Source organism: Streptomyces montanus, from assembly GCF_005786655.1.
GTDB lineage: Bacteria > Actinomycetota > Actinomycetes > Streptomycetales > Streptomycetaceae > Streptomyces > Streptomyces sporangiiformans.
Genome location: NZ_VBZC01000039.1, coordinates 37,989 through 91,671 on the forward strand (window position 1 = coordinate 37,989; position 53,683 = coordinate 91,671).

Here is a 53,683-nt window from a genome sequence, read left to right on the forward strand (position 1 = left end):
CCCCCAGACCCCCAACCTCGGTCGTGGCTCGGCTGCGGGTCGGTTGGGGCTGGTCGCGCAGTTCCCCGCGCCCCTGAAGGGGCGCACACCCCCCGCTCACCCACCTCACCCACCGGAGGCACCATGCGTCGTACGCGTACCGCCCTCACCGCTCTCGCCACCCTCGCCGCGGCCGGAGGCCTCGGTAGCCTCGCTGCCACCCCCGCTCACGCGGCCACCGTCGTTGTCGACACCTCCGCCGAGCTGACCAGTGCCATCAAGAGTGCTACCGCGGGGACCACCATCCAGATCCGCGGCGGTACGTACTACCCGACGGCCACCCTTCAGTCCACCGCCAACGGCACGTCCGCCAGTCGCATCCAGCTTCAGCCGTACGGGTCCGAGACCGTGAAGATCGACGGGTCGAACCTCCCCGACGGCGACTGGATCTTCAAGCTGACCGCCGACTACTGGACCGTCTCGCGCATCACCTTCCAGAACTCGCCGGACAGCGCGGTGGTCTGCCAGTCCTGCGCCTCCACGGTCTGGGACAACATCAAGACCATCAACGGCGGCGACTCGGGCTTCACGCTCACCGGCGACAGCACCACGAACAACACCGTCCGCAACATCGACTCGTACGGCCACTACGACCGGGCCAACCACGGCGAGAACGCGGACGGCATCGCCATCAAGTTCGGCTCCGGCTCCGGCAACCTGGTCACCGGCGCCCGTCTCTACAACAACTCGGATGACGGGCTCGACTTCTGGTCGTTCTCGTCCCCGGTGACCGTCGAGCACACCTGGGCCATGGGCAACGGCAAGAACCGCTGGTCGGACTCGGCGTTCGCGGGCGACGGCAACGGCTACAAGCTGGGCGGCGACGGCGAGGTCGTGGCGCACGTCGTCAACAACTCGGCGGCCTGGGACAACGCCGGCAACGGCTTCACCGAGAACAGCAACAAGGGGGCGATCGTCATCAACCGGACGACCGCCTACGCCAACGCCAAGTGGGGCTACTACTTCGCCACCGGCGCCGCCAGGCTCGGCAAGAACCTGGCGGTGGGCAACGGCTCCGGGCTGGTGAACAAGGGCTCGTCGGTGGTCTCGGCCGGCAACAACTGGGACTCGGGCGTCTCGACGCCCGCCTTCCGGTCCACGGACGCGACGAGCACGTACAACGCCCGGCAGTCCAACGGCGCGCTGCCCGTGACCACGTTCCTGACCACGGGCAGCACGACCATCGGCGCGACGATGGACTGAGCCAGGGCTACCGCTGCACGGGCCTGATCGACTCCAGGGTCGGCACCACCGGCTTGATCGTGCCGTCGGCCGCGAACCGCATGCGGTCGATGGTGGTCTCGCGGTGCGTGCCGTCCCCGCCCGCCTTACCGGGCCCGTTCAGCGCGAACCGGTGGTAGACCATGTACCAGTCGTCCGTGCCGGGGACGTTCACCACCGAGTGGTGACCGGTGGCGTTGATGCCGTACTCGGGGCGCTTGGACAGGATCGTGCCCTTCTTCGTCCACGGGCCGAGCGGGGACGGTCCGGTGGCATAGGCGACGTGGTAGTTCTCGCTGCGGGTGTCGTCCTCGGACCACATGTAGTAGTACGTGCCCTTGCGCTTGATCACGAAGGCACCTTCACGGAAGTTGTCCGGGGTGATGTCCTTCACCTTGGCCGCGTCGAACGACACCATGTCGTCGTTCAGCGGCACGACGTAGCCGTGCCCGTTGCCCCAGTACAGGTACGACTTGCCGTCGTCGTCCGTGAAGACCGACGGGTCGATCATCTGCCCCTGAAGCTGGCCCCCCTTGGCGACCAGCGGCTTGCCCAGCGCGTCCTTGAAGGGGCCGGCGGGGGAGTCCGCGACGGCGACGCCGATCTGCTGCTCGGCACAGAAGTAGAAGTAGTACTTCCCGTCGCGTTCCGCGATCGCCGGGGCCCAGGCGTTCTTGTCGGCCCAGGACACATCGGGTCCGAGGTCGAGGATCTCGCCGTGGTCCTTCCAGTGCACGAGGTCCTTCGACGAGAAGGCCTTGAACTTCGTGCCGCTCCAGCCGGGGAAGCCGTCCGTCGTCGGATAGATCCAGTAACGGCCGTCCATGTACTTGACGTCCGGGTCGGCGTAGAGACCGGGCAGGACCGGGCTGCGGGTCGGCACCGCCTCCACCGTCCATCTGCGGGTCGTCCCGTCGGCGGCCGTCACGGTGTACGTCTGCGGCTTGCGGAAGTCACGGCGCGTACCGGAGGGCGGGCTGACCTTGGCTCCCGCGCCGACCGACAGCCGGGGAGCGAGACGGGCCAGGTCGGCGTCCGGCTCCATCGGCAGCACGACCTTCGAGGCGGCCTCGGTGACGATGGCGTACCCCCTCTGGTCCTTGGCCGTCGCGTCCACGACCGAGGTGCCGCTGACCGGATACGCGGCCAGCAGCCGGTCGTACTCCGCCTGCGTCACCGGCATGACGGTGCCGTGCCGCGGGCTCGCGGGCAGCTGGTAGTTCTTCGACATCGTCCACTTGCCCGAGTCGAGGTCGGTCGTCTCGAAGGGGACGTAGCCACGGCCGCCGTACTCGTCGATGAACAGGTACCACTTGTTCTCGATGTTCGACTTGAAGACCGTCGGGCCCTCGCCGCGATCGATCGAGCCGCTGCCGATGCAGTCGGACACGAAGTCGTACGAGGTGTCGGTGAGCGAGGTCGACTTCTCACCGGTGATGAACTTCGAGCACGGGCTGCTGGAGCTGGGGTCCCGCTCGTCCTTGGTGTAGCGGTAGTAGGTCCCGTTGTGCTTCACGACCGTCGAGTCGATGACGGAGTAGCCCGGGTCGTCCCAGACCTTCGGCTCGCTGAAGGTACGGAAGTCCTTCGTCGTCGCGTACAGCATCTTGTTGTACGTCGAGCCCGTGTGGTCCGGGTCGTCGTCGGCGTACAGCTTCGAGGCCCAGAAGACGACGAACTCGCCGAGCGTGTCGTCCCAGTAGGCCTCGGGCGCCCAGGTGTTGCCCGCGTTGTCGGGGGAGACCTTCACCAGGCGCTGGTCGGTCCAGTTCACCAGGTCCGTGGACTCCCAGACCATGATGGACTTGCTGCCGTGGCGCTGGACCTGGTCCCAACTGCCGCTGGAGTTCTGGTACATCCTCAGGTCGGTCGCGATCATGTAGAACTTGTCGCCCTCGGGGGAGCGGATCACGAACGGATCGCGCAGGCCCTTCTCACCGATGGTGGAGGTGAGGACCGGCTTGCCGGCGTTCAACTCCCGCCAGTGCAGCGCGTCGTTGCCGCGGCTGAGGGCGTAGCGGATCTGCTCGCCGTCGGCGGTGCCCTCGCCGGTGAAGTAGGCGAAGAGGTAGCCGGCGTACTTCGGCTTGGCCTTCTGCGCGGCCTGGTCGGCCTGGTTCACGGGTGGGGCTCCGGTTTGTGCGGGACTGGGGGGAGCTGCCAGCAGGCTCAGGAAGAGGGCCAGCAGCGCGGACAGAGACATCAGGAGGGTGCGGGCGGTGCGGGGTCGCATGACACATCCTGTGGGAGTCTGATGGATTCTGTTGGGTGGATGACCTTGGGAGTGTCACCAGCGGGAATGAGCACGTCAATCGGTGCGACGGGGACCGGGGCGAGCGAAAGTTTCGATTCGTTTTCGCGTGCAAGCGGCAACCCTTCCGGCCATGGCGGCGACCAGGGACAAGAGGCGGGTCCGGCCCGCCTCTTGTCCCCCCTCCCTAGGAAAGGAACGCCCCGTGCGTCAGAGCCTTGGACGCCACCGCAGGACCCGAACCCTCTCCATCGCGGCCGGGGTGGCCGTCGCCGCGGGGGCGGGTGGCGTGTACCTCGGACTCCTGCCCGACGGAGCCAGCGCCGCCACCACGGTCACCGTGTCCACCACCGCGCAGCTGGAGTCCGCGGTCAAGAACGCCGCGGCCGGCACCACCATCCAGGTACGCGGTGGCACCTACTACCCGACGAAGACGCTCAAGTCGGAGGCGAACGGCACCGGTTCGGCCCGGATCACGCTGCAGGCCGCCGCCGGTGCGAAGGTGAAGGTCGACGGCTCGAAGCTGCCCGAAGGCTCCTGGCTGGCCGGAATCTACGGTGACTACTGGACCGTCCAGAACATCACCTGGCAGAACTCGCCCGCCCAGGGCTTCGTCGCCACCTCCTCCGTGGGCGGTGTCTTCAAGAACCTGGTCACCGCGAACAACGGCGACTCCGGCTTCTCGCTGCGCGGCGACGGCACCACGAACAACCTCGTGCAGAACCTGGACAGTTACGGCAACTACGACCCCGCGGGCCACGGTCAGAACGCCGACGGGATCGCCGTCAAGTTCGGCTCCGGCTCGGGCAACAAGATCACCGGTGCCCGCCTCTACAACAACTCGGATGACGGCCTCGACTTCTGGCAGTTCTCCAGCCCGGTCACCATCGAGCACTCCTGGGCGTACGGAAACGGCAAGAACCGCTGGAACGACCCGGCCTTCGAGGGCAACGGCAACGGCTTCAAGCTCGGCGGCGGAGGCGCCTCGGTCGCCCATGTCGTCAACAACAACGCGGCCTGGGACAACAACCAGCACGGCTTCACCGAGAACTCCAACACCGGTGCCATGAGCCTGAACCGCAACACCGCGTACGCCAACACCGGTTCGGGCTTCTACTTCGCCACCGGCAAGGCCCGCCTCGCCAAGAACCTCGCGGTGGGCAACAAGGACAGCCGGTCCAAGCTCGGCAAGTCCACCGTCTCCGCGGGCAACAACTGGGACAAGGGCGTCGCCACCCCCGCCTTCAAGTCCACGAACGCGTCCACCGCACAGGGCGCCCGCGGGTCGAACGGCTCGCTGCCCGCCACGACCTTCCTGACGACCGGCTCCACCACCATCGGTTCGACGATGAACTGACCCACACAGAGGAGAGCGAAGGCATACGAGAACGCCCCCGCCGGCTGACCTCCAGTCCGGCGGGGGCGTTCCTCTTGCCGGCCCGCATGGGGGGATTCAGGCCAGCAGATCAATGCAGTCGAACGACGTGCCCGGGCTGAGGAACGCGGCCCCGGAGGAGCCGCTGACGATGTTCAGCTTCAGCACGTTGTACTGACTGGAGTTCGACTTCCACGCGCTCGCCGGCACGTTGTAGGTGAACGTGTGGTTGTTGCCCCGGTACGAGCCCGTGGTGAGGGACCGCGTCGAGGGCTGGGTGGGCGCCACGAGGATCGGCGACACCCAGTCGTTGACGGTCACCCGCGGCCGCCCGCCCGCGTAGGCGGTCGTCACGCCGATGCGCAGGGTGTGCGCGGCGGCGGCCTGGGCTTTGGTCAGCTTGAAGTAGACGAGGATGCCGTCGTTGACGTTCTTCCACATGTACGCCGGGAACGCGGCGGCCTCGTCACCGCTGCCGATGGTGACGTTGCCCGTCCACTTCGCGGCGCGCGCGTCGGACGGATGCGCGTACGTCATCAGCTTGGCGTTCTTGAACCCGCCCGGTGTGCCGCTCCAGTTCCCGAGCCGCCAGATCGTGTCGGCGGTGCTCGGGTCGCCGCTGATGGTGAGGCTGTTCAGTGCGGTGGTGCGGCCCGCCGTCACCTTCACCTCCCGGGTGTGCACGGCGAGTTCGCCCTTGTAGACGGTGAGCGTGTACGTCCCCGGCAGCATGCCCGGGCACGAGAAGGCACCCGTGCCGGCGGCGGCCTTCGCCCAGTACTGCGCGTCTTTGTTGGCGAAGCCCACGGTGTACGGGTAGTCGGCGTCCCTGCCCTTCAGACCGACGCCCGACACCTTGCCGCGGCCGGACTCGCCGACCCAGCCGGAGATGCCGAGACCGTCCACCCATGAGGTGTCGAGGTTCTTCGCGAACAGCGACGACGACGGCGCACCGCCGTCCGTGAAGGACAGCACATACGGACCCTGCAGACCGAAGCGCATCGCCTCGGTCTGCGACTGGTTGTAGTGCAGGATCTCGTACAGGCCCACGCCGCCGTCGTTCGAGTGGCGCAGCAGCGAGCGGTAGAACGGGCCGCCCGACGCCTTCTCGTGGTTGGAGCGGACCATCCACAGGCCGACCGAACCGGTCTTGTAGCCGATGTAGTCGTAGTCGATGACCCGTTCGCCCGAGTAGTGCTTGGAGCGGGTCTGGCCGTTCGACCGCTTCCAGACGTCACCGGCCTCGATGACCTTGTCGGACGCCTCCACCCAGGAGTCGGGACCCTCGTTGGGGAAGATCCCCGCCTTGATGCGGGCGATGTAGCGGGTCGCCGTGAACGACGTGTCCGCCTTGTTCGTCCACATGTAGACGTTGTTCTGGCCCTTGCGTGCCGCGTAGTAGTGCTTCAGCGTGCCGTGCGCCACGGAGACCAGGATCGTCGCCCCGGACTGCTTGATGCGCACGGTCGACGCGCCGAGCCCCGACTCGACATGCGAGTGTTTGCCGCCGTATCCCTCGTACTCCTTGCCCTTGTAGACCAGCGACGTCAGGTCGCCGGTCGACTTGGAGACCTTGAAGACGAGGGAGGCGCCCGTGTCGATCACGTGGTTGGCCCCGTCGTCGGTGTGACCGAAGGTCGCGGCCGACGCCGAGGAGAGCAACCCGGTGCCGGCCGCCACCGCCGCGCCGGAGCCGGCCACGCCCACGGCGGACGCGGCAAGCAACCGGCGACGGGTGAGGTGCTTTTTGTGCGTGCTCAAGTGTGGTGCTCCAGGTGCTGGGTCGCGCGATTACTTGTAAGTGATGTCGGACGCCTTGTAGTTGCAGTAGGTGCCGTCGGCGTCCTTGCCGGCGGTCTGCGGCTCCTTGCCGGTGTTGTTGCCGATGTACTTCTGGCACGGCACGATCTTCTTGCTGCTGTCGCCGAGGATCGTGATGTTCCGCAGGGCCGCGGAGTCGCCGTAGTTCTGGTTGATGCCGACCAGGCGCGAACCGGGTGCCGTCACCTCGATGGTGTTGAAGATCGAGGTGCGCTTGTACTGCGTTCCGCAGTTGCCACAGGAGCGGTAGAGGGTCTTGAAGTCCTGCACCGCGAACTTCGAGACGACGAGCTTGCCGCCGCCGTTGTGCTGGAAGACCTTGTCCGAGGCCTTCCGCGCCCCGCCGCCCGACACGGTGTAGGTGGCCGAGTTCCCACCCTTGAACGTGGCGGCGTCCTCGCCGACGTCCTCCCACCAGACGTTCTGCAGCGTGCAGCTGCCCGAGCAGTGGATGCCGTCGGCGCCGGGCTTGCCGATGATGACGTTCTTCAGCGTCGCGCCGTCCGCGAGCTTGAAGATCGGGTCCTGGCCCTCTTCCTGACCGTCACCGCCCAGGTCGCCGCTGCCGTAGTAGCGCTTCATCCCGCCGTCCTTGACACCGGACACCGGGATCGTCTTGGTGACGGGCTCACTGCCGTTGGGGGTCGGCCAGCTGGCGGCGGCGCTCGCCGACGACATGCTGGTGCCGACGAAGACCGCGGCTCCGGTCATGGTTAATGCGGCCAGGCCGCTGAGCACAGCGCGCTTGCGGTTGATCGTGCGGCGGTGGCGTGCGCTCTGTTCCGATCCTGAAGTCATGTCCCGATTCCTTGAGGTGGGGGAGAGCCTTGCGTCTCCCTGGTCGCCACCCGGCAGGAGGGGGTTGCCGCCCCTCGGAACTTTTTTTGCGAAGCGCTCGTTGGGGCGTCTCTACGAGTCGCCGTTGTCGGTGTCCTGGCTCCCGAAGTCGCCGGTCACACCCAGCTGCCGGCCGTCGGCCCGGGCGGTGGCCGCATAGCGGTCACCCCTGGCGTCGCGGCCGCCACGATCGTGGTCGTACTGCCCGGCGAACACGAACTCGCCGGCCGGGACCGTACGGTCCGGCTTGAGCACCCAGGTGTAGACGACGAAGCCGTCGCGCTCGCCGACCGTCTGCACGAAGTCGTCCTCGGGCAGCGAGCGCCAGGCGCCCGTCGAGGTGACCCCGCCGGTCTGCTTGATCCGCAACTCGACCTTGAGCGAGGTCAGTTGCTTGTCCGTCTTCACGGTCACATTGCTCTGTGCCCAGAAGTCGTTGCTGTGCGGGTCGACCGAGCCGTCCGACCACAGCGGGCCGTCCTCGACGCCGGCGTCCGCGGGCGGAGTGACGGCCGGCTCAGGCGGCTCGACCGTGCGGGGCGGGGACGCGGTCGGTGTGTCGGGACGTGAGGTGGGCGTCGGATCCGGCGGGATCGGTGCGCGGCTCGACCGCTCCGCCGACGGCTCGGGAGTCGGTGTGACCGCGACGCTCTGCTGGGCCGGTTCGTCGTCCTTCAGGGCGGACGCGGCGGCGTAGCCGCCCACGGCGAGCATGCCCGCGACCGCGGCCGTGGCGCCGACGACACGGGCCCAGCCGAGCACCTGCGGCTGGCGGGAGGGGCGACGAGCCCCCTCGGGTTCGGCCATGCCTCGCTCGACACGGGCCAGGATGCGCGCGCGGTCGGGCTCGTGCGCGTCGGCCGCCGCACGCAGCCGGGCGCCCAGCTCCTCGTGTACGTCCCGGTGCCCGGTCATGGGTTCCTCCCTCCGGCCCCACCGGTGCGCAGCACCGCCGCGTGCATGTGGCTCGGGGCGTTCTCGGCCCCCAGCAACCGCAGCAACTCGGCCATTCCCTTCGACGTCTGGCTCTTTACCGTACCCACCGAGACGCCGAGGGCGAGCGCGGTGTCCCTTTCCGAGAGGTCGAAGGCGTGCCGCAGCACCACGCACGCCCGCTTGCGGAACGGCAGGCTGCGCAGCGCGTCCTGGACATCGACGACAGCCGGGATGTCCGGGTTCTCGCTGCTCTCGTCGCGCTGCGACCAGAACAGGGTGATGCGTCGGCGCTCGCGCACCGCGCTGCGGATCCGGCTGCGCGCCAGATTGGCGACCACCCCTCGCGCGTACGCCACGGGATGGTCCGCCGCGCGCACCCGGTCCCAGCGGTGCCACAGCGCGAGCAGGGCGTCCGCCGCCAGATCGTCGGCGGCGTCCGACTCACCGGTCAACAGATGGGCCAGTCGCGCCAGCTCCGCGTAGTGCCGCTCGAAGAAGTCGTGGAACTCCGCGGAGGCGGCGTCGTCGACGACAGTGCCCACGGGTGACCTCTCCCCTTGATTCCCGGGCAGTACAGTTACTGCCTGCGCTGTTGCTGCGTAGTGCGTATACGGGCCCCGTGTGTCACCCGTGAAGGAATCGTGTCCATGACGGGTGAGAGCCGAGAGAGTACCAGGCGCTCGTACAGGGCTTCGAACGTCGTGTGGCAGGCCGAACTCGATTCCGTAACACGGAGAAAACCCGAAACCGGTTCAACGCAGGAACAATCCAGCCAGCATCCGCACATCAGCACGCAGGCAACAGGGAGTTATCCGCCATGCCCGAAACACAGAAGGTGGCCGACCGGCCAGGCACCGCCCCCAGCGCGGCGAACAGCGTCGACCGGTTCTTCAAGATCTCCGCACGCGGCTCCACCTTCGCCCGGGAGATACGGGGCGGCTTCGCCACGTTCTTCACGATGGCCTACATTCTTGTCCTGAATCCCATCATTCTGGGCAGCGCCAAGGACAAGTTCGGCCACCAGCTCGACAACGTCCAACTGGTCACCGCCACTGCCCTGGTGGCCGCCGTGATGACGGTCATCATGGGCGTCGGCGGCAATCTGCCGCTCGCGCTGGCCGCCGGTCTCGGCCTCAACGCCGTCGTCGCCTTCCAGATCGCCCCGCTGATGAGCTGGGACGACGCGATGGGCCTGATCGTCCTCGAAGGCCTGCTGATCTGCGTGCTGGTGGTGACGGGCCTGCGTGAAGCCGTCATGCACGCGATTCCGCAGCCGCTGAAGCAGGCCATCAGCGTCGGCATCGGCCTGTTCATCGCGTTCATCGGCTTCGTCGACGCGGGGTTCGTCACCCGGATCCCCGACGCCGCGAACACCACCGTGCCCGTCCAACTGGGCGCCACCGGCGCGCTGTCCGGCTGGCCGATGCTCGTCTTCTGCCTCGGCGTTCTGCTGACCATCGGGCTGCTCGCCCGCAGGGTCAAGGGCGCGATCCTGATCAGCATCGTCACCATGACGGTCCTCGCGATCGTCATCAACGAGATCGCGGACATCAAGAGCTGGGGCCTGACCACACCCGCCTGGCCCGACAAGCTGGTGGACACCCCCGACTTCGGACTGATCGGCGACTTCAGCCTGTTCGGCGCCTTCGGTCAGACCGGCGCGATCACCGTCGTCCTGTTGATCTTCACGCTGATCCTCTCGGACTTCTTCGACACCATGGGCACGGTCGTCGGCATCAGCGCCGAGGCCGGACTGCTGGACGACGAGGGCAAGGTGCCCAACCTCGGCCGTGTGCTGCTGATCGACGGTGCCGCCGCGGTCGCCGGCGGCGCGGCCTCGGCCTCCTCCTCGACCTCGTACATCGAATCGGCGGCGGGCGTCGGCGAAGGCGCGCGCACGGGCTTCGCGAACCTGGTCACCGGGGGGCTCTTCGGGCTGGCCCTGTTCCTGACCCCGCTGCTGACCATTGTCCCGCTCCAGGCGGCGGCCCCCGCCCTCGTCGCGGTCGGCTTCCTGATGATGACCCAGGTCAAGCACATCGACTGGGACAAGTACGAGATCGCCATCCCCGCGTTCCTGACGATCGCCGTGATGCCCTTCACGTACTCGATCACCAACGGCATCGGCGCCGGCTTCGTCGCCTACGTCCTCCTCAAGACGGTGCTGGGCAAGGCGAAGGACGTGCACTGGCTGCTGTGGGGCGCGTCGGCGATGTTCCTGGTGTACTTCGCGATCGACCCGATCGAGCAGATCTTGGGCGTGCACTGACTTGCGGGGCTTCCCCGCGCCCGTAAGGGGCGCGGGGAAGCGACATTATGCGGCTCCGCCGCGTGGGCGCGACCAGCCACGGACGGCCCGCAGTTCAAGGACGACCCGCAGTGCTCAGTCGTTCAACGCAGCCCGCATCATCGCTTTGGCCACCGGCGCAGCCAACCCGTTGCCGCTGACCTCCGAGCGCGCCGCGTTCGACTGCTCGACGATCACGGCGACGGCCACCTCCTTGCCGGTGGAGTCGTCCTTCGCGTACGACGTGAACCAGGCATACGGCGTCTGGCTGTTGTTCTCGCCGTGCTGGGCCGTACCGGTCTTGCCGCCCACGGTCGCGCCGGAGATCCGCGCGTTCGTACCCGTGCCGTCCTCGACCACCGTCTGCATCGCGGACTGCAACTGCTCGGCCGTGGACGAGCTCAGGATCTCCTTGGTGTCCGTCCTGTCGTCGTAGTTCTCCAGCACATTGCCGCTGGCGTCGCTGATCTGCGACACCATGTGCGGCGAGACCTGCTTGCCGCCGCTCGCGATGGTCGCCGACACCATGGCCATCTGCAACGGCGTGGCCGTGACGTCGAACTGCCCGATGCCCGACAGGGCCGTCTGCGACTTGTCCATGTCCGACGGGTAGACGCTCTCGTACGCCCGCACGGGAACGTCCTGCTCCTCGTTGTTGAAGCCGAACTTCTCCGCCATCGCCCTGACCTTGTCCTGGCCCAGGTCGACGGCCATCTTCCCGAAGACGTTGTTGCACGAGTACTGCAGCGCCACGCGGATCGTGGCGTCCTCGCAGGGCGCCGACTCGTTCTCGTTCGCCAGGACACGGGTCGAGCCCGGCAGGGGGTACGGATTCGGGCTGTCCGTCTTCTCGTCCACCGACGAGTACAGCCCGTCCTCCAGAGCGGCGGCCGCGACGACCAGCTTGAACGTGGAGCCCGGCGGCAGCGGCTGGCGCAGCGCGCGGTTCGTCATCGGCTTCTCGGGGTCCTTGGCCAGCTTCTCCCAGGCGGCGGAGTCCGTGGATCCGCTGATCTCCGAGGGGTCGTACGAGGGAGTCGACACGACACCGAGGATCTTGCCGTTCGTGGGGTCGATCGCGACGGCCGCGCCCTTCTTGTCACCGAGTGCGTCGTACGCGGCCTTCTGCACGTCCGGATCGATCGTGGTGACCACATCGCCCGGGGCGGCGCGCTTGCCGGTGACCGTGTCCAACGGGTTCTTCAGACGGTTGTCCGTGCCGTCGAGCAGGTCCTGGTAGATGCCCTCCAGCTGCGTCGCCCCGTACACCTGCGAGCTGTAGCCCGTGACCCCCGCGTAGAGAGCACCGTCCTTGTAGGTCCGCTGGTACTTGAGGTCGCCGCTCCTCACCTCCTTGGAACCGGTGACCGCGTCACCGGCCACGATGATGTCCCCGAGCGGATACGCGTACTGCTCGATCGTGTTCCGCCGGTTGTCCTTGTCGTCCGCGAGCGCCGTGCCCTCGTAGAACTGCACCCAGGTCGCCCTGACCAGCAGGGCGAGCACGAGCAGCAGAGTGAAGACGGAAGCGCGCCTGATCGTCTTGTTCATCCCGCTGTTGAAGACGAGCGGGGCGAACCGAATCGTTCCTTCCGCCCCGGTTTCTCATCCGGCTTTCATGAAGTCCGCCTCATAGGAGCGAGCTGTTCTCGGGGATGCCGAGGTGACTCCCGGCCAGCCAGGCGACTTTGAGGGACACGTAGGGCGCGCACGAGACGACGGCCAGGGTACGCAGCACTCCGCGGAGACGGCTCAGCCGTCCAGAGTGAGGACCACCTCGTCGATCTCCGCCCCGCGCGCGTTCGCGTATCCCCTCTCGTGCCCGGTCACGCGGAATCCGCACTTCTCCAGGACGCGCCGCGAACCCGCGTTGTCCGCCGCGGCACGGGCGCGCAGCGGGCGCTCGGGGACCTCGGCGAGCAGGGCCCTCAGGGCACGCGTCGCGATGCCGCGGCCCCAGTACGCGCGGTCGATCCAGTAGGTGACCTCGCGCTCGCCCGGATCGCCGTACACCGCGGCGTTGCCCACGACGTCGCCGTCGACGAGGACCGTGCGCTGGACGACGTCGGGGGAGCTGCGGATCCGTGCCCAGTGGGCGTCGAAGGCGTCCCGGTCGGCCGGGTCCTTGGCCGTGAACGCGGCCATTCTGAGCGAGTCCGGATCGTTCATCAGCCGGAAGAAGACCGGCAGATCGCTGTCGTGGACCTTCCGGAGCACGACCTCCATGTCCCCCGCCTCCCTGCCTCCCGAACCGCGCACGTCAGAGCCTCCGGGTGGCGAGCGTCAGCCGGTCGCGCGCGTCGAACAGCGCGTCCTTCACCATCTGTTCGTGCGCGGGCGTCAGCCGTGCCACCGGCACCGAGCAGCTGATCGCGTCGCGCGCGGGGGTGCGGTACGGAATCGCGACCCCGAAGCAGCGCAGCCCCAGCGTGTTCTCCTCGCGGTCCACCGCGAAGCCCTGCTCCCGCACCTGGTGCAGTTCCTCGATCAGTTTCTCGCGGTCGGTGATCGTGTGCTCGGTCAGGGCGGGGAGGGTCTCCGGCAGCAGCTTCCGCACCTGCTCGTCGGTGTGCGTGGCCAGCAGCGCCTTGCCGAGCGAGGTCGAGTGGGCGGGCAGACGACGGCCCACGCGCGTGAAGGGGCGGAGATAGTGCTGGGACTGGCGTGTGGCGAGATACACGACGTTCGTGCCGTCCAGCCGGGCCAGGTGGATCGTCTCCGTCGTGTCGTCCGACAGCCGGTCGAGGGTGGGCCGGGCCGCTGCCACCACCTCGTCGCCGTCGATGTACGACGTACCGACCAGAAGCGCGCGCACCCCGATGCCGTACCGCGTCCCCGTCGCGTCCGTCTCGACCCAGCCGAGCTCGACGAGCGTACGCAGCAGCATGTAGAGGCTGGATTTGGGGTATCCTACGGCCTCCTGTACGGCGGCCAAGGAGTGCATTCCGGGTCGGCCGGCGAAGTATTCGAGCAGTTCCACGGTCCGCACCGCGGACTTGACTTGCGCCCCGCCGCCTGTCTCGCCTGCCGACATCGCCCTTGACCCCTTCGTTCGACGGGAAATAGTCTCCCAAGGCATATTCACCATCAGAGACAGCGTTCAGCATATCGAACGCCCTGGTGAGTGAGACAAGAACTGCGGCATCACATCTGGAGGAACCCGCGGTGGCAGCAGCACCAGTCTGGAGTGTCGACCCCCGAACCGGGAAGCAGCGCGAACAGGTTGCGGTGGAGGCAACGGCCCAGGAGGTGGACGAGGCTGTCCGCGCGGCCCACGCCGCCCGAGGAGCCCTCGCCGACCGCGCGGTCCGCTCGGCGTTCCTGCGCTCCGCCGCGGACCAGCTCGAAGGTGCCAAGGACCACCTCGTCGAGGCCGCGGACGCCGAGACCGCGCTGGGGCCGGTCCGGCTCACCGGCGAACTCGCCCGCACCTGCTACCAGCTGCGGGCCTTCGCGGACATCGTCGACGAGGGCGCTTTCCTCGACGTCGTGATCAACCACCCCGACGACACCGCGACCCCGCCGATCCCGGACCTGCGTCGCTACAAGGTGCCGCTGGGCGTCGTCGCCGTCTACTCGGCCTCGAACTTCCCCTTCGCCTTCTCGGTCCCCGGCGGCGACACCGCGAGCGCGCTCGCGGCCGGCTGCCCGGTCGTCGTCAAGGCCCACCCGGACCACCCGGCGCTCTCCGAGCTGGTGGCCGCCGTACTGCGCCGTGCCGCCGCGCAGCACGACATCCCCGAGGGTGTCATCGGCCTCGTCCACGGCTTCGAGGCGGGTGTCGAACTGGTCAAGCACCCGCTGGTCTCGGCGGCCGGCTTCACCGGTTCGGTACGCGGCGGCCGTGCCCTCTTCGACGCGGCGGCCGCCCGCCCCGTGCCGATCCCCTTCCACGGCGAGCTCGGCTCCCTGAACCCCGTCGTCATCACCGAGGCCGCGGCCGCCGAGCGCGCCGAGGCGATCGGTACCGGGCTCGCGGGCTCGATGACGCTGGGCGTCGGCCAGTTCTGCGTGAAGCCGGGTCTCGTCCTCGCGCCGACGGGCGCGGCGGGCGACCGGCTGGTGAAGTCCCTCACGGAGGCCGTCAGCGACACCGACGCCGGAGTCCTGCTCGACCACCGTATGCGCGACAACTTCGTCGCCGGCGTCACCGAGCGCACCCAGCTCCCGGAGGTTGACACCCCGGTGACCCCGGGCGCGGGCAGCGAGCACACGGTGAGCCCCGGCTTCCTGACCGTGCCGGCGGAGAAGCTCACCGCCGAGGGCGAGCACGACCTGCTCCTGGAGGAGTGCTTCGGTCCGCTCACGGTGGTGGCGCGCTACGAGGACGAGACGGAGGCCACGGCGGTCCTGTCCCGTCTGCCCGGCAACCTCACCGCGACCGTGCACCTCTCCACCGAGGAGGCGGCGGGCGACGGCCGCGGCGCGGAGATCCTCGCCGAGCTGACCCCGCTGGCGGGCCGTGTCCTGGTCAACGGCTGGCCCACCGGTGTCGCCGTCGCGCCCGCCCAGCACCACGGCGGCCCGTACCCGGCGACCACCTCGACGTCCACCTCCGTGGGCGGTACGGCGATCGAGCGCTGGCTGCGGCCGGTGGCGTACCAGAACGCTCCCGAGGCGCTGCTGCCGCGTGAGCTCCGCGATGACAATCCTTTGGGGTTGCCGCGTCGTTTCAACGGCCGTCTGGAACGCTGACCCTCTGCGGGAAGCGCCGTCGGGGGTGCGGTCCGTCGCCGGCTGCGGGCCGGTTGTGGCTGGTCGCGCCCCGCGGCGGAGCCGCATGATGTGACAGCCCCGCGCCCCTGACGGGGCGCTGCCCCCGCGCCCCTTCTTTCGGGGCGCGGGTGTTGACCTGAGACACTCACAGGATGGACGTGGAACTTCCCCAACTCCCTTTCTCGCTCCGCACCTATGGGCCCGATGGGCACTGGTCGTACGAGGACGGGGTGCTCAGCGGCTGGGCGGGCGCGCGGCAGGACCGCTTTGTGCCGCCCACCGATGAGGCCCTGGACCCGGCGTCCGACGCGCCCCGGCTGCTCGGGGCGCCGGAAGGGGACTTCCAGCTGATCGCCCGCGTCACCGTCGGCTTCGCCGCGGCCTTCGACGCGGGCGTTCTGTACATACACGTGGGCGAGCGGGCCTGGGCCAAGCTCTGCCTGGAGAACTCCCCGGACGTGCCCACCGTCTGCACGGTGGTCACCCGCGGCCACTCCGACGACGCCAATTCCTTCACCGTGGAGGGAAGTTCGGTCTGGCTCCGGGTCAGCCGCACCGGCCGTGCCTTCGCCTTCCACGCCTCCAAGGACGGCAAGCGCTGGACCTTCGTCCGCCTCTTCACCCTGGGCGACGAGGAGACCTCGGGAGCGGCCCTCGTCGGTTTCATGGCCCAGTCCCCGATGGGGGAGGGGTGCGTGGTCACGTACGACGGCATCGAGTTCCGCCCGGACTGGCCCAAGGACCTGCGGGACGGCAGCTGATCCCCGACTGTGGGCTGCGTTCCGCCCACATCGTCGGATCTCTCGTGTCATGCTGCCCAGCATGACCACCGACACGCACCGGACTCTTCCTGACGGCCGCCCCATCCCCCTCCTGACCGGGGACGAGCGGCCCATGCTGGAGAGCTGGCTGGCATTTCACCGTGCCACGCTGGAGCTGAAGTGCGCGGGGCTCGCGGACGGGCAGCTGCGGCTGGCGTCCGCCGAGCCGTCGGAGATGACGTTGCTCGGCCTCGTGCAGCATCTGGCCGAGGTCGAGCGGAACTGGTTCCAGCGGGTGTTCGGCGGGCTGGACGTGCCGGCCCTCTACGCGGAGGGAGCCGGCGGCTACGCCCTCGCGCCGGAGCGCGGGCTCGACGAGGCGCTGGCCGACTGGCGCCGGGAGATCGCCCGGGGGCAGGAGCTGTGCGCGGGTCGGTCGCTGGACGAGACCGGACGGATCGCCGACGGGCCGATGACGGGGCTGGAGGTCAGCCTGCGCTGGATCCTCGTCCACATGATCGAGGAGTACGCCCGGCACAACGGCCACGCGGACATCCTCAGGGAGCGTATCGACGGGGTCACGGGAGCCTAATCAATGAATTCACTCGGACCCAATTATTCCGCCTTTTTGAGTGCAGCTTCCCGTCTTCTTCTGCCCGCTTTCTTCGAGCCTAAACACTAAGATTTCGCGAACGATGGTCTCGTAATTCGGTCAGGTCTCGTGGCGATTTCGTATCTGTGACACAACACACAAGGATTTTGTTTCGTCCGGTATTTTACGGATAAATCGGTATTCTCTCACCGTGCACCGCGCGCCCGCCCGCGCCGCGCGATAACACACGAGCGACGCTTCCGTAACCCCATCCGACGATGCAATTTCAACTTTCCCTGGGTAAATTCAATCCGCATGACCGCCGCACAAGCAGACCTGCAAGCGGAATTCTTGGAAATGCCGGAGGGCCTGCGGCTCGACCGTCCGGAGGTGGCGGACGGCGCCGCGCTCTGGCGTATCGCCAAGGACTCCAGAACCCTCGACCTGAACTCCTCGTACAGCTATCTGCTGTGGTGCCGTGACTTCGCCGGCACCTCGGTGGTGGCGCGCGACACGGCGGGAGAAGCGGTCGGTTTCGTGACCGGGTACGTCCGGCCCGAGCAGCCGCACACCCTTCTCGTGTGGCAGGTGGCCGTCGACGCCGCGTACCGCGGGCGCGGACTCGCCGCCGCCCTGCTGGACGGACTCACGGCACAGGTCGTCAAGAACCATGCCCTCACCTCCGTCGAGACCACGATCACTCCGGGCAACACGGCCTCGGAGCGCCTGTTCACCTCGTACGCCGAACGTCACCGAGCCACCGTCGAGCGTGAAGTCCTCTTCGACACGGAGCACTTCCCCGACGGACCGCACGCGCCCGAGGTGCTGTACCGCATCGGACCGCTGTCCTTCCGAGCGAGCCGATCAACGGGGTGACCGAAAACCGATCGGCCGACTGAGCTGACCACCGACTGAGCCGATCGCCCAGACCGAGCGACCGACCCGACCGGACGGCGTTGTCCGGTTACCCCCCACCGCCTGACCAAACATCTCCCAGGAGGAGATTCGCTGTGACCATCACCCAGCCCGACCTGAGCGTCTTCGAGACCCTGGAGTCGGAGGTGCGCAGCTACTGCCGCGGATGGCCCACCGTCTTCGACCGCGCGCAGGGCAGCCGCATGTACGACGAGGACGGCCACGAGTACCTGGACTTCTTCGCCGGTGCCGGGTCACTCAACTACGGCCACAACAACGCCGTGCTCAAACGTGCCCTCATCGACTACCTGGAGCGCGACGGCGTCACGCACGGTCTCGACATGTCGACGACCGCGAAGCGCGCCTTCCTGGAGTCGTTCCAGAACCTGATCCTGCGCCCCCGAGACCTGCCCTACAAGGTCATGTTCCCCGGGCCGACGGGCACCAACGCCGTCGAGTCCGCGCTGAAACTGGCCCGCAAGGTGAAGGGCCGGGAGTCGATCGTGTCCTTCACGAACGCCTTCCACGGCATGTCGCTGGGCTCGCTCGCCGTCACCGGCAACGCCTTCAAACGTGCCGGCGCCGGCATCCCGCTCGTGCACGGCACGCCCATGCCGTTCGACCACTACCTTGACGGCAGGGTCCCCGACTTCATCTGGTTCGAGCGGCTGCTGGAGGACCAGGGTTCCGGCCTCAACAAGCCCGCCGCCGTGATCGTCGAGACCGTGCAGGGGGAGGGCGGCATCAACGTCGCGCGCGCCGAGTGGCTGCGTGCCCTCGCCGATCTGTGCGAGCGCCAGGACATGCTGCTGATCGTCGACGACATCCAGATGGGCTGCGGTCGTACCGGCGCGTTCTTCTCCTTCGAGGAGGCGGGCATCACGCCGGACATCGTGACCGTCTCGAAGTCCATCAGCGGCTACGGACTGCCCATGTCGCTGTGCCTGTTCAAGCCCGAGCTGGACATCTGGGAGCCGGGCGAGCACAACGGCACGTTCCGCGGCAACAACCCGGCGTTCGTCACGGCCGCCGCGGCGCTGGAGGCGTACTGGTCCGACGGGCCCGCCATGGAGAAGCAGACGAGGGCCCGCGGCGAGCAGGTCGACCAGGCGCTGAGGGCGATCCGCGAGGAGCACCCCGACGAAAGCAAGGAGTACCGCGGCCGCGGCCTGGTCTGGGGCATCGAGTTCCACGACAAGGACCGCGCGGGCCGCGTGGCCCAGCGGGCCTTCGAACTCGGTCTGCTCATCGAGACATCGGGCCCGGAGAGCGAGGTCGTGAAGCTTCTCCCGGCCCTCACCATCACTCCCGACGAGCTGGACGAGGGGTTGCGCACCCTCGCCCGAGCCGTACGAGAAACGACCTGACAGCAGGCCTGCAGAAGCAGGCCTGAACGCAGGAGAGAGAGGTACCGCAGCACCGTGATAGTCCGCTCGTTCAAGGACATCGAAGGCACCGACCGGCACGTCAAGTCCGAGTCGGGCACCTGGGAGAGCAAACGCATCGTCCTCGCCAAGGAGAAGGTCGGCTTCTCCCTGCACGAGACGACCCTGTACGCGGGTACGGAGACGTCCATGTGGTACGCGAACCACATAGAGGCCGTCGTCTGCGTCGAGGGCGAGGCCGAGCTCACCAACGACGAGACCGGGGAGAAGTTCACCATCACCCCCGGCACCATGTACCTCCTCGACGGGCACGAGAAGCACACGATGAAGATCAAGGAGGACTTCCGTTGCCTCTGTGTCTTCAATCCGCCGGTGACCGGACGGGAGGACCATGACGAGAACGGCGTATACCCCCTGCTGACCGAGGAGGTCTGATAACTCATGACCACGCTCACCGATCTCTATCCGAGCCGCGGCGCCGCCGAGGTGTCCGTACCGCGCCAGGACCCGGTGGTGTGGGGCGCGCCTGACGCGCCGGGCCCGGTCGCGCCGGCCGATCTCGAGTCGTACGAGCGCGACGGCTTCCTCGCCATCGAGCAGCTCATCGACGACGACGAAGTCGCCCTCTACCACTCCGAGCTGGAGCGCCTGGTGAGCGACCCGGCGATCCGGGCCGACGAGCGCTCGATCGTGGAGCCGAAGTCGCAGGAGATCCGTTCGGTCTTCGAGGTCCACAAGATCAGCGAGATCTTCGCCCGGCTCGTCCGCGACGAGCGCGTGGTCGGCCGGGCACGGCAGATCCTCGGCTCGGACGTGTACGTCCACCAGTCGCGGATCAACGTCAAGCCGGGCTTCGGTGCGAGCGGCTTCTACTGGCACTCGGACTTCGAGACCTGGCACGCCGAGGACGGTCTGCCGAACATGCGCACCGTGTCCGTCTCGATCGCGCTGACCGAGAACTACGACACCAACGGCGGTCTCATGATCATGCCGGGGTCGCACAAGACGTTCCTCGGCTGTGCGGGGGCCACGCCGAAGGACAACTACAAGAAGTCGCTGCAGATGCAGGACGCGGGCACGCCCTCGGACGAGGCGCTCACCAAGTTCGCGTCCCAGCACGGCATCAAGCTCTTCACGGGGCGGGCCGGATCGGCGACCTGGTTCGACTGCAACTGCATGCACGGTTCGGGGGACAACATCACCCCGTTCCCGAGGTCGAACGTGTTCATCGTGTTCAACAGCGTGGAGAACCTGGCCGTGGAGCCGTTCGCGGCGCCGGTACGCCGGCCCGAGTTCATCGGGGCCCGGGACTTCACCCCGGTGAAGTGACCGCACGCTTCACCCCGGTGAGGTGACCTGCGGATGATGGGGCGGCACCCTCGGTGAGGGTGCCGCCCCTCGTGCGGCCTACAGCCAGGACAGCGCCGCCGCCCGCTCCAGTACGTTCCGTACGGCGGCCTCGTCGCCCGACGTGCCCCTCGGGACCTCGTCGGGCGCGTACCGTCCGCCGACGAGCAGGCAGAAGTCGACAGCTTCCAGCACGAGTTCGGCCCGCACCGGTTCGTCCTCGGAGCCGAGCACCCACTGGGCGTCGTCGCGCTCGTCGCCCTCCTCGCCGGCCACCGTGAACAGCACCGGGGGAGCGGTCGTCCCCAGTGTCATACCGAGGATGCGAACGGCCAGGCGGACCAGCTGCCACAGATGAGGGCCGGGGGGCGGCGGCACGGCGAGGCCGAGCGCACGGCCGATGTCGTCCGTGTGGATCCACGTCTCGAAGGCCCGCACGAGGAAGTGGTCGGCGACGGGAAGCCGGATCCCCATCAGCGTCAGGGCGTGCGCGGCGCGTTCGGGATCCAGGGCCTCGGGCGTCGCCAGCAGCGCGTCGGCCTGCGCCGCCCACGCGGCCACCGTCTCCTCGGGGGTGCGCCGCCGCTCGTACGCGATGACGTCGGCGGTCCGTACGTTCCAGGCCACCTCCCACGGGGTGTCCTCGGCCGCGGGCGTCACCGGTTCCCGCCGGTCGAGACCGAGGCTGCGGGCGAACGGTTCGTCGGCGGCGATCAGATGACCGACCGTGGCGTGGACGTCCCAGTCGTGCACGACGGGGGTGCCCCATGACGGCTCGCTGCCCGCCAACTCCCGCAGCAGCGCCTGGAGTCCGGCGACGGCGCCGGCGTAGGGCGCGGCATGCGAGGCGACACGCGGCGCGGCGGGCCGGGAGCGCAGGGCGAGGGCGAGAAGACCTTCCGGTTCTCCGGGGCTCGAGCCACCCCGCTCGGCACAGCCGTTGATCATGGCTGTTCCCCGCGGCCCGCCCAGCAGCCGTGCCGTCTCCCGCAGCCGCTCCGCCTCCGCCGCGCAGCTCTCACACTCGCCGAGGTGCAGCGGAACCGCCTTCTCCTCCTGCGGGGGCAACGCCCCGAAGGCCCAGGCTCCCAGCAGTGCCCGCACCCCGTCGTGGTCAGTGGTCACCGCGCACCTCCCTTCCCCGTTTCCCTGCCGCATCCATCATGCGCCCCTCTCCCATGCCGGATCCGGTGGCTCCGCCAAGGACTCCGCGAGCTTGCGCAGGGCAGAGCGCAGTCTGGTCTTGGCGGTGCCTTCGGGAATGCCGAGTTCGACGGCGGCCTGGCGGTAGGTGCGGCCCGCGAAATACGCGAGGTGCACCACCTCCCGCTGGGTCTGCGGGAGTTCGGCGAGCGCGGTGTGCAGGAGGAGGGAGCGTTCCCGGTCGACGACCGCCTCGTCCGGGCCGGGCCCCGCGTCGGGGATCGCCTGCAGCGCCGAGTCGTCGGCGTGGGCCGCCTTGCGATGCCGGGCCTCACTGCGCACCCAGTCCACGGCCCGCCGGTGCGCCAGTACGGACAGCCAGGTGCGCAGCGAGCCACGGCGCGCGTCGAACCCGTACGGCCTGCTCCACAGCTGGGCGAAGACCTCCTGCGCCACGTCCTCGGCGGCGGCCGGGCTGTGCGTGACGCGGACGGCCACCGCCCGGACGAGTCCGCCGTACGCGGCGTACGCCTCGCTCAGCGCGGACTCGTCCCCGTACACCAGCCGCCGCCGCAACTCCGCGTCGGCCGGCGGCCCTTCGTACTCGTGGAGGGTCTGCTCCACCGGCACCACCACCTCGTGGTGCCTTCCTAGCGCCCCCGCCCGGTCCCGCGCCAGGGGTCAGCCGGACAGGACGTCGAGGAGGCGGTCCACGTCCGCGGGCGTGTTGTACAAGTGGAAGGCGGCCCTCAAGTTGCCCGCGCGGTCGGACACTTCGAGCCCCGCACGGCTCAGCTCGCGTTGCCGGTGACCGAGTCCGGGCACGGACACGATGGCCGAGCCCGGCGCGGGCACCGGCGCCACGCCGAGGGAGGCTAGTCCCGCGCGGAAGCGGTCGGCGAGCGCGAGGTCATGGGCCCGTACGGCCTCGATGCCGATCTCCTCGACCAGGGCGAGGGAGTGCCGGGCGCCCGCGTAGGAGAAGAGGCTCGGGGCCTCGTCGTACCGCCGCGCGGAGTGGGCGAGCTCCTCGACCGGGCCGTAGCAGGCATCCCAGGGGCGTTCGCCCGCGACCCAGCCCGCGAAGAGCGGGGTGAGACCGCCGAGGTCCTCCGGGACGACGAGGAAGGCTACGCCGCGTGGGGAGACGAGCCACTTGTAGCCGACGGATGTCGTGTAGTCGTACGCGTCGGCCTCGAACGGCAGCCAGCCGGCGGCCTGGGACGCGTCGATGTACGTACGGGCGCCGTGGGCCCGCGCGGCCTCGCGGATCGCGGGCAGGTCGGCGATCCGGCCGTCGGCGGACTGTGTGGCGCTGACCGCGACGAGCGCCGTGCCCGGCCGCACCGACTCGGCGAGGCTCTCCAGCGGGACGGTGCGCACCTTGAGGTCCTCGCGGACGTGGAACGGGTTCACCGTGGAGCTGAAGTCGCCCTCGGCGGTGACGACCTCGGCGCCCTCCGGCAGCGACGCCGCGATCAGACCCGTGTAGACGGCGACCGAGGCCCCGGCCGCGACGCGGTGCGCCGGAACGCCGATCAGCCGTGCGAAGGAGGCCCGGGCCGCCTCCATGTCAGCGAACATGTCGGAGGGCTGTCCGTCGGCCACGGACTGGACGGCGCTGCGCATGGCGTCGACCGCGCGTACCGGGAGGAGCCCGGTGCTCGCGGTGTTCAGGTAGACGGTCTTCGGGGCGAACTCGGCACGGACGAGAGTCTCCAGAGTCTCCATGGATCCACTCTGCTGCCCCATGAAGTCCAAGTCCATTGCGATTTTTTGCGTGGATCCCCTTAGGAACCCTTATGCATGGCCGCCGACCTGCGCCGATGCACGCCGTCCGCCTCGCATCAGTGCCGCGGCACCGCGCACCCGTCGGGGCCACAGGCCTCGGCGTCGTCCGTGCCGTCCTGCTGGATCAGCTTGAGCGGCGAGTGGCTGCCCCACGCCTGCTCCAGTGCCTGCGCGAAGACCTCGGCGGGCTGGGCGCCGGAGACGCCGTACTTACGGTCGAGGACGAAGAACGGCACGCCGTTCGCGCCCAGCTCGGCCGCCTCCCGTTCGTCGGCGCGCACCTCGTCGGCGTACGCGGCCGGATCGGCGAGCACCTCACGCGCCGCGTCCGCGTCGAGCCCGGCGGCGACGGCCAGCTCGATCAGATACGCGTCGGCGTCCACGAAGACGGACCGTTCCTCGGCGAAGTTCGCCCGGTACAGGACCTGGATCAGCTCGTCCTGCCTGCCCTGCTCCTTGGCGAAGTGGAGGAGGCGGTGCATGTCGAAGGTACTGCCGTGGTCGCGGCCCTCGGTGCGGTACTCCAGTCCCTCGGCGGCGGCCTGCGCGCCCAGGTTCTGCTCACCGGCCCGCGCCTGTGCCTCGCTCATCCCGTACTTCTTGGTCAGCATCTTCAGGACGGGCTCCGTCTCGCCCTTGGCCCGGTGCGGGTCGAGCTCGAAGGAACGGTGCACCACCTCGATCTCGTCGCGGTGCGGGAAGGCCCCGAGCGCCTTCTCGAAGCGGGCCTTGCCCACGTAGCACCAAGGGCAGGCGATATCGCTCCAGATCTCGACGCGCATGTCTTCGGCTCTCCAGGTCGTACGGGTACGCGGAGGCTCCCTCCGCTCGGTGTGTGAACATTCAACCGGCTGGCTTCATTCCCCGTGCACCGTGTAGCCCAGCGACAGGTGGTGCCCGCCCTCGACGGGCGGCCGCTCCGGATCGGGGAGCCAGCCCCGGCGCGCGTAGAAGGCTTGCGCGCGTTGGTTGTCGGCGTGCACCTCCAGGGTCGCGGTCCGCTTGCCGTCGGCCCGCCACTGCTCGACGCAGGCCGCGTGCAGCGCGGCGCCGATACCGGAGCGCCAGTGGCCGGGGTCGACGTGGAACTGGAACAGCTTGACCGAGTCGGCGGGGGCGCCTTCGGCGGTGCGGAAGGAGGCGACGGCCACCAGACGGGCCGCTCGTACCGCACACAGCACATGGGTGTCGGGGCGCTCGATGGCACCGCGCCAGACGGCGGGCCAGTCGGTGCCGTCGTCCGGCAGGCCGTTGGGGTAGTACGTGGCGCGGGCCCGCCCGTGCAGTTCGGCCACGTCCGCGGCTTCGGCGGTCAGGGCGGTCCTGATCACCAGGGCCTCGACGGTTCGGTGCGTTCTGATCATGCCGCGGAGGACGTGGCGGGAGCGGGTGCGGTTCCGAGCCGGCTTCGGTACCCGTGGCGCCCGAGCCGGCACGGGCGTCCTTGGTTCATGACCGCCGCCCGCCGAACTGCCAGTCGTGGACCTCGATGTCGACGCGATCAGCTCGTCACGGTCGCGCGGCACGGCGAGGTCGACGGCCTGCCCCGAGCCGAGGCCGATCACCAGGTACCGGTTGCCCGCGGTCGGTCCACCGGAGGAAATCCCACATGGTGCGCCCCAGCGTGTTGCGCCACCGGCGCAGCAGCACGTCCCGGTACACGCCGGCCTGGTAGGGCCTGTCCGGCGGATCATGCCGACTCCAGCTGACGGCGCGCAATAAGCACGGGTGAGCGGGGTCTGGTGCGTGCAGCTGCAAGGCGGAGGAAGGAGTCGACGCGGAGCGTCGGCGACTGACGACAACGCCGCAGATGTGCGTGCCAGACCCCGCAGCCCCGGCATGATCCGCCGGACAGGCCCTAGTTGGGCTCGTCGAAGGCGAACGCGCGGGCGGCGGCGGGATCGGGCAGGACGACGATGTGCACGCTGCCGGTGGGCGTCTCGCCGTCGGCGGCGAAGGTCGGGCCGCGGGCGATCATCTCCTTCGCGGCAGGGTCTGGGTGACGCGCCACAGGCGACGGGGCAGGTCACCCTCCTCGAAGGGGAAGACCTCGTCCAGCCGCCACCCGTCGGCCAGGGCATCGACCAGGTCGCGGGGGAAGAAGTGCACGGCGAAGCCTCCGTGCTCGTAGATGTCGTCGCCATGAGCGACGCCGGCGCCACAGTGGGCGTCGCCGGTGTGCCGCACGGTGTAGACGAACACTCCGCCCGGCCGCAGGACGCGGCGCACCTCATCGACGAGAGCGTGGATCTCCGAAGTCGACAGCGCCATGCACAGCAGCATGTGCGCGAAGACCGCGTCCACCGAGGCGTCCGGCAGCGGCAGCGGGTCTCGGACGTCGTGCACCACGGTGGTGACCCGCTCGGTGACGTCCTGGGCCCGGGCGGCGGCCCGCAGCTGATCAAGGCCAGTGGCGCTGAAGTCGGTGGCCCGCACCGTGAAGCCTTCACGGGCGAAGAAGAGGGCATCGCGGCCGTGGCCGGAGCCGAGCTCCAGTACGTCGTTCACCGCGGCGGCGCGGAACACGCCGGCGGCGTGGACAGCGGGCGCGGACGGCTGCTCGCCGTACATCCCCGGATGCGCGGTGTACGTCTCCTGCCAGTGCAAGCGCTGGACCTCGCCCAGCTCCTTGCCCAGCTCCTTCTCGTCCGCCACAACTCCGCCTCCCCGGCCAGCGTAGACGCCGGATGACGACAGACCGCCGACGCCGGATGACGGCTGACCGCCGACGCCGGATGACGGCTGACCGCCGAGCACAGCACTGGCCGACCGAAGCAGGCGAAAACCCCTCAGGCCGCGGCCCACACCTCCGTCACCGCCCCGCGCCCGGCCTCGAGATCCACCGCCCGTCCCGACTCGGCCAGCGCCGCGCCCAACGCGGCGACACAAGCGTGCACAGCCCCCCGCGTCGCATCGGGCCCATAGTGATTGACCCGGACCATCTCCCCGGCCAGGGCACCCCCACCCGCGACCACCGGAAGCACCGGATCGGCAGCCAGCGCACGGGCCACCAACTCCGCCGCGTCGACCCCGGCAGGAGTACGCAACGTCGTGGCCACCGGCGCCGCCTCGCGGGCCTCGTACACATACGGCTCAAGGCCCCCGCCCAGCGCCACCACCCCGGCACGGGTGGCCGCCGCGGCCGTCGCGTGGCGGGCCATCACCGCCGCCAACCCCTCCGCCTCGATGCGCTCGACACAGGCCTCGAGCGCGAGCATCTCCAACTGCGCCGGGGCGTGCAGCAGCGCCGTGCGACCGCCGTCGATCCACCGCTCCTTCCAGTCCAGAAGGGAGAGATACGAACGCCGAGGCGCCCGCGGGTTCGCCGCCATCCGCGCCCACACCCGCGAACTCACCGACACCGCCGAGACGCCCGCGGGCCCGCCCATCGCCTTCTGCGCCCCTATCACACACAGATCCACACCCCACGCGTCCGGCAGCAACGGCTCGGCCCCCACCGAGGCCACGGCATCGAGCATGAAGAGGGCACCGTGTTCCCGTACGACCGCACCGATCTCCGCCACGGGATTGGTGTTGCCGGTCGCCGCCTCCGCATGGACCAGCGAGACGAAGTCGATCTCGGGGTGCTCGGCGAACGCCTCCCGCACCTGCGCGGCCGTGACCGCCGTATGGAACGGCACGGCCAGATCGATCACGGTCGCCCCGCAGTCCCGCAGCCAGTTCCCGAACGTCTGCCCGTACGGACCGGTGATCACGTTCAGCGCGGTCGTCCCGGACCCCGCGGCGCCCCTGATGCAGCCTTCCAGGGGAAGCAACGCCTCGCCCTGCGTGATCACGACGTCCTGCTCGGTGGAGAGCAGCCGTGCCACGCGGTCCTCGATCGCCGCGAAGCGCGCGGCGCTCAGCGGCGCCAGGTCCAGGAAGGGATGGGTCATGGTGCGGTGCTCTCTTCGCTCTGGGTTTCGGTTCGTCAGGTGCGCGCATCAGGCGCTTCCAGTACGCGAGTTCGAGCGTATCCGGCGGCAAATCCGACGTGCGGCGCGGGCGATGTGCTGCCTCCCGTGCCGAAAAATCTCAGGCCGGACGGCCGGCCGACCATGGGAATGATTTGAGGGGGGTAAAGCCTTCCTTATAATCGGACGGCAAAATTCCTCAACAGGTCCCCTCAGGAGGTCCTCCTTGTACACGGCCCTCGGACGCCGAACCCGCATACTGGCCGCCACCACCGCGACGGCCGGGGTGGTGCTCGTGGCCGGATGTACCTCCTCGGACGACGGTGGAGGTGCGACCGTCAAGGGGGTGAAGCTAGTCAAGGCGGGCCGGCTCACCACCTGCACGCACCTGCCGTACCCGCCCTTCCAGTCGGAGATCGACGGCAAGGTGCAGGGCTTCGACGTGGCGCTCGTCGATCTGGTCGCCAAGGACCTGGGCGTGAAGCAGGACATCCTCGACACGCCTTTCGAGAACTTCAAGACCGGCGCGTTCCTCAACTCCGGTGAGTGCGACCTCGCCGCGGCCGGCATGACGATCACCGAGGAGCGCAAGAAGAACGTCGACTTCTCCGACCCGTACTTCGACGCCACCCAGGCCGTCCTGGTCGACAAGAAGAGCGGCATCGACTCGTTCGCCGCCCTGAAGGGCAAGAAGCTCGGCGCCCAGGCGCAGACCACCGGTGAGGAGTACGCGAAGAGCAAGGGGTTGAACCCGGTCTCCTTCGAGAGCTCCGACGCGGTCCTCAACGGCCTGCGTACCGGCCAGGTCAAGGCCGTCATCATCGACTACCCGGTCGTCCAGGGGTGGTTGAAGGACAAGGCCAACGCCGGCGCCTTCGAGATCGTCGACAACCTCAGCACCGGTGAGCAGTACGGGTTCTCGGTGAAGAAGGGCAACACCGAACTCGCCAACGCCCTCAACAAGGCGCTCAAGGACGCGAAGGCCGACGGCACGTACAAGAAGCTGTACGAGAAGTGGATCGGCCCGTACGACCCGAGCAAGTCCTCCGGCTCATGAGCGGCCAGGCAGAGGCAGACACCCAAGTCCGCGTCCAGCCCCGCAAGTCAGGTCTGACCAGGCGCCAGAAGCGTGCCGTGTCGCGCGGCGTTCAGTACGTGGTGTTCGTCGCCGCCCTGGTCGCCATCGGCGCGAGCGCCGACTGGGGCCAGTTGCAGAACCAGTTCGCCCAAGCCGACCTGGCCAAGCAGCTGTTCCCGGACATCATCACGCTGGCGCTGCGCAACACCGTGCTCTACACGTTGTCCGGCTTCGCCTTCGGCCTCGTGCTCGGCGTGGTCATCGCCCTGATGCGGCTGTCGTCCGTGGGTCCGTACCGCTGGCTCGCCGGCGTCTACATCGAGATCTTCCGCGGCCTGCCCGCCCTGCTGATCTTCGTATTCGTGGGCGTCGGCGTACCGCTGGCGTTCCCGGGCACGGAGATCATCGGCGGAACGTACGGCAAGGTGGCCCTGGCCCTCGGCCTGGTCGCCGCCGCGTACATGGCCGAGACGATCCGGGCGGGCATCCAGGCGGTGCCCAAGGGACAGATGGAGGCGGCCCGTTCGCTGGGCTTCTCGCACGCCCGGGCCATGGTCTCGATCATCATCCCGCAGGCGTTCCGGATCGTGATCCCGCCGCTCACCAACGAGTTGGTGCTCCTCTTCAAGGACTCCTCGATGGTGCTGTTCCTCGGGGTCACGCTCGAAGAGCGCGAACTCGCCAAGTTCGGCCGCGACTTGGCCAGCCAGAGTGCCAACTCCACGCCGATCCTGGTCGCGGGCCTGTGCTATCTGCTGGTCACGGTCCCGCTCGGTTTCGTCGTACGCCGTCTTGAGGCGAAGGCCCAGGAGGCCACCAAGTGAGCACGGAAAGCACAGAAAGCCCGGGAAACCCCTCGCCGAACCCGCCGAACCCGTCGAACCCGTCGGACTCGTCGAACCCCGAGATCCAGGTCAGGGGCCTGCACAAGTCCTTCGGCGACAACGAGGTGCTGCGCGGCATCGACCTGGAGATCGGCCGCGGCGAAGTCGTGTGCGTCATCGGCCCGTCCGGCTCCGGCAAGTCCACGCTGCTGCGGTGCGTGAACCTCCTGGAGGAGCCCACCAAGGGCCAGGTCTTCGTCGGCGGCATCGAGGTCACCGACCCCGACGTGGACATCGACGCCGTACGCCGTCGCATCGGCATGGTGTTCCAGCAGTTCAACCTGTTCCCGCATCTGTCGGTGACCGAGAACCTCACGCTGCCGCAGCGCCGCGTACTCGGCCGCGACAAGGCGCAGGCGGCGCGCGTCGCCGCCGACAACCTCCGGCGCGTGGGACTCGCCGAGAAGGCGGACGCCTACCCGTCCGCGCTCTCCGGTGGCCAGCAGCAGCGCGTGGCGATCGCCCGCGCGCTCGCCATGGGCCCCGAGGTGATGCTCTTCGACGAGCCCACCTCGGCGCTCGACCCGGAGCTCGTCGGCGATGTACTGGCGGTCATGCGCATGCTCGCGAACGAGGGCATGACCATGATGGTCGTCACGCACGAGATGACCTTCGCGCGTGAGGTCGCCGACCGGGTCGTCTTCATGGACGACGGGGTGATCGTCGAGGCCGGCCCGCCCGGGCAGGTCATCGCCAACCCCGCCCACGAGCGCACCCGCCACTTCCTGTCCCGGCTCCTCGACCCGGCGATGGCCGACGTCGAGGACGACAATGGCCTGGAGGGTGACAAGGGCCTGAAGGACGACAAGGGCCTGTAGCGGCTGCACACTGCACGAAAAAGCGGCGACGAACTAGGGTGCGGTCCATGAGCGATCACACGGTGCTGCACGTGAAGGGGCGGGTGCTCGTCGGCCCCGACGACGCCCGCGACGAACTCTGGGTGGTCGGCGGCAGGATCTCGTACGAGCGCCCGGCCGGCGCCCGTGACGTCCGCACCGTCCAGGGCTGGGCTCTGCCCGGCCTCGTCGACGCGCACTGCCACGTCGGGCTCGACACCCATGGCCCGGTGGCGGACGACGTCTCCGAGAAGCAGGCGTTGACCGACCGCGAGGCCGGCACCCTCCTCATCCGGGACGCGGGCTCGCCCTCCGACACCCGCTGGATCGACGACCGCGACGACCTCCCGAAGATCATCCGCGCCGGCCGGCACATCGCCCGCACGCGCCGCTACATCCGGAACTTCGCGTGGGAGATCGAGCCGGACGATCTCGTCGCGTACGTCGCTCAGGAGGCCCGGCGCGGCGACGGCTGGGTGAAGCTGGTGGGCGACTGGATCGACCGCGGGACGGGAGACCTGAGCGCCTGCTGGCCGCGCGACGCGGTCGAGGCGGCGATCGCCGAGGCCCACCGTCTGGGCGCGCGCGTCACCGCGCACTGCTTCGCCGAGGACTCCCTGCGCGATCTGGTGGAGGCGGGCATCGACTGCGTCGAGCACGCCACCGGCCTGACCGAGGAGACCATCCCCCTCTTCGCCTCGCGCGGCGTCGCCATCGTCCCCACCCTCGTCAACATCGCCACGTTCCCGCTCCTCGCGGCCGGCGCCGAGGCCAAGTACCCGCGCTGGTCCGACCACATGCGACGGCTCCACGAGCGGCGGTACGACACCGTGCGCGCCGCGTACGACGCGGGGATCCCCGTGTACGTCGGCACCGACGCCGGCGGTTCGCTCGCGCACGGGCTGGTGGCGGGCGAGGTGGCCGAGCTGGTGACCGCGGGCATCCCGCCGGTCGAGGCACTGTCGGCCACGGCGTGGGGAGCGCGGGCCTGGCTGGGGCGGCCCGGCCTGGAGGAGGGGGCACCGGCCGACCTCGTCGTGTACGACGGGGATCCGCGGGCGGATGTGCGGGTGCTGGCCGATCCTCGGCGGATCGTGTTGAACGGGCGGGTGGTCGGCTAGGCCGACAGGTCTCAGGGTCTCAGGTCTCCGGGGAACCGGTCGCACACGTGGACTGCCGCCGCGGCTGACGAGGGCCCCTCCGTCAGCGCCCCACCACCGTCACGGCCTTGTCCAATGCCTGCAGGAACCGGTTCACCGTCACTCGGTCCCGTACCGCGAGGCGCAGCCACTCCTCGCCCAGCCCGGGGAACGTGTCACCGCGCCGCACCGCGAAGCCCAGGCTGCGCAGTTGGGCCCGTACGGCGGTGGCCCGGGGGAGGCGGACGAGGACGAAGGGACCTTCGGCGGGCTCGACGACGTGCAGTCCGTCGGGGGCGAACTCCTTGAGACCCGCGATGAGATGGGCCCGGTCGGCGGCTGTCCGGTGCGCCGCGTCGGATGCCTCGGCGAGGGCCGCGTCCCCCACACAGGCCTCCGCCGCCGCGAGGGCCGGCGTGGAGACCGGCCACAGGGGCTGGGCCCGAGTCAGCTCGGCGATCGTCTCGGGGGAGGCGAGCACGTACCCGATCCGCAGCCCCGCCAGCCCCCATGTCTTGGTGAGGCTGCGCAGTACCACCAGGCCGGGCACGTCCGTCCGCCCGGCGAGGGCCTCGCGCTCACCCGGCACCGCGTCCATGAACGCCTCGTCGACCACCAAGGTCCGCCCGGGTCGGGCGAGTTCGGCGATCGCGGCGGCCGGGTGGAGCACGGACGTCGGATTGGTCGGGTTGCCGATCACGACGAGGTCCGCGTCCTCGGGGACGGCCGTCGGATCGAGCCGGAAGCCGTCCTCCTCCCGCAGCAGCACACGGTCCACGGTGTGCCCGGCGTCCCGAAGCGCCGCCTCCGGCTCCGTGAACTGCGGGTGCACGACGACGGGCCGGCGAACCCTCAGGGCACGGGCGACCAGCACGAAGGCCTCCGCCGCGCCCGCGGTGAGGAGCACGCGCTCCGCGGGCAGTCCGTGCCGGGCGGCCACCGTCGCCCGCGCCTCCCGCCCGTCCGGGTAGGCCGCGAGACCGGTCAGCGACTCGGCGATCCGCTCGCGCAGCCAGGATGGAGGCGTGTCGGCGCGGACGTTCACCGCGAGGTCGACGAGCGCCGAGCCGTCGTCACGGACCTCGGCGTCCCCGTGGTGACGGAGGTCGTGATCGCCACCTTCAGTGCGCATGGGAGTGTTCATGATCGTGATGCCCGTGGTGGCCGTCATGGTGGTGACCGCCATGGTGGTCGTCGTCGTCCGGGTGGAAGTGCGGCTGCTGGGGGAGCCCCACCTTGTCCTCGAATCCGGGAAGCGCGACGCGGTAGACGCAGGAGTCGCAGTTCATCCGGAGATCGCCCGCCACGGCCTCCCGATAGCGCTCCATCACCAGGTCGAGCAGTTCCGGCTCCGGACCGATGACATCGGCCGACCGCACCTCGACCTCCGGGTGCGCGGCCGCCCAGCCCTCGGTCTGCATCTGTACCCGTTCCGGCAGGACGCCGGTGAACAGGAAGTACGGCAGTACCACGATCCGGCGGGCGCCCAGCCTCGCGCAGCGGTCCAGTCCCGACGGCACGTCGGGCGCCGCCAGCGACACGAACGCCGTCTCCACGCCCGCGTAACCGCGTCCCTCCCACAACAGCCGCGCCGCCTTGTGCACCTCGGCGTTGGCGTCGGGGTCGGTCGAACCGCGGCCGACGAGCAGGACGGTCACCTCGGCCCGGTCGAAGGGCGTGCGCGCCGTATCGCCGAGCGCCTCGTCGAGCCGCCGCTCGAGCACCGACAGCAGCGCTGGGTGCGGGCCGAGCGGACGGCCGTACGTGTACGAGATGCCCGGGTGCCGTTCCTTCTCGCGGGCCAGCGCAGCGGGAATGTCGCCCTTCGCGTGCCCGGCGGACACCAGCATCAGCGGAACGGCGGCGAACCGGCTCACGCCACGCTCGACCAGCTCGGTCACGGCGTCGCCGAGCGGGGGCGGGGACAGCTCGATGAAGCCGCCCGCGACGGGCAGTTCGGGGGCGCGGCGGCCCAACTCCCGTACGAAGTCGCGGAAGGCCTCGGCGCCCGCGTCGTCCCGGGTGCCGTGTCCGGCGATGAGCAGGGCGGGGGGCGGGGTGGTCACGATGTCTCCTCGGACTGGGATACAGGCTGGAATACGGACTGGGGCGCGGCGTGGTTCACGGGCTGATGCACGAGGGGATGCACGGGGTGGTACAGCAGGGCGTTGAGCGCGGCCGCGGCGACCGCCGAACCGCCCTTCTCGGACACGTTGCTGACGGCGGGCAGCCCGCTCTCGCGCAACGCGGCCTTGGACTCGGCGGCGCCGACGAAGCCGACGGGCATGCCGATGACGAGCGCCGGAGCGGCGTCCAGCGTCAGGAGTTCCTCCAGCGCGGTCGGAGCGCAGCCGATCACCCAGAGCGCGCCGGGCCCGACCTGCTCGTACGCGAGCCGGATCGCGTGTGCCGAACGGGTCAGCCCCGGCCCCGACGTGGCGTCCTTCAGCCGGCACACGGTCTCGCGCCGTGTGATCCCCGCCGCGACCATCTCCACGTCCACGACGACGGGCGCCCCGTCGTGCAGCGCGGCATGTGCCTTCTCCAACGCGTCCTCGTCGGTGACGAGGTCCTGCGCGTAGTCGAGATCGGCCGCCGAGTGGATCACCCGCTCGACGACCGCGCGCGTCAGCGGCGGGAAGCGCGAGGTGTCGAGCCGGGCGCGCAGCCGCCGAAAGGACTCCGCCTCGATGGGGTGCACGACACGGGTCTCGGGAAACACCTGGCTCACTTGGGCTCCTCCTGCCAACGGTAGCCGCGAGGCGTCACCATACGGCCCGCGATCTCACGGGTCGCCGTGTTGCCCACCGTCACGACCGTCATCATGTCGACCGTTGCCGGATCGAGTCCCACGAGGGTGGTGAGCCGGCTGGATTCGTCCGCGCGCGAGGCATTGCGTACGACACCCACGGGTGTCGTCGGCTCCCGGTGCTCGGCGAGGATCGCGAGCGCCTTGGGGAGCTGCCAGTCGCGGCCCCGGCTGCGGGGGTTGTAGAACGTCACCACGATGTCGGCCTCCGCGGCGGCCCGCACCCGCCGCTCGATGACCTCCCACGGTGTGTGCAGGTCGGACAGGCTGATCGACACATGGTCGTGGCCGAGCGGCGCGCCCAGGATCGCCCCGGCCGCGAGGGCGGCGGTCACCCCGGGCACCCCGACCACGTCGATATCGTCGGACGCCTCGGCGAGCGCGGGCGACGCCATCGCGTACACGCCCGCGTCACCGCTGCCGATCAGCGCCACGGCCCGGCCGAGCCGGGCCTCGGACACGGCGGTCCGGGCCCGCTCCTCCTCGGCGCCGAGCCCGGACTCCAGAACGCGGGTGCCGGGGCGGATCAGGTCGCGGATCTGGTCGACGTACTGGTCGAGCCCGACGAGCACGGAGGCCCGGCGCAGCTCGTCCTTCGCGCGCGGCGTCAGCAGATCCCGCGCGCCGGGACCGAGTCCGACGACGGCGAGCCGGCCGCGGCACGGACGCCGTACGACGGCACAGGTCGCCATCGCGGGCTGCCCGGCCTGGCCGGCGGATTTCCGCTTGGGGACGAGGAGTTCGCCCCCGCGTACGAGCGCGGCGGCCTCCGCCACGGAGGGCGTGCCGACGGCTGCCAGCGGCGCCTGGGACGGGTTGGGCACGTCCACGGCGGCCAACTCCTCGGCGGAGTACGTCACCAGAGGCACCCCGAGGCGGGCGGCCGCCTCGACGATGCCGGGCTCGCCGGCCTTGGCGTGCACGGTGGCGAGCTCGGCGACGGACCGGGCGGAGAGTCCGGCGTCGCGCAGGGCGCCCTCCACGAGCCCGAGCACCTCGTCGGCGGGCGCGCCACTGGAGGCGCCGACGCCGACGACGAGGGAGGGCGGGCGCAGAACGACTTCGTGCGCGGCGGGTTCGGCCAGCCGGTCCGTGAGCCGTATCGCGTACGGCCCGGAGGGCGCGACCGGGAGCGGCGGAAGCGGCCACGGCACCTCCGCCTCCAGAACAACGGGCTCCCCGTCCAGCAGGGCCCGCGACACCGCCGCCACATCTCCCTCGACGGGCAACCCGAGCGTGTCCAGTCCGGGCACTCCGACCGAGTCGGTCGCCGTCGTCACCACCGGCTCGGCGCCGAGCAACTCACCCACCGCACGGGCGAGTTCATTGGCCCCGCCGCCATGCCCCCCGACGAGCGAGACGGCGAACCGCCCGCCCTCGTCCACACACACGACCCCGGGATCGGAGGCCTTGTCCGCCAGCAAGGGCGCGACGAGCCGCACCACGGCCCCCGTGGCCAGGAAACACACGAGCTGCTCGCACTCCGCGAAGGCCCGCCGTACGGCGTCGCCCACGGGACCGTCGTACACACGGGTGCGATCCGGCCATGCCGCGGCCACCCGCTCGCGGGCCCGGGCACCCGCCGCCGTCGCGGAAATCAGGCCGATCACTGGGCAACTCCTTCGGTACGCGCCGGAGGCCGGACGCCCCACAGCAGGAAGACGGGATTGGTCGCCGCGAGCCGGGTGACATCCCCGGGCAGCGGCGCCAGCCGGGACGACTGCAGCAGTACGCCGTCACAGGCGAGCCCGGCACCGACGAGCGCGTCGCGCGCCGCCGGAACCCGGTCGAGCGCGGCCATCGCCACCACGACCGCCCGCCGCGCCCGGCGCGCGCAGTCCGTCACGATCACGGGCAGCTCCTGTCCGCCGCCGCCGATGAACACGGCGTCGGGATCGGGGAGACCGGACAGCACGGTGGGCGCGGCACCCTGCACGACGGTCATGTCCACGCCGTGCGCGGCCGCGTTGGCGCGCACGCGCTCCACACCGTCCCACGTCTTCTCGACGGCGGTCACGGCGGCCCCCAGCCGCGCGCACTCCACGGCGACCGAGCCCGAGCCCGCGCCGATGTCCCAGATGTGATCCCCGAGCCGCGGCCCGAGCCGGGCCAGCGCGAGAGCGCGTACCTCGAACTTGGTGATCATCGAATCCCGGTGGGCGAACTCGCTCTCGTCCAGGGCCCATTGAGCGGGTCCCGGCGCGCGCCCGGCAACCGTCCGTACCGGCGTGAGAACGCGCGACTCGTCCAGACACAGCACGACGCTCACCGCCGATCCCCAGTCGCGGGCGGCGGCCTCGGCGGGCGTGACCCGCTCGACGCACTCGCCCGAGGCCGAATCCGAACCCGAGCCCGCCGCCGAATCCGCCGCCGAGCCCAGTGCCGAAGCCACCACGAGAAGGCGCCCAGTCGATCGCAGGGCGGACCCCAGCTCGGCGGGCCCGGCGCCCGGGCCGGTCAGCACCGCCACCTTCGGGTGCGCCCGGCAGACGTTCACGGCGGTCCGCACATCACGCCCGTGCGCGCTCACCACCACCGCGTCGTCCCAGGCGAGCCCGAGCCGTGCGAAGGCGGCGGCCACGGACGACACCCCGGGGTGCACCTCAAGCCGGTCGCTCCCGAAACGCTCGGCGAGCGCCCGCACGATGCCGAAGAACCCGGGGTCGCCGGAGGCCAGCACGACCACCCGCCGCTGATCAGCCGGCTCCGGTGCGGGCTTCTGCTCGTGCTGGAGCTTCTCCAGGTGCTGCTCGATCGCGTCGAGGGCGGGCGCGAGCGGACCGAGGACGATCCGTTCCGCCGCGTCCGGCAGCCGCGCGGCCGCGAGATGCCGCCGCGCGCCCACGACGAGGCTCGCCTCGGCCAACGCGGCCTCGGCGTCCGGAGGCAGGGGCGCCCCGGTCCCCGTACCGACGACGGTGATCATGGTGTGGCACCCTGCGCACCCTGCGCACGCAGCGCCTTACGGGCCTGAGGGTCCGCCTTGCGGAAGCCGTGGAAGTGGCCGGGGTGGTAGAGGTGCGAGCGTGTGCCGTGCGCGTCGAGGGCCGGGCCGACCAGAAACAGCGTGTGCTTCCACAGCTTGTGTTCCTTGACGGTCTCCTCCAGCGTCCCGATCGTGCACTTCACGATCAGCTCCTCCGGCCAGGTCGCCTGGTACGCGATCACGACGGGCGTCGACGTCGGATAGCCGCCCTCCAGCAACTCGCGTACGAGCTGACCGCTGCGGGCGGCGGACAGGAACAGCGCCATGGTCGTACCGTGCCGTGCGAACTCGCGCACTTCCTCGCCCGGCGGCATCGGCGTCTTGCCGCCGCCGAGCCGGGTGAGGATCACGGACTGCGCGACCTCCGGGATGGTCAGCTCGCGCTGGGCGAGCGCGGCGACGGCGGAGAACGAGGAGACACCGGGGATGATCTCGGTCTCGACCCCGATGTCCGCACACCGGTCGAGCTGCTCCTGCGTACCGCCCCACAGGGCGGGGTCGCCGGAGTGGATACGAGCCACCTTCAGCCCGTCACCGGCCGCCCGCTCGTACACGGCGACGACGTCCTCGAGGGACATGGTCGCCGAGTCGAGGATCTCCGCGCCGTCGCGCGCATGCTCCAGGACCTCCGCCTGCACCAGGCTGGCGGCCCAGATGACGACGTCGGCCTCGGCGATGGCGCGCGCGGCACGGAACGTCAGCAGATCGGCGGCGCCGGGCCCGGCCCCGACGAAGGTCACCTTGCCGGTGGGGGCATCGGCCATGGGATGGGGTCCTCTCCTACAAGTCCTGCGAGTGCTACGTGTCCTGCGAGTGGTACTCGTACTACGAGTGCTATGAGTCATCGGCGGTGCGGAGGTGCGTGAACGGGAGACGATCGGATAACAAGGCCACATGGCGGTGTTCGTCGCGCTCGGCGCGTTCCTGATGACGCTGGCAGGCGGCTGGACGGCGCAACGCGTCACCGACCGCCGCCACCTCGTACTCGGCCTGGCCGGCGGGCTGATGCTGGGCGTGGTCGGCCTGGATCTGCTGCCGGAGGCGCTGGACGCGGCGGGTGGTGAGGTCTTCGGCGTTCCGGCCGCGCTGCTGTTGTTCGTCGGCGGCTTCCTGCTGGCCCACCTCGTGGAGCGTCTGCTGGCCGCGCGCCGGGCCGCGCACGGCGCCGAAGAGCACAACGGCCGAACGCCCCAGGTGGGCCTGACGGCCGCCGCGGCGATGGTGGGGCACAGCGCCATGGACGGCATCGCGATCGGCGCCGCCTTCCAGGTGGGCGGCGGCATGGGCCTCGCGGTGGCCCTCGCGGTCATCGCCCACGACTTCGCGGACGGCTTCAACACCTACACGCTCACCAGCCTGTACGGGAACGCCCGCCGCAAGGCGCTGCTGATGCTGTTCGCGGATGCGCTGGCCCCCGTCGCGGGCGCCGCGTCGACGCTCTTCTTCACCCTCCCGGAGGATCTGCTCGGCGGTTACCTCGGCTTCTTCGGCGGCGCGCTCCTCTACCTCGCCGCCGCCGAGATCCTGCCCGAGGCACACCATGAGCACCCGGCCCGCTCCACGCTGCTGTGCACGATCGCCGGGGCGGCGTTCATCTGGCTGGTGGTGGGCGTGGCGGGCTGAACCGCCCCGTGCCCCTCCGGGACGTGTCACAGCTTGCCGCCGCGTCCGCCGTCGCGCCGAGCGGGCGCGATGAGCGTGGAGAGATACGGCAGCGGAGAGCCGTCCAGTTCGGCCGCGGGCCGGATCGACTCCTCGGGCAGCCCCAGCGCGGAGCCCCAGACGGCGTCGCCGATCCGCCCGGTCTCCCGCAGCGCCGCGGCCACTTCCTCCGCGATCCGCCCGAACTTGTAGGCGACGACCGTCCCCGGCCCGCTGAGCGCGTCCTTGAGCACGGCGGCCCCGGCCGTGACGGGCACGAGGGTGAGCGGCTCGGTCCCCTCGGTCAGTACGGCCCCGGAGCGGGCGGCGAGATCCTGCATGGCGGTGATGCCGGGCACCGTCTCGATGACGGTCCCCGGGACCGATTCCTCGATGGTCTGCGCGAGATACGTGAAGGTGGAGTACACGTTCGGGTCGCCGATGGTGGCGAAGGCGACCGTGCCGTGGCCCCGCAGCAGCTGGGCCACCCGCTCACCGGCAGCGTCCCAGGCGGCCTCGCGCCGGGCCCGGTCCGACCGCTCGTTGAGCGCGAACACGACCCGTACGACCTTCTCCTCGGGCACGTAGTGCAACACGGTGGCTTCGGCGCGGCCGCGCTCCCCGCTGTCCATGACCGGCACGACGACAACGTCCGCCGCACGCAGGGAGTTGACCCCTTTGACGGTCACAAGCTCCGGATCCCCGGGCCCGACCCCCACCCCGATCAGCCTTCTGTCGCTCATGACCCGACACACCTCTCCACGAACCGACGGGCGACACCGGGCGCCGAGGCCCAGTGCGTGTGCAGGTAACTCGCGTGCACACCCTGTTGTACGAAACCTTCGAGGCGCCGTCGAGGAGCGCGCATGCCCCACGCGGCAGCCGCCCCCGCACCGGGTTCCACGACGGTCCGGTGAAACTCGTGCCCCCGCATCCGCGTCCCCGCCTCCGCGAGCACACTGTCGCTCACGGCCACGGCGTCGCGATACCCGAGGGTGAGCCGCTCGTCCATGCGCGCCTCGGCGTCGATGACCCCGCACATGGGCCGCCCGTCGAGCTCACGGCAGAGGTAGAGCAGCCCGGCACACTCGGCGGCCACCGGAGCACCACTGAACGCCAGCTCGGCGATGGCCTTGCGCAGGGGCTCATTGGCGGACAGCTCCGGGGCGTACACCTCCGGGAACCCACCGCCGATGACAAGCCCGGCGGTCCCCTCGGGCAGTTGCTCATCCCGGAGCGGATCAAAGGTGACGACGTCGGCTCCGGCAGCGGCGAGCAGCTCGGCATGCTCGGCGTAGGAAAACGTGAAGGCGGACCCACCGGCGACAGCAACGACGGGCGCCTTGAGCCCGGCCGGTTCATTTGAGCTCAGGCCGGCATCAACCAGCCCGTCCGGCGTTTGAGGACGAGGCCGTTCAGGCCGATACGGGGGTCTGGGGGCGGAGCCCCCAGGGTCGGGAACGGGAAGGGGCGGCGGGGGCGAAAGAGCGATGGCCTCAGCCGCATCCCAAGCCGCACCAGACAACGCGGGCGCGCTGCGCGCCAGCGCGACCAGCGCATCCAGATCGCACCCGTCACGCACCCGCGAGGCCATGGCGGCGACCGCCTCGACGGCCTCGGCCCGCCGCTCGGCAACAGGCACCAGCCCAAGATGACGAGAAGGCGTATCCACCTGAGCAACCCGCCGCAGCACACCCAGCACCGGCACCCCGGCCGAGTCCAACGCCTCCCGCAACAGCTCCTCGTGCCGCTCGGACGCGACCTTGTTCAGGATCACGCCCCCGACCCGCACCTCCGGATCCCAGGACGCGAACCCGTGCACCAGGGCCGCCACCGACCGCGACTGCGAGGACGCGTCCACGACCAGCACGACCGGCGCCCGCAGCAGCTTCGCCACATGCGCCGTGGACGCCAACTCGCCCTCCCCGGCTGCCCCGTCGTACAGCCCCATCACACCCTCGACGACGGCGACATCGCACCCGCGCGCACCATGCGCGAACAGCGGCGCGACCAACTCCGCCCCACACAGATACGCGTCCAGGTTCCGCCCCACGCGCCCCGCCGCGAGCGCGTGATACCCGGGATCGATGTAGTCGGGCCCGACCTTGTGCGGAGACACGGCAAGCCCCCGCGAGGCGAACGCGGCCATCAACCCCGTGGCAACGGTGGTCTTGCCGCTGCCCGAAGAGGGCGCGGCGATGACCAGCCGGAGCACGGACGACGAGGACTTCACGAGAACATCACCACTCGATGCCCCTCTGCCCCTTCTGCCCGGCGTCCATCGGATGCTTCACCTTGGACATGTCGGTCACGAGATCGGCGAAGTCGAGGAGCTTCTCGGGCGCGTTCCGCCCGGTGATCACCACATGCTGCGTCCCCGGCCGATCCCGGAGCACCGCCACGACCTCATCCACGTCGACCCACCCCCAGTGCATGGGGTAGGCGAACTCATCGAGGACATACAGCTTGTACGTCTCGGCGGCGAGGTCACGCTTGACCTGCTCCCACCCCTCGCGGGCCTTCTCCTCGTTGTCCATCTGGGAGTCGCGCTGCACCCAGGACCAGCCCTCGCCCATCTTGTGCCAGTCGACGGATCCGCCCTCGCCGGACGCCCCGAGCACCCGCAGCGCGTTCTCCTCGCCGACCTTCCACTTCGCCGACTTGACGAACTGGAACACCCCGATCGGCCAGCCCTGGTTCCAGGCGCGCAGCGCGAGCCCGAAGGCGGCGGTGGACTTGCCCTTGCCGATCCCCGTGTGCACGACGACCAGCGGACGATTCCGGCGCTGACGAGTCGTCAGCCCGTCGTCCGGCACCACACTCGGCTGTCCCTGCGGCATTACGCGGCCCTCCTGTGACGACTGCTTCCCTGAACATCTCGTACGAGCCCGGCGATGCTGTCCGCCCGCAGCTCGTCCAACGTCACGGCCGAACCGCCGAGTTCACCCGCGAGTTGCCCGGCGAGGCCGAGCCGCACCGGCCCCGACTCGCAGTCCACGACCACGGACGCGACCTCGCCGGCCGCGAGCAGCCCGGCGGCCCGCCCCGCGAGCGCCACCGGCTCCGTCCCGCCCGTGGCCCGCCCGTCCGTCACCACGACGACGAGCGGACGCCGCGCGGGATCCCGCAGCCGCTCCACCCGCAGCACCTCGTGGGCCTTCAGCAGCCCCGCGGCGAGCGGTGTCCGCCCACCGGTGGGCAGCGACTCCAGCCGCGCCGCCGCCGCGTCCACCGACGAGGTCGGCGGCAGCGCGACCTCGGCCGAGGCCCCACGGAAGGTCACCAGGCCGACCTTGTCCCGCCGCTGATACGCGTCGAGCAGCAGCGACAGCACGGCCCCTTTGACCGCGCTCATCCGCTGCCGGGCGGCCATCGACCCGGAGGCGTCCACGACGAACAGCACGAGGTTCCCCTCACGCCCCTCCCGGGTGGCCTGGCGCAGATCGTCCCGCCGTACGACGAGTCCCGGCCCCGACCGCCCGCGTGCCCGCTGATGCGGGGCCGCGGCCTGCACGGTCGCCGCCAGGTGCAGCTTGGTGAGTGTGCCCCGGGGCTGCCGCGCACCGGTCGTACGGCCGTGCTCGGTGCGTGCCCGCGAGCGCCGCCCGGCAGCACCCTCACCGAGGCCGGGCACGCTCAGCATCTTGGTGCGAAAGGGTTCGGCAGCGCGTGCGGGAGACTGCTCGCCGCCGCCGGGCGCGGCCGGCGCCTGTTCGTCCTCCGAGGGCTCGCCCTGCGCCGGAACATCACCGGCGGGTGACTCGCCGTCGTCCGGCCCGTCGTCCGGCCCGTCCTGCGGCGGCTGCCCGCCACCCCCGGGCCCGTCCGGACCGGGATCAGGATCGTCGTCGTCCTGCCCCCCGAACTCCTCCAACGTCTCGTCGAGCTTGTCCTCGTCGAGCCCCGGCGCGTCAAAGGGATTGCGGCGCCGCCGATGAGGCAGCGCGAGCAGAGCCGCCTGCCGCACGTCCTCCGCAAGGACATCGGTCCGCCCGGCCCACGCGGCCAGCGCCGTCGCCGTCCGCGCCATCACGATGTCCGCGCGCATCCCGTCGACCTCGAAGGCCGCACAGGTCGCCGCGATCTGCCGCAGCGCCCCGTCGCCCAGCCGTACGGAGGGCAGCAGCTCCCGGGCCGCCACGATCCGCGCCCGTACCGACGACTCCTCGTCGGCCCATCGTGCCGCGAACCCTTCCGGATCGTCGTCGTACGCGAGCCGCCGCCGTACCACCTCCACCCGCTGATCGGGCTCACGCGAGGCCGCGACCTCGACGGTCAGCCCGAAGCGGTCGAGCAACTGCGGCCGCAGCTCGCCCTCTTCGGGGTTCATGGTCCCTACGAGCAGGAACCGGGCGGCATGCCGTACGGAGACGCCCTCGCGCTCGACGTACGAGGCACCCATCGCCGCCGCGTCGAGCAGCAGGTCGACCAGGTGGTCGTGGAGCAGGTTGACTTCGTCGACGTAGAGGATCCCGCGGTGGGCGTCGGCGAGCAGGCCGGGCTCGAAGGCCTTCACGCCCTCGGCGAGCGCCCGCTCGATGTCCAGCGCCCCCACGAGCCGGTCCTCGGAGGCGCCGACGGGCAGTTCGACCATGCGCGCGGGACGTGCCGTACCGGGCCCGGTCTCGTGCGGCCCGTCCGGGCAGGCGGGGTCGGGGGAGGCCGGGTCGCAGGAGAAACGGCACCCGGCGACGACGCCCACCTCCGGCATGAGCGCCGACAGGGCGCGTACGGCCGTGGACTTGGCCGTGCCCTTCTCCCCACGGACAAGGACACCGCCCACCGCGGGCGACACGGCGTTCAGCAGCAGCGCGAGCCGCAGGTCGTCCTGACCGACAACGGCCGTAAATGGAAACGGGGTACTCACTGGTCGTCGCCCTCCAAGTCGCCTTCGAGCTCCAGATACGTGGCACGCAGCCGCTCGATCGTGTCCGCGTCGGGCTCCGCCCACAGCCCGCGGTCCGCCGCCTCCAGCAGCCGCTCCGTGATGCCGCGCAGCGCCCAGGGGTTGGACTTCTTCATGAAGTCCTGGTTCTCCGCGTCGAAGACGTACTCCGCGCTGAGCTTCTCGTACATCCAGTCGTCCACGACCCCGGCCGTGGCGTCGTAACCGAAGAGGTAGTCGACGGTCGCCGCCATCTCGAAGGCGCCCTTGTAGCCGTGCCGCCGCATCGCGGCCATCCAGCGCGGGTTGACCACGCGGGCGCGGAAGACGCGGTGCGTCTCCTCGCCCAGCGTCCGGGTCTTCACCTGGTCCGGTACGGCCGAATCACCCACGTACGCCTCAGGGGAGGCGCCGGTCAGATGCCGCACCATGGCGACCATCCCGCCGTGGTACTGGAAGTAGTCGTCCGCGTCGACGAGATCGTGCTCACGCGTGTCCACGTTCTTCGCGGCGACCGCGATCCGCCGGAACGCCGTCTCCATGTCTCCCCGAGCCGTCCGCCCGTCGAGCCCGCGCCCGTACGCATAGCCGCCCCACACCGCGTACACCTCGGCGAGGTCGGCGTCGGAGCGCCAGTTGCGGGCGTCGATCAGCGGGAGCAGACCCGCCCCGTACGCCCCCGGCTTCGAGCCGAAGATACGGGCCGTCGCGCGCCGCCTGTCGCCGTGCTCGGCGGTGTCCTCGTCGGCATGCGCCCGTACGAAGTTCCTGTCAGCCGGCTCGTCCAGCTCGGCCACCGCCCGCACCGCGTCGTCGATCAGACCGACCACGTGCGGGAAAGCGTCCCGGAAGAAGCCGGAGATACGGACCGTGACGTCGATGCGCGGCCGGCCCAGCTCCTCCAGGGACACGACCTCGAAGCCGGTCACCCGGCGCGAGGCGTCGTCCCAGACCGGGCGGCAGCCGAGCAGCGCCAGGATCTCGGCGATGTCGTCGCCCTGGGTGCGCATCGCCGACGTACCCCAGACGGTGAGGCCGACGGACTTCGGGTACTCACCCGTGTCCTGCAGATAGCGGGCCACGAGCGAGTCCGCGAGCGACTGCCCGACCTCCCAACTCAGCCGGGACGGAATGGCCTTGGGGTCGACGGAGTAGAAGTTCCGGCCGGTCGGCAGGACGTTGACCAGTCCGCGCGTGGGGGAGCCCGACGGGCCCGCCGGAATGTAACCGCCGTCCAGCGCCTTGAGGATGTGGCCGATCTCGTCGGTGGTGCGGGCGAGCCGGGGCACGACCTCGGTGCACGCGAACTCCAGCACGGCGACCGCGTCCGGGAGTTCGGTGCCCAGGACGTCCCGTACGAGAGCACGGCTCTCCGCGACCGCCCAGTCGCGCTCCTCCATGCCCTCGGCGATCCGCCGGCACAGCTGCTCCAGCAGGTCGATGGCGTCGGCGGCCGAACGGGACGGGCCGTCCACCAGGTCCGTCAGCTCGACCGGCACCTTCACCGGCGCTCCCGGCTCGGCCAGCAGCTCCTTCTCGACCAGCCCGAAGTGCTCGGCCAGCGAGGCGCGCAGCCCCGGCAGGGCGTTCGCCTGTCCGCCCCACACCTGGGAGGCGCGCAGCACGGCGAGGACGAGGTTGACGCGGGCCTCGTCCACCGGCCCGCCGCCCAGGATGTGCAGGCCGTCGCGGATCTGTACGTCCTTGATCTCGCACAGATAGCCGTCGATGTGCATGACGAACTCGTCGAACTCGTCGTCGTCCGGCTGATCGTCCACATGCAGGTCGTGGTGCAGCTCGGCCGCCTTGACCAGCGTCCAGATCTGGGCGCGTACCGCCGGGGCCTTCGTCGGGTCCAGGTCGGAGACGAGGGCGTACTCGTCGAGGAGCTGCTCCAGCTTGGCCAGGTCGCCGTACGTGTCGGCGCGCGCCATGGGCGGTACGAGGTGGTCGACGACCGTGGCGTGCCCGCGGCGCTTGGCCTGGGTGCCCTCGCCGGGGTCGTTGACGATGAAGGGGTAGATCAGGGGCAGGTCGCCGAGGACCGCGTCCGGCGCACAGCCCCCGCTCAGCCCGAGTCCCTTGCCCGGCAGCCACTCCATGGTGCCGTGCTTGCCCATGTGCACGATCGCGTCGGCGCCGAACGAGTTCTCCAGCCACCGGTAGGCCGCCATGTAGTGGTGCGACGGCGGCATGTCCGGGTCGTGGTAGATCGCGATCGGGTTCTCGCCGAAGCCGCGCGGCGGCTGGATCATGACGACGACGTTCCCGAACTGCAGGGAGGCGAGCACGATGTCGTCGCCGTCCACGTACAGGGAGCCCGGCGGCTCGCCCCACGCCTCCAGCATGCTGTCCCGCAGCCCGGGATCGAGCTTGTCGAACCACGCCCGGTAGTCGGCCAGCGGTACGCGCGCGGGCGCGGCGGCCAGTTGCTCCTCCGTCAGCCACTCGACGTCGTGGCCGCCGGCCGCGATGAGCCGGTGGATCAACTCGTCGCCGCCCGCGGGGTACTCGGTGAGGGCGTACCCGGCGTCGCGCAGCGCGTCGAGGACCCGTACGGCGGAGGCGGGCGTGTCGAGGCCGACCGCGTTGCCGACGCGCGAGTGCTTGGTCGGGTAGGCGGTGAAGACGAGGGCGAGCTTCTTGTCGGCGTTCGCCTTGTGCTTCAACAGCGCGTGCCGTGCGGCGATCCCGGCGACCCGCGCGGCCCGCTCCGGGTCGGCGACGTACACCGGGACGTCGTCAGGCCCCTGCTCCTTGAAGGAGAAGGGGACCGTGATCAGCCGTCCGTCGAACTCCGGGATCGCGACCTGCATCGCCGCGTCCATCGGGGCGAGGGCGGCGTCGGACTCGTCCCAGGCGCTCCTCGACGAGGTCAGGCAGAGCCCTTGCAGTACGGGGACATTGAGGTCGGCGAGCGCCCCGATGTCCCACGCCTCCTCGTCGCCGCCCGCGGACGCCTGGGAGGCGTGCGTGCCGCCGGCCGCGAGCACGGTGGCGACGAGCGCGTCGGCCCGCCCGAGAATCTCGTACAGGCCGGCGTCGGCGCCCCGCAGCGAACCGCAGTACACCGGGAGGGCGTTGGCGCCCCGCGCCTCGATCGCGTCGCACAGGGTGTCCACGAACGCGGTGTTGCCGGACAGCTCGTGCGCCCGGTAGAAGAGGACGCCGACGGTCGGGCGGCCCTCGATCCGCGGACGCTCCCCATGAACCCCGTAGTCGGGCATCTTCTGCGGCTCGACGAAGCCCTCACCCGTGAGCAGCACGGTGTCGGACAGGAACCGGGCCAGTTCGGTGAGGTTGTCCGGGCCGCCTTCGACGAGGTACCGCAGCGCCTCCGCCACCACACCCGCCGGCACGGACGACTCGGCCATCAACTCCGCGTCGGGCACGGCCTCGCCGCCGAGCAGCACGGTCGGGACGCCGGACGCCTTGAGCGCGGCCAGCCCCTCCTCCCAGGCACGCTTGCCGCCCAGCAGCCGTACGACGGCGATGTCCGAGCCCTCGACGAGCGCGGGCAGTTCCTCCGCGACATCGACCCGGGTCGGGTTGCCGATCCGGTACGAGGCACCGGAGGCACGCGCCGCCAGCAGATCGGTGTCGGCGGTCGACAACAACAACACTGTGCTCATGCGGGCGCTCCCGGTGGAATGAAAGGCAGGTCTTGCGGCGCGCCCGACTCGATGAGCCGCAACAGCGCGTCCGTGTCCGCGTGTTCCTCGATCAGGTCGCCGAGCCGGTCGAGCTGTTCCTCGCGCAGCGCGGCGAACGACGTGTCGGGGGCCGGTACGAAGCGGCGCCCCGCGGCGGCCGCCACCTCGCGCAGGAAGGCTCGCCGGAATCCGTCCGACTCCAGCGAGCCGTGCCAGTGCGTGCCCCAGACGGCGCCGACCCGGCAGCCGTCCAAGAAGGGCTCGCCGCCTGCGACCTCGGCGATCCCGTGGTGGATCTCGTAACCGTCGACGTGCTCGCCGAGCGCCTCCCCAACGGGGCGGGTGAGGGTCTTCTCACGGGCGAACCGCACCCGTACGGGCAGGACCCCGAGCCCGTCGACCTGTCCCGCCCGGGACTCGACGTCGTCCTCGATGTGCTCGCCGAGGATCTGGAAACCGCCGCAGATGCCGAGTACGGGGCGGCCGTCGGCGGCCCTGCGGACGAGCGCGTCGGCGAGCCCGCGCTCCCGGAGCCACTCCAGGGCACGGACGGTCCCCCGGGTGCCGGGGATCACCACCAGATCCGCGTCGGCGAGTTCCTCGGGCCGGTCCACGAACCGCACGACGACACCGGGTTCGGCGGCCAGCGCGTCGACATCCGTGAAGTTGGACATGAGCGGGATGGCGCAGACGGCGACGCGCAGGACGTCCTCGCCGACGGGCGGCGCGACGTTGGATTCCCGTACCGTCCCCCGCAGGGAGACCCGCAGCCCGTCCTCCTCGTCGATGCCGAGGCCGTGCCGGAAGGGCAGCACGCCGTACGTGTGCCTCCCGGTGAGCCCGTGCAGCATGTCAAGGCCGGGCTCCAGCAGTGACACGTCCCCGCGGAACTTGTTGACGAGGAACCCGGCGACGAGTTCCTGGTCCTCGCGGGACAGCAGGGCGACGGTCCCGAAGAACGAGGCGAAGACGCCCCCGCGGTCGATGTCGCCGACGACGAGCACGGGAAGCCGGGCGTTCCTGGCGATCCCCATGTTCACGATGTCGGTGCGCCGCAGATTGATCTCGGCAGGACTCCCCGCCCCCTCACAGATCACCGCGTCATACGTGCCCCGCAACTCGGCGAGACAGTCGAGGACGGTCCCGAGAAGTTGTTCCTGCCGCCCGCCGTGGTACCCGCGCGCACTCAGCTCACCCACGGGCTTGCCCATGAGCACCACCTGACTGCTCCGCTCGCTGCCGGGCTTGAGCAGCACGGGATTCATGAGCGCGGTGGGTTCGACACGGCACGCCTGTGCCTGCATGGCCTGCGCCCGCCCGATCTCGGCGCCTTCGCGCGTGACGAACGAGTTGAGGGACATGTTCTGCGCCTTGAACGGCGCGACCTTCACGCCCTGCCGCACCAGCCACCGGCAGATCCCGGCGGTGACGACGCTCTTACCGGCGTCGGAAGTGGTCCCGGCGACAAGCAGCCCCCCACTCATGAGGCACGCCCCCACTGCTGTGGGCAGTCGTTCCGCAGGGCGGAACGGGTGGGCACAGCCTGCAGCACCGGGCGCCTTGAAACCGGCCCCCGCAGCAGCGCACCCGCCGCACTCACCCCGAGCGCAAGCCAGCCAACCCTCCGCGACAACCGAACAGCCCTCTCAATGTCTCCCACTTGCACAGAACGCCCCTCCCCGTTCAGCACAGGCCGATGCTCAACACGCCCCGCGTACGACAGCGTCCCGCCCAGCCGCACCCCGAGCGCCCCCGCGAACGACGCCTCCACGGGCCCGGCGTTGGGGCTCGGGTGCTTCGAGGCGTCGGTACGCCAGGCGCGTACGGCCGACCGCGGATCGCTTCCCGCGACGGCCGCGAGCACGGCAGTCAGCCGCGCCCCCGGCCACCCGGCAACATCGTCGAGCCGCGCGGAAGCCCACCCGTACCGCCGGTACTTGGGCGACTTGTGCCCGACCATCGCGTCCAGTGTGTTCACGGCGCGGAAGCCCACGAGTCCGGGGACTCCGGCGACCGCGCCCCACACCAGAGCGCCCACGACCGCGTCGGAGGTGTTCTCGGCGACGGACTCGACGACGGCCCGCGCGATCCCGTCGGCGTCCAGTGCCTGCGGGTCCCGCCCGCACAGGTGCGGCAGCCGCTCCCGGGCCGCTTCGATGTCCCCGGCGGCCAGCGCCTCGCCGACGGCCCGCGCCTCGCGCCCGAGCGAAGTCCCCCCGACCACGGCCCAGGTGGCGGCGGCGGTGAGCGCGACGGAGGCGGTACGGGAGGGACGTACGGCCGAGGCGGCGACGGCGGCGAGGGACACGGCACCACCCACGCACACAGTGGTGTGCAGGGCGCCCCACCCCCGGTGGTCCCGCCACAGCACCCGTTCCACGGCACCCGCGGCCCGGCCGAACGCGGCGACCGGATGCCCGCGGCGAGGATCGCCGAGGAGCAGGTCACCGAGGAGGCCGGCGGCGGCGCCGTACGCGAAGACGCGATCGGCACGCATCGGCTCAGCCCGTCGCTACGTCAGGCAGAACCCTCGTACTCGGCACACTGAACCGCAACAGGCAGCCGCGCATGGCGATATGTCCTCACTCAGGGTGTCCACGCCCTGGCTCGACGAGACCGACGGCGAGAGTTCCTGGCTCCCGGGGGATCGATTCCCCGGTGACAGTGGCGGGACCGCGCCGGACTCGCACCGGCTTCCTCTCCTGCCGCCGTATATGGCTCCGGCAGTCCACCACGGGTTGGAAGACCCGTCAACTTGCTGTTGACCTGCGCAAGGAGAGTGTGCTGAGGCCCACACGCGGTGTGTGGCGCGGCCGCCTCGAGGCGCCACGCGAAAAACCCCGCGGGCGGGTAAGTGCGGCATGCACTTACCCGCCCGCGGAACGGCGTGTGGACCAGTGAGGTCCGGGTCAGGCCACGATCAGATAGATCCCGTACGCCACCGCCGCCGCGCACGCCGCGAAGCAGGCGTACGCGCCGGTGACCGCGAGGGCGGCCGAGTCGCCCTGCGCCGAGGCCTGCTCGCGTCGCGAGAGACCGACGATGCCGAGGGTGAACAGGCCCACGAGGGCGATGGTGGCGATGAGGCTGACTCCGAAGACGGAGCCGAGGGCTGCCCAGTCGATGTGCATGCTGATTCTTCCTTCGTGCCTGGGTGCTCGATGCTCAGACAGCGGCCGACGACGCCGACGACGCCGATGACGCAGACGAGTTCGCCGAGGTCTCGCTGGAGGCCTGGGCGGTGTCCGTGAGGACCTCCGTCACGGTGCCGGCCGGGGGTGGGGCGACGGCGGCGAGGGCCGTGGTCACCACACCAGCGAGTTCCTCGGTGTCGGTGTCGTTGACGTTGGTGTGGTCGACCACCTCGCGGCGGGAGACCACCCAGATGGCGGCGCTCGACGCGACCAGGAAGACGGCGACGAGCGACGTGCCCCAGGTGCCGAAGGAGGTCGCGTACTCCGCGATCGCGGCGACCAGGGCCGCGGCGGGGAGCGTGAGGCCCCAGGCGATGAACATCCGGGTGGCGGTGGACCAGCGGACCACGCCGCCCTTGCGGCCGAGGCCCGCGCCCATCACCGAGCCGGAGACCGAGTGAGTGGTGGACAGGGAGAAGCCGAGGTGCGAGGAGGCCAGGATGACCGTGGCCGCGCTGGTCTGGGCGGCGAAGCCCTGCTGCGGCTGGAGGTCGGTGAGGCCCTTGCCCATCGTGCGGATGATGCGCCAGCCGCCCAGGTACGTGCCGAGCGCGATCGCGAGACCGGCGGAGAGGATGACCCAGGTCGGGGGGTCCGAGTCGGGGGCGATGGAACCGCCGGCGACCAGGGCGAGGGTGATGATGCCCATGGTCTTCTGCGCGTCGTTGGTGCCGTGGGCCAGCGAGACGAGACCGGCGGAGGCGATCTGGCCCGCGCGGTAGCCCTTCTTGGAAGCCTCGCCGTTCGCGTTCTTGCCCAGCGTGTACGTCAGCCGGGAGGCGAACATCGCCGCGAGACCCGCGACCAGTGGGGCGGCGATCGCCGGGATCAGCACCTTGGTGACGAGGACGTCGCCGTGCACCGCGCCGACGCCCGCCGAGGCGACGGTGGCGCCGATCAGGCCGCCCATGAGGGCGTGCGAGGAGCTGGACGGGAGCCCGACGAGCCAGGTCATCAGGTTCCAGAGGATGGCGCCGACGAGCGCCGCGAAAATGACTTCGGGTTGTATGCCGTCTTCGTTGACCAGACCCTTGGAGATCGTGTTCGCGACTTCAATGGACAGGAAGGCGCCGACAAGGTTGAGCACGGCGGACATGGCTACCGCGACCTTGGGCTTCATCGCGCCGGTCGAGATGGTGGTGGCCATCGCGTTGGCGGTGTCGTGGAAACCGTTCGTGAAATCGAACGCGAGGGCGGTGACAACCACGATCGCGAGGATCAGCGAGAAGTTTTCCATTTACCCGGGCTTCTTTTGGACGTCATTGGCACATGGACCATAGGCAACCTGGATGAACGGAAGATGAACGCAGCCGGACTACGGAGTGTATCGAAGCGGGACGCCGCCCCTCCGTTTGTGTCGAGGGGGCGGCGTGGCAGTCGAACTGAGGCGGAATGTTACGTTCCGTCAGTGCCTTGCCTCAAGGGATGATCCAACGCTCCCCAGCCCTTCGCGAACTTCTTGAGCTGGCTCAGGGATCCGTTGAACAGGTTCTGGTCGCCCGGCAGGCTTCCGCCGTTGTCGTACTGCCAGAACGTCCAGAACGTCCACCCCTTCGGCAGGGCCCCCGCCGTCGAGCCGTAGCGGGCCAGCCAGAGCGCATGGTTCGAGGCGAACGCGGAGCTGTTCCCGGTGCACCTCTTCCACCAGTTGTAGTTGGTGTAGATCACCGGGCGGCGGCCCGTCTGCCGCTTCACCTCGTCGCTGAACGACTTGATCCAGCCGACCATCCTGGCCTTGCTCAGGCCATAGCACTTGCGCTTGCCGTACGGGTTGTACTCGATGTCGAGCGCGGGCGGCAGCGTCCAGCCGTCCGCCCGCCAGCCGCCCCCGTTGCGCACGAAGTACGCGGCCTGGGTCCTGCCCGACGACTTGTGCGGCAGTGCGAAGTGGTACGCCCCCCGGACCAGGCCCGCGTTGCGTGCGCCGTGGTACTGCTGGCCGTAGTACGGGTTGCGATACGTGTGGGACTCGGTCGCCTTCACGTAGACGAATGTGGCGCCTTTGCTCTTCGCCTTCGACCAGTTGACGTTCTTCTGGTGAGAGGAGACGTCGTGTCCCTTGGGGCGGCCGGCCGCCGAAACCGGCACCTCTGCGAGAGCGGTCCCCCCGATGGCGAGGGCCGCCACGGAGGCCGCGGCGATGCGGGCGCGACGACTGCGGGACGGTTTGCGATCACGGGCCATATTTCCCCCCGGAATGGCGGCGTGCACGACAAATCCCCCAGAGGTTATGGGAAGATCCCGGAAATTCCGTCGGCCGTCGGCCAATCGCTCTCGCGGGCGATACACGCCTCTTCGCGCCCTGCCGGATGTGCGGATTCCGCCCTACAGTGCCCTCGCCCGCGCCTCGTTGACATGCGCGGCTGGCAGGATCGCGGCATGGCTGAACAGTGGCGGGATCCAGGGGACGGACGGGACGTGGGGGAGCGGGGCGCACGGGAGGCGACGGAGCGGGGCGCGCGGGAGGCGCGTGAGGTGGTGGAGCGGGCGTGGCACGACCTGGTGACCACGGCCCGCCGGACCGTGTCCGACGGTCTGGTCGTCGGCACCTCGGGCAATGTGTCGGTCCGGGTCGGGGACACCGTCCTGGTCACGCCGACGGGAGTCCCGTACGACCGCCTCGGGTCCGAGGATGTCTGCGGGGTCGGTCTCGACGGCCGGCAGGTGCTCGGTTCACTCGTTCCGACCAGCGAACTGCCCATGCATCTGGCGGTCTACCGCGCCACCGACGCCCGCGCCGTCGTGCATACGCACGCCGTGCACGCCACGGCCGTCTCGACCCTCGTGCGGGAGCTGCCGCTCATCCACTACATGGCCGCCGCGCTCGGCGGCCCCGTCCGAGTTGCCCCCTATGCCGCTTATGGCACGGAAAAGTTGGCCGAGAACATGCTCCGTGCTCTACGGGACCGCACGGGCTGCCTCCTCCAGAACCACGGCACCCTCACCTACGGCACCAGCCTCTCCCAGGCCTACGACCGCACGGCCCAACTGGAGTGGATGTGCCGCCTGTGGCTGACGGCGTCCTCGCTGCCGGGCCACACGCCCACGCTGCTGAGCCGCGAGGAGCTCGCGGAGGTGGGGGAGCGGTTCAAGGGATACGGCCAGCCGTGACCCTCGCACCGCCCGCACTCTTCGGCGGCACGGCCGCACGGCGGCACGGCCGCACGGCGGCCCGACGGCACTGTCCTGCGCTGGGGCGATCGTCGGGCTGCGGCGTCCGTCCGGCCCGGGCCCGCGGCCGCCGGTC

The 53,683-nt window shown here is 70.3% G+C and carries 47 protein-coding genes, 2 pseudogenes and 1 riboswitch; of the genes and pseudogenes, 16 read left to right on the top strand and 33 right to left on the bottom strand.

Annotated features, from left to right (window positions below):
* Positions 1-123: 123 nt before the first annotated feature.
* A complete protein-coding gene (locus tag FE633_RS30145) occupies positions 124-1,242 on the top strand; it encodes a right-handed parallel beta-helix repeat-containing protein (protein ID WP_138048338.1) in 1,119 nt (372 codons plus the stop codon).
* A 7-nt stretch (positions 1,243-1,249) separates the two neighbouring features.
* On the opposite strand, the gene FE633_RS30150 is transcribed toward FE633_RS30145, so the two are convergent.
* Positions 1,250-3,493 (bottom strand): glycoside hydrolase family 43 protein, encoded by a 2,244-nt coding sequence (locus tag FE633_RS30150; RefSeq protein ID WP_138048339.1) that lies wholly within the window; start codon positions 3,491-3,493, stop codon positions 1,250-1,252.
* 223 nt (positions 3,494-3,716) lie between these two features.
* Between FE633_RS30150 and FE633_RS30155 the strand changes: the two genes are divergently transcribed.
* Positions 3,717-4,868 carry a right-handed parallel beta-helix repeat-containing protein gene (locus tag FE633_RS30155; RefSeq protein WP_138048340.1) on the top strand — a complete coding sequence of 384 codons (1,152 nt, stop codon included), beginning with the start codon at positions 3,717-3,719 and terminating at the stop codon, positions 4,866-4,868.
* A gap of 96 nt (positions 4,869-4,964) precedes the next feature.
* Here the strand turns inward: FE633_RS30155 and FE633_RS30160 are convergent, their stop codons facing one another.
* From FE633_RS30160 to FE633_RS30175, 4 genes are all read right to left on the bottom strand, one after another.
* Positions 4,965-6,647, bottom strand: coding sequence for a rhamnogalacturonan lyase B N-terminal domain-containing protein (locus FE633_RS30160; protein ID WP_138048341.1), 1,683 nt, complete (start codon positions 6,645-6,647; stop codon positions 4,965-4,967).
* 30 nt (positions 6,648-6,677) lie between these two features.
* Positions 6,678-7,505: a pectate lyase gene (locus tag FE633_RS30165; RefSeq protein ID WP_138048342.1), complete on the bottom strand. Its 828-nt coding sequence runs from the start codon at positions 7,503-7,505 to the stop codon at positions 6,678-6,680.
* Positions 7,506-7,616: 111 nt separating this feature from the next.
* Positions 7,617-8,459 (bottom strand): hypothetical protein, encoded by an 843-nt coding sequence (locus FE633_RS30170; protein ID WP_138048343.1) that lies wholly within the window; start codon positions 8,457-8,459, stop codon positions 7,617-7,619.
* The gene (locus FE633_RS30175; RefSeq protein ID WP_138048344.1) at positions 8,456-9,022 is read right to left on the bottom strand and encodes a SigE family RNA polymerase sigma factor; all 567 of its coding nucleotides are present in this window, start codon (positions 9,020-9,022) and stop codon (positions 8,456-8,458) included. Before FE633_RS30175 ends, FE633_RS30170 begins: the two co-directional genes overlap by 4 nt.
* A 275-nt stretch (positions 9,023-9,297) precedes the next feature.
* Between FE633_RS30175 and FE633_RS30180 the strand changes: the two genes are divergently transcribed.
* Entirely contained in the window at positions 9,298-10,749 is a 1,452-nt protein-coding gene (locus FE633_RS30180) for an NCS2 family permease (RefSeq protein WP_138048345.1), read from the top strand.
* Positions 10,750-10,863: 114 nt separating this feature from the next.
* Here the strand turns inward: FE633_RS30180 and FE633_RS30185 are convergent, their stop codons facing one another.
* The 3 genes from FE633_RS30185 to FE633_RS30195 form a co-directional block, all read right to left on the bottom strand.
* Complete coding sequence (locus FE633_RS30185; RefSeq protein WP_138048346.1) at positions 10,864-12,318, bottom strand: peptidoglycan D,D-transpeptidase FtsI family protein; 1,455 nt, start codon at positions 12,316-12,318, stop codon at positions 10,864-10,866.
* 201 nt (positions 12,319-12,519) lie between these two features.
* Positions 12,520-12,993, bottom strand: coding sequence for a GNAT family N-acetyltransferase (locus tag FE633_RS30190; protein ID WP_138048347.1), 474 nt, complete (start codon positions 12,991-12,993; stop codon positions 12,520-12,522).
* Between the two features lie 34 nt (positions 12,994-13,027).
* Positions 13,028-13,801, bottom strand: a complete 774-nt coding sequence (locus FE633_RS30195; protein WP_138048348.1) for an IclR family transcriptional regulator — start codon at positions 13,799-13,801, stop codon at positions 13,028-13,030.
* A 131-nt stretch (positions 13,802-13,932) separates the two neighbouring features.
* On the opposite strand from FE633_RS30195, the gene FE633_RS30200 reads away from it, so the two are divergent.
* From FE633_RS30200 to thpD, 7 genes are all read left to right on the top strand, one after another.
* Complete coding sequence (locus tag FE633_RS30200; RefSeq protein WP_138048349.1) at positions 13,933-15,462, top strand: aldehyde dehydrogenase (NADP(+)); 1,530 nt, start codon at positions 13,933-13,935, stop codon at positions 15,460-15,462.
* A 173-nt stretch (positions 15,463-15,635) separates the two neighbouring features.
* On the top strand, positions 15,636-16,244 hold the full coding sequence (locus FE633_RS30205) for a DUF1349 domain-containing protein (RefSeq protein WP_138048350.1): 609 nt from the start codon (positions 15,636-15,638) through the stop codon (positions 16,242-16,244).
* 61 nt (positions 16,245-16,305) lie between these two features.
* Positions 16,306-16,836 (top strand): DinB family protein, encoded by a 531-nt coding sequence (locus tag FE633_RS30210; protein ID WP_138048351.1) that lies wholly within the window; start codon positions 16,306-16,308, stop codon positions 16,834-16,836.
* Between the two features lie 315 nt (positions 16,837-17,151).
* Positions 17,152-17,712 carry a diaminobutyrate acetyltransferase gene (gene ectA, locus FE633_RS30215; RefSeq protein WP_138048352.1) on the top strand — a complete coding sequence of 187 codons (561 nt, stop codon included), beginning with the start codon at positions 17,152-17,154 and terminating at the stop codon, positions 17,710-17,712.
* A 134-nt stretch (positions 17,713-17,846) separates the two neighbouring features.
* Positions 17,847-19,118 (top strand): diaminobutyrate--2-oxoglutarate transaminase, encoded by a 1,272-nt coding sequence (ectB, locus tag FE633_RS30220; protein ID WP_138048353.1) that lies wholly within the window; start codon positions 17,847-17,849, stop codon positions 19,116-19,118.
* 54 nt (positions 19,119-19,172) lie between these two features.
* On the top strand, positions 19,173-19,571 hold the full coding sequence (locus FE633_RS30225; protein WP_119102440.1) for an ectoine synthase: 399 nt from the start codon (positions 19,173-19,175) through the stop codon (positions 19,569-19,571).
* A 6-nt stretch (positions 19,572-19,577) separates the two neighbouring features.
* Entirely contained in the window at positions 19,578-20,465 is an 888-nt protein-coding gene (gene thpD, locus FE633_RS30230) for an ectoine hydroxylase (RefSeq protein WP_138048354.1), read from the top strand.
* 78 nt (positions 20,466-20,543) lie between these two features.
* Here the strand turns inward: thpD and FE633_RS30235 are convergent, their stop codons facing one another.
* The 9 genes and pseudogenes from FE633_RS30235 to FE633_RS30280 form a co-directional block, all read right to left on the bottom strand.
* Positions 20,544-21,608 (bottom strand): maleylpyruvate isomerase family mycothiol-dependent enzyme, encoded by a 1,065-nt coding sequence (locus FE633_RS30235; RefSeq protein ID WP_138048355.1) that lies wholly within the window; start codon positions 21,606-21,608, stop codon positions 20,544-20,546.
* 36 nt (positions 21,609-21,644) lie between these two features.
* Positions 21,645-22,262, bottom strand: a complete 618-nt coding sequence (locus tag FE633_RS30240; RefSeq protein WP_138048356.1) for an RNA polymerase sigma factor — start codon at positions 22,260-22,262, stop codon at positions 21,645-21,647.
* 45 nt (positions 22,263-22,307) lie between these two features.
* Positions 22,308-23,357, bottom strand: coding sequence for an aminotransferase class V-fold PLP-dependent enzyme (locus FE633_RS30245; protein WP_138048357.1), 1,050 nt, complete (start codon positions 23,355-23,357; stop codon positions 22,308-22,310).
* A gap of 116 nt (positions 23,358-23,473) precedes the next feature.
* Positions 23,474-24,199, bottom strand: a complete 726-nt coding sequence (locus FE633_RS30250; protein ID WP_138048358.1) for a DsbA family oxidoreductase — start codon at positions 24,197-24,199, stop codon at positions 23,474-23,476.
* A gap of 75 nt (positions 24,200-24,274) precedes the next feature.
* Positions 24,275-24,781, bottom strand: a complete 507-nt coding sequence (locus FE633_RS30255; RefSeq protein WP_138048359.1) for a GNAT family N-acetyltransferase — start codon at positions 24,779-24,781, stop codon at positions 24,275-24,277.
* Between the two features lie 85 nt (positions 24,782-24,866).
* Positions 24,867-25,091: pseudogene (locus FE633_RS48755) on the bottom strand (YciI family protein); the annotation flags it as partial.
* 187 nt (positions 25,092-25,278) lie between these two features.
* A pseudogene (locus FE633_RS30270) lies at positions 25,279-25,413 on the bottom strand (YciI family protein); the annotation flags it as partial.
* Complete coding sequence (locus tag FE633_RS30275) at positions 25,392-26,072, bottom strand: class I SAM-dependent methyltransferase (RefSeq protein WP_212747298.1); 681 nt, start codon at positions 26,070-26,072, stop codon at positions 25,392-25,394. The pseudogene FE633_RS30270 and the gene FE633_RS30275, both read right to left, overlap by 22 nt.
* A gap of 134 nt (positions 26,073-26,206) precedes the next feature.
* Positions 26,207-27,313 (bottom strand): pyridoxal-phosphate-dependent aminotransferase family protein, encoded by a 1,107-nt coding sequence (locus FE633_RS30280; protein WP_138048360.1) that lies wholly within the window; start codon positions 27,311-27,313, stop codon positions 26,207-26,209.
* A gap of 244 nt (positions 27,314-27,557) precedes the next feature.
* Here FE633_RS30280 and FE633_RS30285 point away from each other — a divergent pair, with 244 nt between their 5' ends.
* From FE633_RS30285 to FE633_RS30300, 4 genes are all read left to right on the top strand, one after another.
* Entirely contained in the window at positions 27,558-28,388 is an 831-nt protein-coding gene (locus FE633_RS30285; protein ID WP_138048361.1) for a transporter substrate-binding domain-containing protein, read from the top strand.
* The gene (locus FE633_RS30290) at positions 28,385-29,233 is read left to right on the top strand and encodes an amino acid ABC transporter permease (RefSeq protein ID WP_138048362.1); all 849 of its coding nucleotides are present in this window, start codon (positions 28,385-28,387) and stop codon (positions 29,231-29,233) included. The genes FE633_RS30285 and FE633_RS30290 overlap by 4 nt, the downstream gene beginning before the upstream one ends.
* 83 nt (positions 29,234-29,316) lie before the next feature.
* Positions 29,317-30,111 carry an amino acid ABC transporter ATP-binding protein gene (locus tag FE633_RS30295; protein WP_138048384.1) on the top strand — a complete coding sequence of 265 codons (795 nt, stop codon included), beginning with the start codon at positions 29,317-29,319 and terminating at the stop codon, positions 30,109-30,111.
* 47 nt (positions 30,112-30,158) lie between these two features.
* Positions 30,159-31,250, top strand: a complete 1,092-nt coding sequence (locus FE633_RS30300) for an amidohydrolase family protein (protein ID WP_138048363.1) — start codon at positions 30,159-30,161, stop codon at positions 31,248-31,250.
* 82 nt (positions 31,251-31,332) lie between these two features.
* Here the strand turns inward: FE633_RS30300 and cobC are convergent, their stop codons facing one another.
* From cobC to cobM, 6 genes are read right to left on the bottom strand one after another with little or no spacing between them, the layout of a single operon-like run.
* On the bottom strand, positions 31,333-32,412 hold the full coding sequence (gene cobC / locus FE633_RS30305) for an Rv2231c family histidinol phosphate aminotransferase CobC (protein ID WP_138048385.1): 1,080 nt from the start codon (positions 32,410-32,412) through the stop codon (positions 31,333-31,335).
* Positions 32,390-33,334 (bottom strand): sirohydrochlorin chelatase, encoded by a 945-nt coding sequence (locus FE633_RS30310; protein ID WP_138048364.1) that lies wholly within the window; start codon positions 33,332-33,334, stop codon positions 32,390-32,392. The genes cobC and FE633_RS30310 overlap by 23 nt, the downstream gene beginning before the upstream one ends.
* Positions 33,331-33,990: a precorrin-8X methylmutase gene (locus FE633_RS30315; RefSeq protein WP_425473246.1), complete on the bottom strand. Its 660-nt coding sequence runs from the start codon at positions 33,988-33,990 to the stop codon at positions 33,331-33,333. The genes FE633_RS30310 and FE633_RS30315 overlap by 4 nt, the downstream gene beginning before the upstream one ends.
* A 5-nt stretch (positions 33,991-33,995) precedes the next feature.
* Positions 33,996-35,687 (bottom strand): precorrin-3B C(17)-methyltransferase, encoded by a 1,692-nt coding sequence (cobJ, locus tag FE633_RS30320; protein ID WP_138048365.1) that lies wholly within the window; start codon positions 35,685-35,687, stop codon positions 33,996-33,998.
* Positions 35,684-37,003: a precorrin-6y C5,15-methyltransferase (decarboxylating) subunit CbiE gene (gene cbiE, locus FE633_RS30325; protein ID WP_138048366.1), complete on the bottom strand. Its 1,320-nt coding sequence runs from the start codon at positions 37,001-37,003 to the stop codon at positions 35,684-35,686. Before cbiE ends, cobJ begins: the two co-directional genes overlap by 4 nt.
* On the bottom strand, positions 37,000-37,827 hold the full coding sequence (gene cobM / locus FE633_RS30330) for a precorrin-4 C(11)-methyltransferase (protein ID WP_138048367.1): 828 nt from the start codon (positions 37,825-37,827) through the stop codon (positions 37,000-37,002). Before cobM ends, cbiE begins: the two co-directional genes overlap by 4 nt.
* A gap of 130 nt (positions 37,828-37,957) precedes the next feature.
* On the opposite strand from cobM, the gene FE633_RS30335 reads away from it, so the two are divergent.
* Entirely contained in the window at positions 37,958-38,686 is a 729-nt protein-coding gene (locus FE633_RS30335; RefSeq protein WP_138048368.1) for a ZIP family metal transporter, read from the top strand.
* A 26-nt stretch (positions 38,687-38,712) separates the two neighbouring features.
* Here FE633_RS30335 and cobI read toward each other — a convergent pair whose 3' ends face one another.
* The 10 genes from cobI to FE633_RS30385 form a co-directional block, all read right to left on the bottom strand.
* Positions 38,713-39,447, bottom strand: coding sequence for a precorrin-2 C(20)-methyltransferase (gene cobI, locus FE633_RS30340; RefSeq protein ID WP_425473244.1), 735 nt, complete (start codon positions 39,445-39,447; stop codon positions 38,713-38,715).
* On the bottom strand, positions 39,444-40,937 hold the full coding sequence (locus FE633_RS30345; protein ID WP_138048370.1) for a cobyrinic acid a,c-diamide synthase CobB: 1,494 nt from the start codon (positions 40,935-40,937) through the stop codon (positions 39,444-39,446). The genes cobI and FE633_RS30345 overlap by 4 nt, the downstream gene beginning before the upstream one ends.
* A gap of 7 nt (positions 40,938-40,944) precedes the next feature.
* Positions 40,945-41,544: a cob(I)yrinic acid a,c-diamide adenosyltransferase gene (gene cobO / locus FE633_RS30350; protein ID WP_138048371.1), complete on the bottom strand. Its 600-nt coding sequence runs from the start codon at positions 41,542-41,544 to the stop codon at positions 40,945-40,947.
* Complete coding sequence (locus FE633_RS30355) at positions 41,544-43,571, bottom strand: putative cobaltochelatase (protein WP_138048372.1); 2,028 nt, start codon at positions 43,569-43,571, stop codon at positions 41,544-41,546. Before FE633_RS30355 ends, cobO begins: the two co-directional genes overlap by 1 nt.
* Positions 43,568-47,221 carry a cobaltochelatase subunit CobN gene (gene cobN, locus FE633_RS30360; protein ID WP_138048373.1) on the bottom strand — a complete coding sequence of 1,218 codons (3,654 nt, stop codon included), beginning with the start codon at positions 47,219-47,221 and terminating at the stop codon, positions 43,568-43,570. Before cobN ends, FE633_RS30355 begins: the two co-directional genes overlap by 4 nt.
* On the bottom strand, positions 47,218-48,726 hold the full coding sequence (locus FE633_RS30365) for a cobyric acid synthase (RefSeq protein ID WP_138048374.1): 1,509 nt from the start codon (positions 48,724-48,726) through the stop codon (positions 47,218-47,220). The genes cobN and FE633_RS30365 overlap by 4 nt, the downstream gene beginning before the upstream one ends.
* On the bottom strand, positions 48,723-49,739 hold the full coding sequence (locus FE633_RS30370; RefSeq protein ID WP_138048375.1) for a cobalamin biosynthesis protein: 1,017 nt from the start codon (positions 49,737-49,739) through the stop codon (positions 48,723-48,725). The genes FE633_RS30365 and FE633_RS30370 overlap by 4 nt, the downstream gene beginning before the upstream one ends.
* A 110-nt stretch (positions 49,740-49,849) precedes the next feature.
* Positions 49,850-49,990: riboswitch (cobalamin riboswitch) on the bottom strand.
* Between the two features lie 161 nt (positions 49,991-50,151).
* Entirely contained in the window at positions 50,152-50,373 is a 222-nt protein-coding gene (locus FE633_RS30375) for a hypothetical protein (RefSeq protein ID WP_138048376.1), read from the bottom strand.
* A 34-nt stretch (positions 50,374-50,407) separates the two neighbouring features.
* A complete protein-coding gene (locus FE633_RS30380; RefSeq protein WP_138048377.1) occupies positions 50,408-51,673 on the bottom strand; it encodes an inorganic phosphate transporter in 1,266 nt (421 codons plus the stop codon).
* A 158-nt stretch (positions 51,674-51,831) separates the two neighbouring features.
* On the bottom strand, positions 51,832-52,620 hold the full coding sequence (locus tag FE633_RS30385; RefSeq protein ID WP_138048378.1) for a lysozyme: 789 nt from the start codon (positions 52,618-52,620) through the stop codon (positions 51,832-51,834).
* 195 nt (positions 52,621-52,815) lie between these two features.
* Here FE633_RS30385 and FE633_RS30390 point away from each other — a divergent pair, with 195 nt between their 5' ends.
* Entirely contained in the window at positions 52,816-53,547 is a 732-nt protein-coding gene (locus FE633_RS30390) for a class II aldolase/adducin family protein (protein WP_138048379.1), read from the top strand.
* Positions 53,548-53,683: the final 136 nt, after the last annotated feature.

Coding starts and splice junctions, on each gene's coding strand:
- FE633_RS30150 (WP_138048339.1), bottom strand. CDS start 3,493: ATGCGACCCCGCACCGCCCGCACCCTCCTGATGTCTCTGTCCGCGCTG.
- FE633_RS30245 (WP_138048357.1), bottom strand. CDS start 23,357: ATGGAGACTCTGGAGACTCTCGTCCGTGCCGAGTTCGCCCCGAAGACC.
- FE633_RS30365 (WP_138048374.1), bottom strand. CDS start 48,726: ATGAGTGGGGGGCTGCTTGTCGCCGGGACCACTTCCGACGCCGGTAAG.
- FE633_RS30195 (WP_138048348.1), bottom strand. CDS start 13,801: ATGTCGGCAGGCGAGACAGGCGGCGGGGCGCAAGTCAAGTCCGCGGTG.
- FE633_RS30205 (WP_138048350.1), top strand. CDS start 15,636: ATGGACGTGGAACTTCCCCAACTCCCTTTCTCGCTCCGCACCTATGGG.
- FE633_RS30190 (WP_138048347.1), bottom strand. CDS start 12,993: ATGGAGGTCGTGCTCCGGAAGGTCCACGACAGCGATCTGCCGGTCTTC.
- cobI (WP_425473244.1), bottom strand. CDS start 39,447: ATGAGCGACAGAAGGCTGATCGGGGTGGGGGTCGGGCCCGGGGATCCG.
- FE633_RS30390 (WP_138048379.1), top strand. CDS start 52,816: ATGGCTGAACAGTGGCGGGATCCAGGGGACGGACGGGACGTGGGGGAG.
- FE633_RS30385 (WP_138048378.1), bottom strand. CDS start 52,620: ATGGCCCGTGATCGCAAACCGTCCCGCAGTCGTCGCGCCCGCATCGCC.
- ectA (WP_138048352.1), top strand. CDS start 17,152: ATGACCGCCGCACAAGCAGACCTGCAAGCGGAATTCTTGGAAATGCCG.
- FE633_RS30170 (WP_138048343.1), bottom strand. CDS start 8,459: ATGACCGGGCACCGGGACGTACACGAGGAGCTGGGCGCCCGGCTGCGT.
- FE633_RS30250 (WP_138048358.1), bottom strand. CDS start 24,199: ATGCGCGTCGAGATCTGGAGCGATATCGCCTGCCCTTGGTGCTACGTG.
- FE633_RS30290 (WP_138048362.1), top strand. CDS start 28,385: ATGAGCGGCCAGGCAGAGGCAGACACCCAAGTCCGCGTCCAGCCCCGC.
- FE633_RS30165 (WP_138048342.1), bottom strand. CDS start 7,505: ATGACTTCAGGATCGGAACAGAGCGCACGCCACCGCCGCACGATCAAC.
- FE633_RS30255 (WP_138048359.1), bottom strand. CDS start 24,781: ATGATCAGAACGCACCGAACCGTCGAGGCCCTGGTGATCAGGACCGCC.
- cobC (WP_138048385.1), bottom strand. CDS start 32,412: ATGAACACTCCCATGCGCACTGAAGGTGGCGATCACGACCTCCGTCAC.
- FE633_RS30335 (WP_138048368.1), top strand. CDS start 37,958: ATGGCGGTGTTCGTCGCGCTCGGCGCGTTCCTGATGACGCTGGCAGGC.
- FE633_RS30145 (WP_138048338.1), top strand. CDS start 124: ATGCGTCGTACGCGTACCGCCCTCACCGCTCTCGCCACCCTCGCCGCG.
- cobN (WP_138048373.1), bottom strand. CDS start 47,221: ATGAGCACAGTGTTGTTGTTGTCGACCGCCGACACCGATCTGCTGGCG.
- FE633_RS30300 (WP_138048363.1), top strand. CDS start 30,159: ATGAGCGATCACACGGTGCTGCACGTGAAGGGGCGGGTGCTCGTCGGC.
- cobM (WP_138048367.1), bottom strand. CDS start 37,827: ATGGCCGATGCCCCCACCGGCAAGGTGACCTTCGTCGGGGCCGGGCCC.
- FE633_RS30180 (WP_138048345.1), top strand. CDS start 9,298: ATGCCCGAAACACAGAAGGTGGCCGACCGGCCAGGCACCGCCCCCAGC.
- cbiE (WP_138048366.1), bottom strand. CDS start 37,003: ATGATCACCGTCGTCGGTACGGGGACCGGGGCGCCCCTGCCTCCGGAC.
- FE633_RS30375 (WP_138048376.1), bottom strand. CDS start 50,373: ATGCACATCGACTGGGCAGCCCTCGGCTCCGTCTTCGGAGTCAGCCTC.
- FE633_RS30185 (WP_138048346.1), bottom strand. CDS start 12,318: ATGAACAAGACGATCAGGCGCGCTTCCGTCTTCACTCTGCTGCTCGTG.
- FE633_RS30380 (WP_138048377.1), bottom strand. CDS start 51,673: ATGGAAAACTTCTCGCTGATCCTCGCGATCGTGGTTGTCACCGCCCTC.
- cobO (WP_138048371.1), bottom strand. CDS start 41,544: ATGCCGCAGGGACAGCCGAGTGTGGTGCCGGACGACGGGCTGACGACT.
- FE633_RS30370 (WP_138048375.1), bottom strand. CDS start 49,739: ATGCGTGCCGATCGCGTCTTCGCGTACGGCGCCGCCGCCGGCCTCCTC.
- FE633_RS30210 (WP_138048351.1), top strand. CDS start 16,306: ATGACCACCGACACGCACCGGACTCTTCCTGACGGCCGCCCCATCCCC.
- thpD (WP_138048354.1), top strand. CDS start 19,578: ATGACCACGCTCACCGATCTCTATCCGAGCCGCGGCGCCGCCGAGGTG.
- FE633_RS30280 (WP_138048360.1), bottom strand. CDS start 27,313: ATGACCCATCCCTTCCTGGACCTGGCGCCGCTGAGCGCCGCGCGCTTC.